The organism is Rhodanobacter sp. FW101-FHT13A11 (assembly GCF_058790335.1).
Genome location: NZ_JBYTCN010000001.1, coordinates 133,964 through 189,695 on the forward strand (window position 1 = coordinate 133,964; position 55,732 = coordinate 189,695).

Consider the following 55,732-nt stretch of genomic DNA (forward strand, 5'->3'; position numbering starts at 1 on the left):
ACCGACGCGGCCATCGACAACCGCAGCTAGCGGAACTGCCGATCGCGCTGCCCGGTATGCACGTAGGCGATTCGCCCGGCCAGCTGACGGCCCAGCGGCGACAGCCCGGCGGCCAGCTCGCCGCGCAGCACGTCGACGACCTGTTGCGCGTGGCGCCGACGCAGGCATCTCGCTGAAAACCGACGCGGCCATCGACAACCGCAGCTAGCGGAACTGCCGATCGCGCTGCCCGGTATGCACGTAGGCGATTCGCCCGGCCAGCTGACGGCCCAGCGGCGACAGCCCGGCGGCCAGCTCGCCGCGCAGCACGTCGAGGCCTGCCAGCCGGCGTCGATGGAAGCGCAGCGGGTAGGCATCGACCGCCTGCAGGTGCGGCGTGCGCGGCATCGCAGCCGCCGGCTCGCCGCCAGCCAGCAGGCGATCCCAGCCCAGGTAGTCGGTGTCCGGCAGCAGGTGCAGGCGCACACAGGGCTGGCCGGTGCGATCCAGGCCGTCGATCCATTCGTGCGGCCCGTCCACCGCGATCACGCTGACTGCCATCAGCCAGCGCACCCGCAGCAGCGGGGCCAGCTGCGGCGTTTCCGCCAGCAGGCCGCGCGGCAGCGCCGACAGCTCCGGCCCGCACGCCGCCAGCGGCATGTACAGCACGCTGTCGAGCGCCGGCAGCGCCGCAACCAGCGACGCCGGCGCGATCCGCAGCCAGCGCCGGCAGGGGACCGTGCCGGAAGCCTGCGGGCAGCAGGCCCGCCGTTGTCGCCACCAGGGAGTGAACATCGCCTGCCTCCAGCGACACGAGCCGGCGAAGCGCCCAGGCCCGGGAAAGACGCGCGGGCCACCGCCCACGGCGCCAGGGAAACCGACCGGCGGGCTACTTGGTCAGGATCAGCTTGTCGTTGCGGGTCAGGCGCAGGTGGTACTCGCTGCCCTGATGCTGGATCACCAGTTCGCGTTCACCCTCCAGCAACGCATGGCTGGAAACGCGTCTGGCCATCGCGGCGGCCGGCGGGGGCGCTGCCGGCCGCAGGATCGAGCGTGGCGACGGCGGTTGGCGCAGGGACAGGACAGGCATCGGAATATCCAGTGGAAGCGGTGACGCCTTCGATGATAAGGATTCTCATTTAAGTGTCAACTACCCTCCTCCCTCAGCCCGCCTCGACGACCTGCCGGATCCGCTGCGCCACCGCTGCATCCAGCCGTGGCAGCAGCTCCAGCGCATCCAGGTTCTGCGCCAGCTGCTCGCGTCTGCTGGCGCCGAGCATCACCGTGGAAACGTGCGGATTGAGCAGGCACCAGGCGATCGCCAGCTGCGCCAGGCTGGTACCCATCTCGGCGGCGATCGGCTGCAGCGCGCGCACCTTGCCGAGGCGTTCGTCGCCGTGGCCCAGCACATCCTCGCGCAACCCCTCGAAGCCGGGCTGGGCCAGCCGCGAGTCGGCCGGCACGCCGTCGTTGTACTTGCCGCTCAGCAGGCCGGACGCCAGCGGCGACCAGATCGTGGTGCCCATGCCGTAGGCCTCGTACAGCGGCGCGTACTCCACCTCCACCCGCTCGCGGTGCAGCAGGTTGTACTGCGGCTGCTCCATCACCGGCGCATACAGGTGGTTTTCGCGGGCAATCCGGTGCGCCTCGTGGATCGCCTCGGCCGGCCACTCGCTGGTGCCCCAGTACAGCACCTTGCCCTGGCGCACCAGCGTATCCATCGCCGCCACGGTTTCCTCGATCGGCGTATCCGGATCGGAGCGATGGCAGAAGTACAGGTCGAGATAGTCCACGCGCAGGCGCTGCAGCGCCTGGTGGCAGGCTTCCATCACGTGCTTGCGCGACAGCCCGCGCTGGGTCGGCAGCGGCTCGTCATGCGCGCCGAAAAACACCTTGCTGGAGACGCAGTAGCTGTCGCGCGGAAAGCGCAGGTCGGCCAGCACGTCGCCCATCACCTGCTCGGCCACGCCGTTGTTGTAGGTCTCGGCGTTGTCGAAGAAGTTCACCCCGCGGTCGTGCGCCAGCGCCAGCAGCTCGCGCGCCTGGGCACGCCCCACCTGCCGGCCGAAGGTGATCCAGGCGCCGAACGACAGCGCGGAAAGTTGCAGGCCGGAAGTGCCGAGGCGACGGTAAAGCATAGGGATGCTCCTGTGGGGATGAGACCGCCAGCATGTCCAATCCGCGCGCGCGATACAACGGCGTAATCTTGTGCTCCCGCCACCATCGGAGTTCACCATGTCATCGATCACGGGCTGGGCCGCCAGCGCGGCCGGTCAACCGCTGAAGCTGGCCACGTTCGACGTGGGCGAATTGGGTCCCGAGGAAGTCGAGGTGGCGGTGGACTATTGCGGCATCTGCCACTCCGACCTGTCGATGATCGGCAACGAATGGGGCGGCTCGCGCTATCCGTTCATCCCCGGGCACGAGGTGGTCGGCCGGGTCGCCGCGCTGGGCGCACAGGCGAAGGGATTGTCGGTCGGCCAGCGCGTGGGCATCGGCTGGACCGCGGGTAGCTGCATGCATTGCCGGCAGTGCCTGTCCGGCGACCAGCACCTGTGCGCGCAGTCGGTGGCGACCATCGGCGGCCATCACGGCGGCTTCGCCGGCAGGGTTCGCGCGCACTGGGCGTGGACGATTCCGCTGCCGGAGGGCATCGACCTGGCCAGCGCCGGCCCGCTGCTGTGCGGCGGCATCACCGTGCTGAAGCCGTTCCTCGCCTACGGCATCGAACCGACCGCGCGGGTCGGCGTGGTCGGCATCGGCGGGCTCGGCCATATGGCGGTGAAGTTCGCCGCGGCATGGGGCTGCGAGGTCACCGCGTTCACCTCCACCACGGCCAAGGCCGGCGAGGCGCGCGGCTTCGGCGCGCACCACGTGGTCGCCAGCCGCGACAGCGCCGCGATCAAGGCGATCGCCGGCTCGCTCGACCTGCTGCTGGTCACCGTCAACGTGCCGATGGACTGGAACGCCCTGCTCGATACCCTCGCCCCGAAGGGCCGCATGCACGTGGTCGGCGCGGTGCTGGAACCGATCCCGGTGCCGGCGTTCAGCCTGATCGGCAAGCAGCGCGAAGTCTCTGGCTCGCCCACCGGCTCGCCGGTCGACATCGCCCGCATGCTCGATTTCGCCGCCCGCCACGACATCCGCCCGCAGGTGGAGATGTTTCCGATGGGCAAGGTCAACGAGGCGCTGCAGCACCTCGCCGACGGCAAGGCACGCTATCGCATCGTGCTAGAAACGTGAGTCTACCGTGTATCGAGCCCGCAACGTGATCAGCAGTTTCACCAAATCGACGATACCAGTGTAAGGCTCAGGATCATCGTACGCAGTGGATTTTCCAACCAAGCTTTCCGCACGTTGTGTCGCCACATCCAATCGTTCGCGGGTGATGGCAAAAACGCCACCGTTGCCTTTGTCATAGCCGGGTATATGGCGCTTCAACCGCCGCATCACCTCATCGCGGTGCAGTGGCGCATGAATGTCTTCGAAGTGCAGCAACAGCCATAACTCAAAGCTGGGCACCGAGGGTATGGCGCGAAATGTCACGACTTGTCTGACATCGTTACGCAGCTTGCGATCCAGCGATTCGGCCAACTTGAGGGCATCAAAGTAGGTACGGTGCTCATCGCGGTCAAACACGGCATAGACCTGCTCGAAGGCGCGAGGCTGAATGCTCTTGCGACGGTCGCCTTTCTCGAACAACTCCTTGGCATACTGCACCACCTGGATCGGTGCGGTTCCATGCGCGCTGGGCCACACCACGACGTTGGCGGTGTGCAGTCGATAAGCAGCGCGGATTTCACTGAAATACAACGGCTCGGTCTTGCTGCCTTCGGAAACGATCAGGATACGGTCGTAACTGGCTCGCCGGGCCTGCTTGCGCTCAAGCTGCAGGCGATGCCGCTCTCTGGGGGAATTATCGCGCGCCATCAGTGCTTCAGCCCTATCCGCTGGCTGAGGAAGGGAACCCCACCGTAACGACCTATCAGGTAGCCGCGTTCCAGTGCCTCGTTCTTACGCGGTCCGAACTCGGACAGGCTGATCAGACTGGATGCCTGCTCGTGGTCTTTTTCAACGAACCATATCTGGTCGCGGCGGAACAGATCCGGAGCATCGAGTAGCGAGGTGTCATGAGTAGTAAAGATCAGCTGCGCGCCACCAGTGTTGACCTCCGGTCGATGGAACAACCACACCAGCTCGCGCACCAGCAGAGTGTGCAGGCTGGTATCGAGTTCATCGATCACAAGCGTCAACCCCTTGCTGAGAATATCAAGCACCGGACCGGCGAGGAACAGTAGGTTGCGCGTGCCGCTCGATTCGTCGACCAGATCGAATACAGCCTCGCCGTTCTCGGTAACGTGACGGAACTTCAATTCGGCCACTTCATTTTCGACAGGACCAGCCTCTTGTTTTCCTGATGCAAGGTCGATCTTGATGCCTTGGGCAATGATCTTGCGCTTGACAACATCAATATCTGCGATGCTGAAATCCGCCGCCGTGAGGAAGTCGCAGATAGCTTTGCGCTTCTCGGTCTGCTGCAGCATCTGAACCGAAAACTGCGGAGCTAGCGGACTGACTTCGTTGAAGATGACTAGTCGATTGACGAACCAGTCGAACACGGGCCGCAAAGCCTCACTGTTGAGCTGGACAGCCATCGACAAGAAAAGTGAATTGGCCCTGGTGGCCCCTTCCCACACATTCTTGGAGCCTTTGAGACCAGAACCGAAATCGTACACATCCCTGTCTGTGTCGACGTCGAAGTAGCGCTCAAACCAGCGCTGCGGCTTGAACGCCTTGTAGACCAGCAAGTGCTCGCTGACGATGCGCTGGTTGGTCATGGCAAAACCGTACTGATAGCGCACACCCTGGAGCAGGAAAGTAACCTCGAACTCGGTGGGCTGGCCGCCAGATTCGCCATCCAGACGAAACGGCTGCACGCTAAAGGTCTGTCCCGGCTGGATTACCGTGGCTGATTCCGTCACCACCCCTCGCATGTACTGGAGCGCTTTGATGAGATTGGACTTGCCACTGGCGTTGGCCCCGTAGATCACAGCGCTGCGCAACAAGGCAGGAGCAGCCTTGAGGCCGGTGGTCAGCGTGTGAGTGTCCTGAAGGGTTTTGTCTTTGGACGCGACGAGGCTAAGCACCTGCTCATCGCGCATGGAACGAAAGTTCTTGACACGAAATTCGATCAGCATCGCATTCACTCGAAAAGATGAGAATACGGTTAATTTTTGACCTTAAAAGTCAAAATTGCAATTTATTTCTTATAAGTAACTCGTATTCGTCCGAACGTCAGGCTGGAAACAAGCCCTGAGGCCACAATGCTCAGAAACGCCCTTCCGGATGAGGTTCCAACCAGCGACTCAGCTCCACACGACATGTACCCCCAATGCCAACGCGACGGCGGCGAACGCACCGGCCACCACGTCGTCCACCATCACGCCCATGCCGCCCTTCACGCGTCGGTCCAGCCAGCGGATCGGCCATGGCTTCCACACGTCGAACAGGCGGAACAGCACGAAGCCGGCCAGCACCATCCACCACGCGAATCCGCTGGCCGGCAGCAGCGCGGGAATCAGCAACGGCAACAGCGCGATCCACTGGCCGATGAATTCGTCCCACACGAGGCTGCGATGGTCGTCCACGCCCAGCGCACGGCCGGCCACGTTGCAGGCCCACACGCCGATCGCGAAGCCGGCCACGACCACCAGCAGGTAGAACGGCAGCGGCAGCCGGCGCAGCAGCAGCCACGGCAGCAGCGCGGCCAGCGAACCGAACGTGCCCTGCGCCACCGGCGCGAGGCCCGAACCGAATCCGCAGGCCAGCCAGCCGGCCGGCGTGGCCAGCAGGGCGCGCCGCTGTTCCGTGCCGAGGTTCTTTTTTGCGCTCACGCGAAATGCTCCCAGCCCGGTCGATCCGTGGCCAGCCACGAGCCATCGGCGGCACGCACGCGCACGCCCTCGCCTTCCACGATGCGGCCGATCTTCGTGGCGCCGCAGCCGAGCCGGGCCAGGCCGGCCTGCAGCTCGGCCACGCGGGCGGCCGGCACGGTGAAGCACAGTTCGTAGTCGTCGCCGCCGCTCAAGGCAAAGTGCAGCGCCGTGGTGTCGTCGTGCAGCTCCAGCAGCGCCGACGAGCGCGGCAGCAGCGCGGCCTCGATCTCCGCCGCGACCCCGCTGGCGGTGCAGATATGGCCGAGGTCGGCGAGCAGGCCGTCGGAGACGTCGACGCAGGCCGTGGCCTGCCCGCGCAACGCGGTGCCGGCGGCGAGTCGCGGCGTCGGCCGGTTCAACCGCTCGATCAGGAAGCCGCGCAGCCCGGTGCGGTCGTCGTCGCGCGGCGGATGCTGCACGGCATGCAAGCCGGCAGCCGCATCGCCCAGCGTGCCGGTGACCAGCACCGCGTCGCCGGCCCGCGCGCCGGCGCGGGTGAGCGCCTGGCCCGGCGGCACGAAGCCGTGCACGGCCACGCTGATCGTCAACGGCCCGCGGGTGGTGTCGCCGCCGACCAGGGCCAGCCGGTGCGGCTGCGCCAGTTTCGCGAAACCCTCGGCAAAACCCTCGACGAAGGCCGCGTCCGCGCTGGGCATGGTCAGCGCCAGCAGCGCCCAGGCCGGGCTGGCGCCCATCGCGGCGAGGTCGGAAAGATTCACTGCCAGCGCCTTCCAGCCGATGTCGGCCGGCGTGGTGCCGCGCGGAAAGTGCACGCCCTCGACCAGGGTGTCGATCGCCACCGCCAGCTCCTGCCCGGCCGGTACCGCGAGCACCGCGGCGTCGTCGCCGATGCCGACGCGCACGTCGTCCCGCGCTTGCGCGGTATGCCGGCGGATCAGTTCGATCAGGTCGAATTCCATCGGGAACCCCCCAATGCAAGGTCAGCGGCTGAACACGAGGGTAGGGCTGTCGTGGTAGGTCGACGGCTGCCACAGGCGGAAGCCGGCTTTCTCCGCGACCCGGATCGACGCCTGATTTTCCGGCGCGATGATGCATACCACGCGCCGTTCGGGAAACTGCCCCTCGGCCCAGGCCGCGATCGCCGCCACCGCCTCGCTCGCATAGCCGTTGCCGTGCGCCGGCGGCGCCAGCACCCAGCCGCACTCCAGCATGCCCCGCAGCGAGGGCTGCAGTTCGCGCGCGAAGTCGGCGAAACCGACGTCGCCGACGTAGCGGCCGCTGGCCTTCTCCTCGATGGCCCAGTAGCCGTAGCCGAGCAGGCTCCACAGCCCGCGATACTGCAGCAGGCGCTTCCACACTTCCTCGGCGGTGAACGGGCGGCCACCGATGTGGCGGGTGACCTCGGGGTCCGACCAGATCGCGGTGCAGGTGGCGTGATCGCTGGCCTGGTGCGCGCGCAGGCGCAACCGCGCGGTCTCGATTTCCGGCACCTGCCCGCCCGGCGACCCCGCGGCGCCGGGCATCAGCCGCGCTTCTCGACCGCGCGCAGTTCGCCGGCCAGCTTGTCCAGCACGCCGTTGACGTAGCTGTGGCCGTGGTCGGCGCCGAAGCGCTTGGTGACCTCGATCGCCTCGTTGATCACCACGCGATACGGCACGTCGGGACGGAACTTCAGCTCGTACGCGGCCAGCCGCAGCGCGGCGCGTTCGATCGGATCGACCTGCGCCACCTCGCGGTCGAGGTGCGGGCGCAGGCTGGCGTCCAGTGCATCGACGTTTTTCTCCACGCCGTGCAGCAGGTCCTCGAAGTAGTCGAGGTCGGCCACTTCCATGTCCTGCTCATGGCGGAACTGCTCGATCACCGCGTTCATGTGGCTGCCGGAAAGCTGCCATGCGTACAGCGCCTGCAGCGCGCGGCGGCGGGCACGCGAGCGCGCGGCCAGGTCGAGGCCTTGCGGGGCGTGATGCATCACAGCTTCCCGTACAGGTTGACCATTTCCAGCGCGGCGATCGCGGCATCGGCGCCCTTGTTGCCGGCCTTGGTGCCGGCGCGCTCGATCGCCTGCTCGATGCTGTCGGTGGTCAGCACGCCGAACGCCACCGGCACGCCGGAGCCGTACGCGGCCTGGGCCAGGCCCTTGGCGCATTCGCCGGCGACGTAGTCGAAATGCGGGGTGGCGCCGCGGATCACCGCGCCCAGCGCGATCACCGCCACGTACTTGCCGGAGTTCGCCAGCTTGTGCGTGGCCAGCGCGATCTCCCACGCGCCCGGCACGCGGACCAGTTCGATCGCGTCGTCCTTCACGCCGTGGCGCACCAGCGCATCGCGCGCGCCGGCCACCAGCGGCTCGACGACGAAGCCGTTGAAACGGCCGGCGACGATGGCAAAACGGCCTTTCGGGGTGGCGAAATCGCCTTCGATGGTCTTCATTGCGGATTTCCTCGGGTGGACGCGCGGCCCATGCAGAGCGGGCATTTTACGGGTTTGGCCGCCCTCCTGCTCATTCGGCTCCCTCCCCTGCTCGCAGGGGAGGGTTGGGGAGGGGTTGCTTTTGATCTTGCTCGCCAGTCCGCAGCTACCCCCTCACCTAAAGGATTCCTTTCAGTCACCAGCCGCCCCTGCCCTGCAGGGGGAGGAGCGGAAGCGCGGAGGCGGGGCCGGGACGTCAAGGCCGAGGCGGCAAATGCGGGTATCCGCTGAAACTCAACTGCGCCTTGCCGCCAGCGACTTTCAGCCGCGCCGGCGCGCCGAATGGCAGGGTGAACTTGTCCGGCTCGTGGCCGATCGGCAGGCCGCCAAGCACCGGCATGCCGCTGGCCCGGCGGATCTGCGCGAAGCTGTCGGCCAGGTCATAGCCGTTGTCGTAGCCGCTGGGGCGGCACTGGCTGAAATCGCCCAGCAGCAGCGCGCGCTGGCGCCCCAGCACGCCGGACAGGTGCAACTGGTACAGCATCCGCTCGATCCGGAACGGCGGCTCGCCGACGTCCTCGACGAACAGGATGCCGCCGTCGATCCCGCGACCATCGATGCCGGGGAAATACGGCGTGCCGACCAGGCTGCACAGCACCGCCAGATTGCCGCCCCACAGCGGCCCCTCGGCGTCGAGTTCGGCGTCGGGCGCGGTGGCCCACTCGACCTGCGTCGAGGGGGAACGCACGGTGCCCCAGAAATGCCGCCAGGTGAATTCGCTGAGCGTCTCGGCGCCGAAGTCGGCGCCCAGCATCGGGCCGCTGAACGTGCACAGGCCGCTCTTCGCATGCAGCGCCAGCTGCAGGGCGGTGAAGTCGCTGTGGCCGACCAGCAAGGTGCTGCCGCCGCCCAGCCGTTCGCGCAAGGCGTCGTAATGCAGTTGCGCCAGCAGGCGCGTGGCGCCGTAGCCGCCGCGGATCGCCAGCGCGATATCCGGCAGTTCATCCTCCGTGGCCAGCGCATTGAGGTCGGCCGCCCGCTCCGTGTCGCTGCCGGCGTAGCGCTGCTCGCTGCGATCGAGCACCTCCAGGCCGCTCAACCGGCAACCGGCCTCGCGCAGCCGGGCCACGCCGCGCGCCATCGCGGCGCGATCGTGCGGGTAACCGGAGGGGGCGATCAGGCGGATGGCGGTATCGGACATGGGTCTGGTCGATGGGGGAAGTTGGATTATGCGGCGGCGAAACAGCGACCGTGTGGCAGAACAAGGCGCATTCCATGTAGGAGCGCACCCTGTGCGCGATGCTTTCCGTCACGTGACGAAGAGCTATCGCGCACAGGGTGCGCTCCTACACGTATTCGACAACTTCCAGACCGAAACCACCGAGGCCGACCATCTTGCGCGGCGTGCCGAGCACGCGCAGGCGGTGCACGCCGAGGTCGGCCAGGATCTGCGCGCCGAGGCCGAGCTGTCGCCATTCCTGCTGCTGCGCCTCTTCTGGCGCCTGCTTGCCGGGCTGGCGGTTGAGCCGGGCCAGCAGCGCCTCGGGCGTGTCCTCGCCGGACAGCACCAGCAGCACGCCGCGATCCTCGTCGGCGATGCAACGCAGTGCCGAGGTCACGGTGAGGCCGAGGTCGTCGCGCTTGAGGTGCAGCACGTCGGACAGGGTATTGCGCACGTGCACGCGGGTGAGCACCGGCGCGCCGTCGTTGACCCTGCCGCGCACCAGCGCGTAGTGCAGGCCGCGGCGGATCGCGTCGCGGTAGGCCACCAGCCGGAACGGGCCGAACTCGGTGTCCACGTCCTCCTCATGCACGCGCTGCACGGTCTTCTCGGTCTCCAGCCGGTAGCGGATCAGCTCGGCGATGGTGCCGATCTTCAGGCCGTGCTTCTGCGCGAAGATCTCCAGCTCCGGCCGGCGCGCCATCGAGCCGTCCTCGTGCAGGATCTCGATCAGCACCGCCGAGGGCTCCAGCCCCGCCAGCGCGGCCAGGTCGCAGCCGGCCTCGGTATGCCCGGCGCGGGTCAGCACGCCGCCCGGTTGCGCGGTGAGCGGGAAGATGTGGCCTGGCTGCGACAGGTCCTGCGGCTTCGCGTCGGACTTCACCGCGACCTGGATCGTGCGCGCGCGGTCGTGCGCCGAGATGCCGGTGGTGACGCCTTCGGCCGCCTCGATCGAGACGGTGAAGTTGGTGTGGTAGGCCGAAGTGTTGTCGCTGACCATCGGGCGCAGGCCGAGCTGGCGCGTGCGCTGCTCGGTGAGCGTGAGGCACAGCAGGCCACGCGCCTCGCGCACCATGAAGTTCACGTCTTCCGGCCGCACCATCTGCGCGGCCATGATCAGGTCGCCCTCGTTCTCGCGGTCCTCGTCGTCGAGGATGACCACCATGCGGCCGGCGCGGATGTCTTCGAGGATTTCGGGAATGGTGTTGAAAGCCATGGGAGTTCCTTGAGGGTTGTGCTCCCTCCCCTGCAAAGCAGGGGGAGGGCTGGGGTGGGGTCCGCCTTTGATCTGATCTGTCAAATCAAAAGCGTTACCCCCTCCCAGCCTCCCCCTGCTTCGCAGGGGGAGGGGCAAAAGATCAGGCGAAGCCGTGCTGTTTCAGGAACGCCTCGTCGATACGCGGCGCCTCGCCATGCGACAGCAGCCGCTCGATGTAGCGCGCCACCACGTCCACCTCGATGTTCACCGCGTCGCCCACGCGGCGCGCGTGGAACGCGGTGTGTTCGACCGTGTGCGGGATCAGGTTGACGCCAAATCGTGACCCGGCGACCTCGTTGACGGTAAGGCTGGTGCCGTCGATGCAGACTGAGCCTTTCGCCGCGATGTAGCGCGAGATCGCCGCCGGCACCTCGAACGTCCAGCGCTGCGAGCGCCCGTCTGGGGTGATCGAGACCACCCTGCCGAGGCCGTCCACGTGGCCGGAAACCAGATGGCCGCCCAGACGGTCGGCCAGGCGCAGCGCCTTCTCCAGGTTCACCGGGTCGCCCGGCTTGAGCTGGCCCAGCGAGGTCAGCGACAGTGTCTCGTTGGAGACGTCGGCGCTGAAACCGCGCGGTTCCAGCGTGATCGCGGTGAGGCACACGCCGGAGACCGCGATCGAGTCGCCCAGCTGCACGTCGGCAAGGTCGAGGTCGGCAGTATCGACATGCAGGCGGACATCGCCGCCGCGCGGTTCGAGCCGCGCGATGCGGCCCACGGACTGGATGATGCCGGTAAACATCAGCGCACCTCCGGACGGAGGGTGATGGACTGCATGAGGGCGATGGATTTCATGAAACGTTCCCGCATAAAGCTGAAAGCGAGTACGCCCCAAGGCATGAGGCCAGGCGCACGCCGCGAAGCGTCCGCCCTGCCGTCTTCTCTTTATCCGGACTGTGAGGAAGCGGTCACCCGCTTCCAACCGTCGGCTCCGGCATTTGACCGGATCTGCTGACCTCACGGCGGTTGCCGTGAGCGCTCGCGGGCTTGTTGTCGGACGTGGGCCCTTCAACCTACCGCCGGTGGGGAATTTCACCCCGCCCTGAAGACGCTATGTAATGTTTGCCGGCATGACCGGCTGGCGAAGTCTAGCACCGCCGCGGCGCCGGCTCGCGTGCTGCCGTGGCGAATGCAGCGTTCGCCGGCGCGCACCTGAACGAATCAGGCGGGACGCAGTTGCAGCCGCCAGTCCGCACCAAGCATGCGCTGATCGACCACCTGCAGCTGCCAGCGCCGCGCCATGTCACTGAGCGTAGGCAGCTGCAGCAGCGGGCGCGCGCTGTCGCCCAGCAGCAGCGGCGCGACGTAGAGCAGCAACTCGTCGACCAGGCCGGCGGCGAACAAGGCGCCGCACAGGGTCGGACCGGCCTCGACATGCACTTCGTTGCAGCCGCGCCCGGCCAGCAGGGCCAGCGCGGCGCGCAGGTCGAGCGCGTCGCCTTGCGTGGCCAGCGCCATCCGCTCGACCCGGGCAAAACGGTCATCGGTGCACGATGCCGCCGCACCATGCAGCAGCAGGGTCGGCACGGAACCGTCCAGCACATGGCTGCCGGCCGGCGTTCGCAGCTGGCGGTCCAGCACGACGCGCAACGGCCGGGTGAACTCCTCGTCCTGCGGCAGCCGCACGGTGAACCGCGGGTCGTCGGCCAACACGGTGCCGCTGCCGCTGAGGATCGCCGAGCTGCGTGCGCGCCAGCGCTGCACGTCGGCGCGCGCGGCCTCGCCGGTGATCCACTTCGACTCGCCGTTGGCGAGAGCGGTGCGGCCATCCAGGCTCATCGCCAGCTTCACCCGCACGAATGGTCGGTCGCGCTCGATCCGGCTGAAGAAGCCGACGTTCAACTCACGCGCGGCCTCGCGCATCAGGCCCGATTCGACCGTGATGCCGGCGGCGCGCAACTTGCCGATGCCGCGGCCGTCGACCTGCGGGAACGGGTCCTCGGCCGCGACCACCACGCGCCTCACGCCGGCGGCAATCAGCGCATCGGCACAAGGCGGCGTACGGCCGTGGTGCGCACATGGCTCCAGCGTCACGTAGGCGGTGGCACCACGCGCCCGCTCGCCCGCCTCGCGCAGCGCAAACACCTCGGCATGCGGCTCGCCGGCACGCTGATGGAAACCGGTGCCGACGACCTCGTCGCCGCACGCGATCACGCAACCCACGCGCGGGTTTGGCTGGGTGGTGTACAGGCCGCGCCCGGCCAGGCGCAGGGCGTGCGCCATGTGGGTGTGATCAACAGCCGAAAAAGAGTCGGTCACGCTGCCGCACCTTGGTAGGAGCGCACCCTGTGCGCGAAAAACTTGCGTTGCGGCGACATCATTCGCGCACAGGGTGCGCTCCTACAGGCACCGCGTCATTTGCCTTCGCGCTTGCCGCCGCCGAGCAAGGGCAACTGCAAATCGGCCAGCCCCGGCAGGTCGCGCTCCAGCTTCTCGATCTCCTCGCGGAACGCATGCACGTCCTCGAACTTGCGGTAGACCGAAGCGAAGCGCACATAGGCGACCTGGTCGAGGTTCTTCAGCTCGCGCATCACCAACTCGCCGAGCTGGCGCGACGGCACCTCGCGCTCGCCGCTGCGGCGCAGGTCGTTGATGATCGCGCGTACCGCGGCGTCCACCGCGTCGCTGGCCACCGGCCGCTTCTGCAGCGCACGCTCGAAGCTGACGCGCAGCTTGCGCTCGTCGAACGTCTCGCGCCGCTCGCCGCTCTTCACGATCGTCGGCAGCTTCAGCTCGGCGGTCTCGAACGTGTTGAAACGCTCGCCGCATTGCTCGCATTCCCGCCGACGACGCACGCTGGCACCGTCCTCGGTAAGCCGCGAATCGATCACGCGGGTGTCTTCGTGCTGGCAGAAGGGGCAATGCATAAAGTCAGGAGTGAGAGTAGAGAAGTGCGGAACGAGAGGGAAGCATCAGCGTCGGCTTTCTCTCACTTCTCACTCCTCTCCGCTCACTTCTCGCCCTCAGCCGTAGACCGGGAATTTGTGGCACTGCGCCGTCACCGCCTCGCGCACGCGGGCGATCACCGCCTCGTCGCCCGGCGCGTCCAGCACGTCGCAGATCCAGCTGGTCAGTTCGGTCACGTCCGCTTCCTTGTAGCCGCGGGTAGTGACGGCCGGGGTGCCGACGCGCAGGCCGGAGGTGACGAACGGCTTGCGCGGGTCGTTCGGCACGGCGTTCTTGTTGACCGTGATGTGTGCGTTGCCCAGCGCTTCCTCGGCGGCCTTGCCGGTGACGTCGCGGCCGATCAGGTCGACCAGCATCAGGTGGTTCTCGGTGCCGCCGGAGACGATCTTGTAGCCGCGTGCGATGAAGGTCTTCGCCATTGCCTTGGCGTTCTTCACCACCTGGGCCTGATACTCCTTGAACGCCGGCTCCAGCGCCTCCTTGAACGCCACCGCCTTGGCCGCGATCACGTGCATCAGCGGGCCGCCCTGGATGCCGGGGAACACGATCGATTGCAGCTTCTTCTCGATTTCCTCGGCCGCCGGCCCCATGCCGGCATGGCTCGCCACGATGATGCCGCCGCGCGGGCCGCGCAGGGTCTTGTGGGTGGTGGAGGTGACCACGTGCGCGTGCGGCAGCGGGCTCGGGTACACGCCGGCGGCGACCAGGCCGGCGACGTGGGCCATGTCCACGAACAGGTAGGCGCCGACCTTGTCGGCGATGGCGCGGAAACGCGCCCAGTCCATCACCTGCGAATAGGCGGAGAAACCGGCCACGATCATCTTCGGCTGGTGCTCGACGGCAAGGCGCTCGACCTCGTCGTAGTCGACCAGGCCGTTCTCGTCCACGCCGTACTGCACCGCGTCGAGGATCTTGCCGGAGAGGTTCACCTTGGCGCCGTGGGTGAGATGGCCGCCGTGGGCCAGGCTCATGCCGAGGATCTTGTCGCCCGGCTGCAGCAGTGCGAAATACACCGCCTGGTTCGCCTGCGAGCCGGAATGCGGCTGCACGTTGGCGTAATCGCAGTCGAACAGCTGCTTGAGCCGCTCGATCGCCAGCCTCTCGGCGACGTCCACGTACTCGCAGCCGCCGTAGTAGCGCTTGCCCGGGTAGCCCTCGGCGTACTTGTTGGTGAGCTTGGAACCCTGCGCTTCCATCACCCGCGGGCTGGCGTAGTTCTCCGAGGCGATCAGCTCGACGTGGTCTTCCTGGCGCCGGCCTTCGTCGGCGATGGCCTTGGCCAGTTCGTCGTCGTAACCGGCAATCGTGCAGTCCTTGGGGAACATTCTGGCCTCGGCAGTTGGTGGCGGGATTAGCCGGAAAGTGTAGCGCCGCCGGGCGTTTGCGGCCACCTGCCGGGCGGAACCGGACGGCAGCATCGGCGTGACGCCACAAGCCGCTATACTGCGCGGTTTGACGAATTCCCTTTCCGTACCGACCTAAGCAGGCGGTGCGGCGCACGCCTTCGGAGGTTGCATGAGCTCGCAGTACATCTACACCATGAACGGGGTCAGCAAGATCGTCCCGCCGAAGCGCCAGATCATCAAGGACATCTCGCTGTCGTTCTTCCCCGGTGCCAAGATCGGCCTGCTCGGCGTCAACGGCGCGGGCAAGTCCACGGTACTGAAGATCATGGCCGGCGTGGATACGGACTTCCAGGGCGAGGCGCGCGCGCAGCCGGGCACCAAGATCGGCTACCTGGCGCAGGAGCCGGACCTGAATCCGGAAAAGACCGTACGCGAAGTGGTCGAGGAAGGCGTGTCGGTCATCCTTGATGCGCAGAAGCGGCTGGAAGAGGTCTACGCCGCCTACGCCGAGGACGGCGCCGATTTCGACAAGCTCGCCAAGGAACAGGAAGCGCTGGAGGGCATCCTGGCCGCGAACGACGCGCACGCGCTGGAGCGCCAGCTGGAAGTGGCCGCCGACGCGCTGCGCCTGCCGGCGTGGGACGCGATCATCGGGCCACTTTCCGGTGGCGAGAAGCGCCGCGTGGCGCTGTGCCGCCTGCTGCTGTCCAAGCCTGACATGCTGCTGCTGGACGAACCGACCAACCATCTGGATGCCGAGTCGGTGGACTGGCTGGAGAAATTCCTGCACGACTACCCCGGCACCGTGGTGGCGGTCACCCATGACCGCTACTTCCTCGACAACGCCGCCGAGTGGATTCTCGAACTCGACCGCGGCCGCGGCATTCCGTGGAAGGGCAACTACACCGAATGGCTGGAGCAGAAGGATGCCCGCCTGAAGCAGGAAGCGAACCAGGAGAAGTCGCGCCAGAAGGCCATCGCGAAGGAGCTGGAGTGGGTACGCTCGGCCGCTAAGGGCCGCCAGTCCAAGGGCAAGGCCCGCCTGGCCCGCTTCGAAGAGCTGAATTCGGTCGACTACCAGCGCCGCAACGAGACCAACGAGATCTTCATCCCGCCGGGCGAGCGCCTGGGCCAGGAGGTGATCGAGTTCAAGAACGTGACCAAGTCGTTCGGCGACCGTGTGCTGATCGAGGACCTTTCGTTCAAGGTGCCGCCGGGCGCCATCATCGGCGTGATCGGCCCGAACGGCGCCGGCAAATCCACCCTGATGAAGATGATCATGGGCAAGGAAACGCCGGACTCGGGCGAGGTGAAGCTGGGCCACACCACCAAGCTGGCGTATGTCGACCAGTCGCGCGACGCGCTCGATCCGAAGAACAACGTGTGGCAGGAAGTGTCCGGCGGCTCGGACATCCTCACCATCGGCAACTTCGAGATCCAGTCGCGCGCGTACATCGGCCGCTTCAACTTCAAGGGCACCGACCAGCAGAAGATCGTCGGCAGCCTGTCCGGCGGTGAGCGTGGCCGCCTGCACATGGCCAAGACCCTGCTGCAGGGCGGCAACGTGCTGCTGCTCGACGAGCCGTCCAACGACCTCGACGTGGAAACCCTGCGCGCACTGGAAGACGCCCTGCTCGAATTCCCCGGCTCGGCGATCGTGATCTCGCATGACCGCTGGTTCCTCGACCGCATCGCCACCCACATCATCGCGTTCGAGGGCGACTCGCACGTGGAGTTCTTCCCCGGCAACTACAACGAGTACGAAGCCGACAAGAAGCGCCGCCTCGGCGAGGAAGGTGCCAGGCCGCATCGGGTGAAGTACAAGAAGCTCGCGTAACGCTTTGCTCCCTCCCCTGCAACGCAGGGGAGGGCTGGGGTGGGGTGAAGCTCTTGACCTTATCGCCAGCTTGGGCACCCCCTCCCAACCTCCCCCTGCGTGCAGGGGGAGGAGCACGCACGGAGACTTTCGATGCACTTCATGCAATCCCTGCGACAGGCATGGGCCCGCAACGACTCGCTGGTCTGCGTGGGCCTCGACCCGGAGCCGGCGAAGTTTCCCGTGCACCTGCGTGATGCGCCCGACGCGGTGTTCGAGTTCTGCCGAGCCATCGTCGACGCCACCGCCGACCTGGCCTGCGCGTTCAAGCCGCAGATCGCGCACTTCGCCGCGCTGCGCGCCGAGGACGCGCTGGAGCGGCTGATCGCGCACATCCACGCGAAGCACCCCGGCGTGCCGGTGATCCTCGACGCCAAGCGCGGCGACATCGGCAGTACCGCACAGCACTACGCCACCGAGGCGTTCGAACGCTACCGCGCCGACGCGGTCACCCTGAACCCGTACCTGGGCCGCGACTCGATCCAGCCATTCCTCGACCGTGCCGACAAGGGCGTGATCCTGCTCTGCCGCACCTCCAACCCCGGCGGCGCGGATTTCCAGGCGCTGGATTGCGGCGGCCTGCCGCTGTACCTGCGCGTGGCCGAGGCCGTTGCCCGCGACTGGAACGCCAACGGCAACTGCGCCCTGGTCACCGGCGCCACCTGGCCGGAGGAACTGGGCAAGGTGCGCGCCGTGGTCGGCGACATGCCGCTGCTGGTGCCCGGCATCGGCGCCCAGGGCGGCGACGTGGAGGCGGTGCTGCGCCACGGCCGCACGGCTGCCGGCACGGGCCTGCTGATCAGTTCGTCTCGCGCGATCCTGTACGCCGGCCACGGCGAGGATTTCGCCGCGGCCGCGCGTGCCGCCGCCGGCGAACTGCGCGACGCCATCAATCACTGCCGCCGCGGCTGAGCGAATCGCGCGCCAGCACCGCGGTCAACCCGTCGCCGTCTTCGCCGCCTGCAGCGCCTTCGTCTTCAGGTCCAGCGTGTCCGCCGCATCCAGCAGCGCACGCGCAAAGCTGCGCACTTCGGCGGGACGCAAGGCATACCAGTTGCCGCTCTTGCTGGCTTCGTCCACCTTGCGGCCCGCACGGGACACGCAGTGCGGCCGGAAGATCACCATGCCGGTCAGCGATTCCGAGCTGATGTCCGCCGAGACGATCTGCATATGCGTTTCATCTTCTTTCTTCACCGAACTCTCCCGGGCGGGAGTCCGCCCCGGTCCCACTCTACGCCATCGCAAATTCAGCCGATGTTCCCGCGTGTGTCATAGCACCTGCACGGCCGCTGGTTTCCGTCGCGGGCGTTGCTTGGGTCATGCATCGTGCCGCCTGGATGTCGATGCGACTTGGTCGCCGTCGGTCGCCCTCCGGACAAGGGCACGCCGCCGCATCAACGCATGTGCACCCAGTACACGCGCATGCCGTGGGCGCGGTCTTCGGCACGATGCCCGTCGCGCCCATCCATCACGATGCCCCAGGCCGAACGCAACATCCCCGCCTGCACGCGGTCGATGCGCACCTGTTCGCCGCTGGGAATGATGAAGGCCGCCTCGACCACCATCACCCCGTCGCGCTCGAACACCAGGCTTGCCAGCCGGCCCACGCCGGCACCCCAGCCGACGTGCAGCTCGCACGCCACCGGCGTGAACACGCCGCGGTTGTCCAGGCTCCACCCTTCCGTCTTGCTGAGCAGCGACTGCAGGCTGGGATCGGTCCAGTCGACGTTGTTGGCTTGGGCGCTCCACGGCGGCGGCTTCATGTCCATGGCGGCTTCATGTCCATGGCGACTCCGCACCGCGCGCCGGCGGCCTGTGGCGGCGGTCCCGGCCGGCGCGGGCGCACGCCGTGCCCTGGCGGGTACCGCGCCCGGACCGGCCGGGAATGGCATGAAGGCGGAGTTCGCGTGGCGGCATGGACAAGGTATCGGCGGAACCGGCCGGCGCTTGAGCCGCCATTCCGCGCCCGGCGGACGGCCGGGCCCGCGAACGTTCATTCGTCTGCCAGCTCCTGCCCCGGAAACAGCACGTCGGTGTAGCCGAACTTGCTGAAATCGGTGATGCGCGAGGGATACAGCCGGCCGATCAGGTGGTCGCACTCGTGCTGCACCACGCGGGCATGGAAGCCCTCGGCGGTGCACTCGATGCGCGCGCCCCGCGGGTCGACGCCTTCGTAGCGGATCAGCGTGTAGCGGTTCACCGCGCCGCGCAGGCCGGGTACCGACAGGCAGCCTTCCCAGCCCTCCTCCATGTCCTGCGACAGCGGTGTGATCACCGGGTTGAGCAGGATCGTGCGCGGCACTTCGGGAGCACTGGGATAGCGCTCGGAATGCTCGAAGCCGAAGATCACCAGCTGCAGGTCGACACCGATCTGCGGTGCGGCCAGGCCGACCCCATCGGCGGCCTGCATGGTCTCGAACATGTCGGCGATCAGCGCGTCGAGTTCGGCGCTGCCGAGCATCGCGGCAGGCACCAGCGGCGCGATGCGCAGCAGGCGCGGGTCGCCCATCTTGAGGATTTCACGGATCATGCAGGCCTCACGCTCGAACGCCGTTACCTGGTGACTTGTGGTCGACGCGGCCCATTGCAAGCGGTGCCGCCCCGCGCCTCAACTGCAACACGCCGGGCAGGGCCTCGTGCCGATCTGCCGAACCCGCGGGCGGGTTCAGCCGCCGAACACCTTCTTCAGCAGGTCGGTGGTGCGCGCGCCCGGGTTGTGGCGGATCGACTGCTCCTGCTCGCCGATGGTGGTGAACAACCCGTCCAGCGTCTTCGCCGTCACGTAGTCGTCCAGGTTCAGCGGACCGCCGCCCTTGGCCGACTTGCCGCCACCCAGCGCGCCCAGCGATCCCAGGGCGCCGCCGAGCGCCCCGCCGCCGCTGCCGGAGGTGAAGGCCTTGTACTTCTGGGTCACGCCGACGCTGTCGGTGGCCTTGGCCACGATCGGATGGATGCGCGCGGTCAGCGCCTCGCCGGCGACGCGGCGGAAGAAATCGGTGGCCGCGTGGTCGCCGCCGGTGAGGATGCCGCGCGCGTCGTCCAGGGTCATCTTGCGGATCGCGTCGCCGAAGATCTCGGCCACCTGCGGCACCGCCTTCTCCGCCGCCCGGTTCATGCTCAGCTCGAACGCGTCGACCTTGGCGCCCTGGCCCAGCTCGCGCGCCAGCTTGCCGGCCTGCTCCAGCTTGCCCGGCAGCGGGATGCGCACCTTGCCGTTGTTCCAGAAACCGCCGTCGCGGCCGAGGCTGTTGATCGCGTTGGTGGTGCCCTTGGCCAGCGCCTCCTTGAGACCGGCGGCGATGTCGCTGGTGGGCAGGTTGCCGCCGAGCTGCGGCGAGCTGGAGGCATGCGTCGACTGCTTGACCTTGTTCAGCAGGTCCTTGAACTGGCCGGAGCCGACGGCCGCGACCGGCAGGGCGGCGGCAACGAGGACGAGGCCCAACAGGCCGTGGCGAACCGGGATGTGCATGACGGATTCCAGGGTGGTCGGCGGGGCCGCCAGTGTAGCGCCGCCGCCTCGCCACGGCGTGACGGGGAACGGGAGGCTATTCGACCAAAGGCTAATACCGATCGGTCGTTTCCGGCATTGACCGCCGCCGCCGGCAGGGCGACCCTTGCAGCTATCGCCGAGGAGAGCCACTCATGCAAGCTGCTGTCATACCCAAGCCCAGTCCGGCCAGCAAGATCCTGTGGGTCGCCATCGCCATCGTCGGCGCGTTCTGCCTGGGCGTGGTCGCCCTGCGCCGGGGCGAGCCGATCAATGCGATCTGGCTGGTCGCCGCGTCGATCGCGATCTTCGTGATCGGCTACCGCTTCTACGGCAAGTTCGTGGAGCACTCGGTGCTGCAGCTCGACCCCAGCCGCGCGCCGCCCTCGGTGCTGCGCAACGACGGGCTCGACTACGTGCCCACCGACAAGTGGGTGGTATTCGGCCACCATTTCGCCGCGATCGCCGGCGCCGGCCCGCTGGTCGGCCCGGTGCTGGCCGCGCAGATGGGCTACCTGCCCGGCACGCTGTGGATCCTGTTCGGCGTGGTATTCGCCGGCGCGGTGCAGGACTTCATGATCCTCGGACTCTCGCTGCGCCGCGATGCCCGTTCGCTGGGCCACATGCTGCGCGAGGAGCTGGGGCCGTTGCCCGGCATCGTGGCGATGATCGGCGTGCTGGTGCTGATGATGATCGTGCTGGCGGTGCTGGCGCTGGTGGTGGTCAAGGCGCTCACCCACAGCCCGTGGGGCACCTTCACCGTGGCCGCCACGATCCCGATCGCGCTGCTGATGGGCGCCTACCTGCGCTGGTTCCGCCCGGGCCGCATCCTCGAGGTGTCGATCATCGGCCTGGTGCTGCTGCTGGCCTCGATCTGGTTCGGCAAGATCGTGTACGACACGCCGGCGCTCGCCACGCTGTTCGACTTCGACGCGAAGGCGCTGGCCTGGCTGCTGATCGCCTACGGTTTCTGCGCCTCGGTGCTGCCGGTGTGGCTGCTGCTGGCGCCGCGCGACTACCTCTCCACCTTCCTCAAGATCGGCACCATCGCGCTGCTGGCGCTGGCGATCTTCCTGGCCGCGCCGACCTTGCAGCTGCCGGCGGTCACCAAGTTCATCGACGGCACCGGCCCGGTGTTTGCCGGCAACCTGTTCCCGTTCCTGTTCATCACCATCGCCTGCGGCGCGGTCTCCGGCTGGCACTCGATCATCGCCTCCGGCACCACGCCCAAGCTGCTCGCCAACGAGGGCCAGGCGCGCATGGTCGGCTACGGCGGCATGCTGATGGAGGCGTTCGTGGCGATCATGGCGCTGGTCGCCGCCGCCTCGCTGCACCCGGGCGTGTACTTCGCGATGAACTCGCCGGGGGCGATCGTCGGCACCACCGTGCAGGATGCCGCCACCGCGATCAGCCAGTGGGGCTTCGTGGTGACGCCGGACGAGCTGCTGCAGACGGCCAAGGACATCGGCGAAAGCAGCATCCTCGGCCGCGCCGGCGGCGCGCCGACGCTGGCGGTGGGCATGGCCCAGCTGCTGCACAACATCATCCCCGGCGGCGGCATGATGGCGTTCTGGTACCACTACGCGATCCTGTTCGAGGCACTGTTCATCCTCACCACGGTGGACGCCGGCACCCGCGTGGGCCGTTTCATGATCCAGGAGATCGCCGGCCTGGTGTACAAGCCGCTGCAGGCCACCGAGTCGTGGACCGGCAACCTCTTGGCCACCGCGATCTGCGTGGCGCTGTGGGGCTACTTCCTGTACCAGGGCGCGGTCGACCCGCTGGGCGGCATCAATACCCTGTGGCCGCTGTTCGGCATCGCCAACCAGATGCTGGCCGCGATCGCGCTGATGCTGGCCACCGTGGTGGTGGTGAAGCTCAAGCGCGAGCGCTACGTGTGGGTGCCGGGCATCCCCGCGTTGTGGCTGATCGTCTGCACGCTCACCGCCGGCTATGAAAAGCTGGTCGGCCCGATCAGCTTCACCGCTGCCGCCAACAAGTACTCGGCGGCCATGCAGCAGGGCAAGCTGCTGGCCCCGGCCAAGACCCAGGCCGCGATGCAGCAGATCGTCACCAACAACTACGTCGATATGGTGATGACCGGCCTGTTCATGCTGCTGGTCGTGGCGATGGTGCTGTTCTGCCTGAATGCCGTGGTCAAGGCCTGGAACATCAACCATCCGACCGCGCACGAAGAGCCCTACGTGGCGCTGAGCAGCGTGGCCGGCTGAGCGGGGACGCCATGATGAACGCGACCACCTTCCGGTCCGTGCGCAAGTGGGCGGTGCAGACCGCCCGCCTGTGCTGCGGGGTGCCCGACTACGACGTGTACGTGAAGCACCTGCGCGAGCATCACCCCGAGCGCCAGGTGCCCAGCTACAGAGAGTTCTTCCGCGAACGGCAGGAAGCCCGCTACAAGGGCACCGGCGGCCGCTGCTGCTGAGCGCGCGGTAGGAGCGCACCCTGTGCGCGATGCTTTTCGTCACGTAACGAAGAGCCATCGCGCACAGGGTGCGCTCCTACCGCGATGCCGTGCCCCCCGCGTGCCGCCATGCCATTACGCACTGGTCGTTCATCGACCAGCGGCGACAATAACGACATTGTCCGCACCGCCATCATCCATGTCCGATATCGAAAGCACCACCGAGCCGGCCGCGGCAGCGTCGTTGCAGCACCATGCCGGCCTGCGCGTCATCGCGGTCTACGAGATCATCAAGACCGCATGCCTGGTGCTGGTGGCGATGGCGGCCTTCCATCTCGACCGCCAGCAGAACTTCGAACAGCTGGTGCACTGGCTGGAGCATCTCTCGCTGGCCGACAGCAACGGCCTGCGCTGGAGGCTGGTCGGCCTGCTGCAGGATTTCGGGCCGAGCCGCTTCGTCGCGGTCGGCGCGGTCGCGCTGGGCTACGCGGTGCTGTTCGGCATCGAAGGCGTGGGCCTGTGGCTGGGCAAGTACTGGGCGGAATGGTTCACCGTGATCGCCACCGGCTCGCTGATCCCGCTGGAGCTGTACGAGACGCTGCACCGCTTCGGCTGGCTCAAGCTGGCCACCCTGGCCGGCAACGCGGCGATCGTGGTGTATCTGGTGCGCATCGCGCTGCAGACGCGAGCGACGCGGCGCGCGTCGAAGCATCACACCTCGTGATGCGCCGCCTCGGCGGATAGCGCGGCGCGCCGCGGCATCAGTTCCACCAGGTACATCGCGGCCAGGATCAGCCCGCCGCCGAGCAGCATGCGCCCGGTGAGCGCATCGACGCCGAGCAGCACCGCGAACGCGGCGGCGAACACCGGCTCGGTGGTCATCACGATCGCGGCGCGGGTGGCCGGCAGATGCGACTGCGCCCAGGTCTGCATCAGCATCGCGCCGGCGCCGGCGATCAGCGCCATGTACAGCACGGCGAACCAGGCGCTGCGGTCGGGCGGGAGCACCGGACCGTGCGGCGCGGTGGCGAGCAGGCAGACCGCCGCGATCGCCACCATCTGCACCGCCGACAGGCCGAACGCCTCGCCATGCCGCGACCATTGGCCGAGCAGCACGATGTGCAGGGCGTACAACGCGGCCGACGCCAGCGTGAGCCACACGCCCAGGTCGACCGACACGCCGTTCAGCGACAGCAGCGCCAGCCCCACGGTGGCCAGCGCCACCGCCAGCCACACCGCGCCGGCCATGCGCTGGCCCAACAGCAGCATCGCCAGGATCGGCGTGAACACCACGTACATGCCGGTGGCGAACCCGCTCACGCTGGGCGCGATCAGCGACAGCCCCCAGGTCTGCAACAACTGACCGGCGCCGTAGATCGCGCCGAGCAGCAGGCCGCGCAGCAGCTGCCCGCGGCCGAGCCGCAGCACCGCCCGCGGGAACAGCGCCAGCATCGCCAGTGCGGCGACCACGAAGCGCACGGCCAGGAAATCCGCCACCGGCATGCGCGTGACCACGTCCTTGATCAGCACGAAGGTCGAACCCCACACGGCGGTCAGCGCCAGCAGGCCGAGGGTGGCGAGGGTGGTCGTGGCGCGTGCGCTCATGGGGCAGGAAGTGAGTGAAGAGGAGTGAGGGGTGAGAGAAAAGCGATGACGCCGCGGGACGCTGTTGCCTTCCCCATTTTCTCACTTCTCTTCATTCACTCCTCGCCTTCCGCCGCAGCAACTGCCCGGGGATCTGCAGCAGGAAATGCCCCCAGATGCCCAGCCAGACCACGCCGGCCACCAGCGGATTGCGCGCGGCCGGATCGTGCTTGCGGAACCAGCGCCACATGCCGCGGTGCTTGTGGCGGCTGACGAACACCGGCCGGTGCCGGCTCGAGCTGCCCTTGCCGTGCTGCACGCGGACGTCGCCGGCAAGCAGCACCTGGTAACCGAGGTTGCGCACGCGACGGCACAGGTCCAGATCCTCGCAGTGCAGGAAATAGTCCTCGTCGAAGCCGCCGAGGCGCTGGAACATCTCGCGCGGCAGCAGCATCGCCGCACCCGACACCGCCTCGGCCTCGACCACTTCGGCCGGTATGTCCCGCGCCATGTTGACGTGCTCGCCGGGGCGGCCGAGCAGGCTGTTGAGCGCGCGCCGCAGCAGCGGATCGCGCCGCCACGAGGCAGGATCGGGGTGTCCGTCGGCATCGCACACCACCGCGCCGATCAGCCCGACCTTCGGCCGGCCCTCCAGCACGGCCAGCAGCCGGTGCAGGTCATCCTCGCGCAACACGCAGTCGGGGTTGAGGATCAGCAACGCCCGGCCGTGCGCCTGCTTCGCGGCGAGGTTCACCGCCGGGCCGAACCCAAGGTTGCGGTAGTTGTAGATCGCCTTGAAGCGCGTGTCGTGCGCGTGGGCGCGTTCAATCGCCTCGGGCACGCCGTCGTGCGAATCGTTGTCGACCAGGATCAGCTCCAGCGACAGCGTGCTGGCCAGCACGCTGCGCACGCACTCGCGCAGGGCCGGGCCGCTGTCGGCGGAAACCACGATCACGCTGAGCGCCAGCGCAAATGGCGAACGATGTGGGGAAGCGGGGTTCACGACGCAAGTATGCGCGGAGATGCACGACGGGAGAACCGTTCGCGGCGATGCGCGCGAAGAAAATGCGGATCGTGCCGCGGCTTCACGCGCCGTCCACATCGTCTTCGCCGAGCACCGCCGACAAGGCCAGCGGCATGTCGCCTTCGCGACGTGCCAGCCACGGCTGCTCGCGGTGCCAGCCGACGAGTTGCCAGCCGTGCAGCCAGTGTTGCCGCTCGCGCCGGCGATCCCACAACAGCACGCCGCGGTCGCGGCGCAGGCGCGCGGCGAACCAGCGGCCGCAGGGGCTGAAGGCGGCCTGCGGACCGACATCGTCGATGCGGTTTCCCGCCGCGAACCGATAGCATCCCGTGCGATAGACCACGTGGCCACCCAGCGGATCGGGCAGCTCGCCGGCTGCCGCCAGCCATTGCACCGGCTGCAGTTCGATGATTTCCGCGGGCGGGCCGATCGGCGCCATCGCCAGCTCGGGCCATTCGGCAGAGGGCGCCGCCGGCGGCGCGCGACGCACGCCGCGATCGAGCCATGCCTCCAGACCGGCCAGCAGGGTGTAGCCGGCCAGCGCACCCAGCAGGGCCGCACCCAAGGCGAACGCGTCGCCGCCCCACGCCCGCTGCAGCGCGAACAGCACGCCGGGCAGCCCCCAGCGCAGTCCGCGGCGGATCAGCGCGGCATGGCGGTCCGCCAGCCGGTGCTGCAGCAGCACGACACTCGCCGCCAGCGCCAGCAGCCATGGCAGTCCGAGCCACCACGGCAGCGCGGCCAGCAGGACCAGCCAGGCCGCCCGCGACAGCACGGCACGCCATGGCGGCCCGCGGCGCCGGGCCATCGCTCAGCGCCCTGCGGGACAATGGGCGATCAGCCGCACCACGCGCGGGCGTTGCGGAACATGCGCATCCACGGTGAATCCTCGCCCCACTGCTGCGGGTGCCAGCTCAGCTGCACGCTGCGGAACACCCGCTCGGGATGCGGCATCAGGATCGTCACGCGGCCATCGGCGGCGGTGAAGCCGGCCAGGCCGCCGGGCGAGCCGTTGGGGTTGAGCGGGAAGTTCTCGGTCGGCTTGCCGCGGTTGTCGACGAAGCGCACCGCGCCGTTCGACTTCGACGGGCTGCAGGCATGCGGGAAGCTGACCCGGCCCTCGCCATGCGCCACCGCCACCGGAATCCGCGAACCAGCCATGCCCTTGAAGAAGAGGCTCGGCGAATCGAGCACTTCCAGCGTGGCCAGGCGCGACTCGTACTGCTCCGACGCGTTGCGCAGGAACTTCGGCCAGTGCTGCGCGCCGGGGATGATCTCCTTCAGCTGCGACATCATCTGGCAGCCGTTGCACACGCCCAGCGCGAACTTCGCCTCGTCGGCGAAGAACGCCGCGAACTGTTCGCGCAGCATGTCGTTGTACAGGATCGAGGTAGCCCAGCCGCGGCCCGCGCCCAGCACGTCGCCGTAGGAGAAGCCGCCGCAGGCCGCGAAGCCGCGGAAGTCGGCCAGCTTCGCGCGCCCGCTGGCCAGATCGGACATGTGCACGTCGACCGCGTCGAAGCCGGCGCGGGTGAACGCGGCCGACATCTCGACCTGGCCGTTGACGCCCTGCTCGCGCAGCACCGCGATGCGCGGCCGCGCTCCCGTGCCGATGAACGGCGCGGCGACGTCCTGCGCCGGATCGAAGGTGAGCTTCGGGCTGATCCCCGGATCGGCGTCGTCCAGCCGCCATTCCAGTTCGGCGTCGGCGCTCTGCGGGTTGTCGCGCAGGCGCTGCATCGCGTGGCTGGTTTCGTTCCACGCCCTGAACAGCACGCTCCAGTTCCACTTGAACAGGGTCTCGTCGCCGAGGAACAGCTTGATGCCCAGCTTCTCCTTGGGCCGGCCGATGCGGTGGCAGATGCCGGCCAGGCCGTGCTTGACCACCAGCGCCTCGAACGCCTCGCGGTTCGCCTCGGCCACCTGCACCACCGCGCCGAGTTCCTCGTTGAACAGCGCGCGCAGGGCCGCTTCGGCCCAGCCGTCCAGATGGATCTCCAGGCCGCAGTGGCCGGCGAACGCCATCTCCAGCAGGGTGATCAGCACGCCGCCGTCGGAGCGGTCGTGGTAGGCCAGCAGCAGACCGTTCGCATTCGCCTCCTGGATCAGCTCGAACAGCGCCTTCAGCCGCCGGGCGTCGTCCAGGTTCGGCGGCACGCCGCCCGAACGGCCGAACACCTGGGTCAGCGCGGAACCGCCGAGGCGGCTGCGCCCGGCGCCCAGGTCGATCAGCCACAGCGCGGAGTCGCCGCGGTGGAGCCGCAGCTGCGGGGTGAGCGTGCGCCGCACGTCGCCGACGCGGGCGAAGCCGGTGATCGCCAGCGACACCGGCGATACCGTGCGCTGCGCGGTGGCGCCGTCCTGCCACACGGTCTGCATCGACAGCGAGTCCTTGCCGACCGGGATCGAGATGTCCAGCGCGGGGCACAGCTCCATGCCGACCGCGTGCACCGCGTCGAACAGCGCGGCATCCTCGCCGGGATGGTTGACCGCGGCCATCCAGTTCGCCGACAGGCGGACCTCGCCCAGGCTGGCGATCGGCGCGGCGGCCAGGTTGGTGATCGCCTCGCCCACGGCCAGCCGCGCCGCGTCGGCGCTGGAGAGCAGCGCCACCGGCGCACGCTCGGCCATCGCCATCGCCTCGCCGGCGTAGCCGTCGAAGTCGACCATGGTCACTGCGCAATCGGCCACCGGTACCTGCCACGGGCCGACCATCGGGTCGCGGTGGTTGAGGCCGCCGACGGTGCGGTCGCCGATGGTGATCAGGAAGCTCTTGCTGCCTACCGTCGGCAGCCGCAGCACGCGCAGCAGCGCCTCGTCCATGCCGATGCCGGTGAGGTCGGGCAGCAGGTCCACGCGCGGCTTGTGCCGGCTGGCGTCGCGATGCATCCGCGGCGGCTTGCCGAACAGCACGTCCATCGGCAGGTCGATCACGGTCAGCTCGCGGCGCGGGTCGGTCACCAGCAGGCGGCGCTCGGCGGTAGCCTCGCCGACCACAGCGTGCGGGCAGCGTTCGCGCCGACACATCGCCTCGAACGCCGGCAGGTCCGCCGGCGCGATCGCCAGCACGTAGCGTTCCTGCGATTCGTTGCTCCACACCTGCATCGGCGACAGCGACGGGTCGTCGCAGGGGATCTTCGACAGGTCGATCACGCCACCGACGCCGGCGTCGTTGAGCAGTTCGGGGATCGCGTTGGACAGGCCGCCGGCGCCGACGTCGTGGACGCTGACGATCGGGTTGGCGTCGCCGCAGCGCCAGCAGGCGTCGATCACTTCCTGGCAGCGCCGCTCCATCTCGGCGTTGTCGCGCTGCACCGAGGCGAAGTCCAGCTCCTCGCTCGACGCGCCGGACGCCACCGACGAGGCCGCGCCGCCGCCCAGCCCGATCAGCATCGCCGGGCCGCCCAACACGATCACCTTGTTGCCCGGCTGCACCGCATGCTTCAGCACGTGGCCGGGGCGCAGGTTGGCCAGCCCGCCGGCCAGCATGATCGGCTTGTCGTAGCCGCGGCGCAGGCCGGCTTCGCCGGTCTCGTGCTCGTAGCTGCGGAAGTAGCCGCCCAGGCAGGGCCGGCCGAATTCGTTGTTGAACGCGGCGGCGCCGAGCGGGCCGTCGCGCATGATCTCGAACGCGCTGGCCATCCGCGGCGGCAGCGGGCGGTCCACTTCCCACGGCCGCGGCAGGCCGGGAATGCGCAGGTCGGAGACGGAGAAGCCGGTGAGCCCGGCCTTCGGCTTGCCGCCGCGGCCGGTCGCGCCCTCGTCGCGGATCTCGCCGCCGGCGCCGGTGGCGGCGCCGGGCCACGGCGCGATCGCGGTGGGGTGGTTGTGCGTCTCCACCTTGATCGCGTAATCGATGCGCTCCTCGTGGTCGCGCCACACGCCATCGGCCGGGTCGGCGAAGAAGCGCCGGCCGGTGCTGCCCTCGATCACCGCCGCGTTGTCCGAATAGGCGGACAGCGTATGCGCGGGCGCATGCTGGTGGGTGTGCTTGATCATGCCGAACAGGCTCTTGTCCTGTTCCACGCCGTCCACCGTCCAGCTGGCGTTGAACACCTTGTGCCGGCAATGCTCGGAGTTCGCCTGGGCGAACATGAACAGTTCGGCGTCGGTGGGGTCGCGGCCGAGCTCGGCATAGCGGTCGGCCAGATACTCGATCTCGTCGTCGGCCAGCGCCAGGCCCAGCCGCGCATTCGCCGCGGCCAGCGCGCCGCGCGGGTCGGCGCCGAGCGCCACGTGCACCAGCTCGCCGGGCGAGCCGGCCAGGAACAGGCCCTGCGCGTCCTCGATCCGCTGCAGCACCGACTGCGTCATCGCGTCGTGCAGCACCGCCATGATCGCCGCATGATCCGGCGCGCCGGCCGGCGGCAGGCCGGCCACCAGCCAGGCCAGGCCGCGCTCGACCCGGCGCACGTCGAAGCCGGCGCCATGCAGGATGTCGGTGGCCTTGCTCGACCACGGCGAGATCGTGCCCAGCCGCGGCACCACCCACAGCGTGGCCGGCTCCGGCGCAATGACGTCCTTCGCCTCCAGCACGGCCAGCAGGCGCTGACGCAGCGCTCCCTCGGGCGCCGTCTCGGCATCGATGAAGTAGACGAACCATGAAGCCTGCACGCGAACGCCCCGATGCAGGGCATCGAGGCGGGCATTGAGGCGTTCGAGACGGAACGGCGAGAGGGCGTTCTGCCCGTCGAGTACGATCATGCGGGGAACGAAACCGTGCGAAGGAAACGCCTATTCTACCCTATGCTGCAATACGGCATAGGCGCTCCCTGCGCGTGCCGCCCCGCCGGGTCGGGAGCGCGGCCGCGCGGCCTCAGCCGCCCTGCTTCAGCGCCTGCAAGAGCTGCTCGGGGGTCACGTAGCCGCCCAGCACGCGGCCGTCCGGGCCGTAGATCGACGGGGTGCCGCTGACGCCCAGCTTCACGCCCAGCTCGAACTGGTCCTTGACCGGGTTGGTGCAGGTCGCCGGCGCGGGGGCATGGCCTTCCTTCGCGGCGGTGAACGCGGCCTTGCGGTCCTTGGCGCACCACACCGAGACCATCTCGGTATAGGTCGGCGTGGGCCGGCCGGCGGTGGTCACCACGCCTTCGCGCGGCCACGCCAGGTATTCCACCGCGATGCCTTCCTTGTTGAACGCGGCCACGTGCTCGTGCAGCGCGCGGCAGAAGCCGCAATTGACGTCGGTGAACACGGTCACCGTGTACTTCGGGTTCGGCGGCGCGAACACGATGCGTTCGGACGCCGGCACCTTGGCCAGCTCGGCCTTGCGGAAGCGTGCCCAGGCGCCGTCGCTGACGTTCTGCTTGCGGCCCAGGTCGATCACGTCGCCGTGCATCGCGTATTTGCCGTCGGTGCTGACGTAGAGCAACTGGCCGGCGGCGATCACCTGGTAGAAGCCCGGCATCGGCGCCGGCTCGATCGAATCGACCTGCACGTTCGCCGCCAGGCTATGGATCGCCTGGCGCACCATCTGCTGCGCCGCCGGCGTCACCGCTTGGCTGACGACCGGCGCCGCATCGTTTTCGGCGGCACAGGCGGTCAGGGACAGCCCGCCGATGCACAGCGCCAGCAACAGTTTCTTCAGCATCACCAACCTCGTTCGATCCATGGCCGGCGCGTTCGCCGGCGGCAGGCACGCATTCTCGCACAGGCGGCTGAACGCCATTCGGTGCGCGTTGCCGCAGAAACCGATGATCGGCGCCCCGGTTCGATGGTAGATTTCCGCGACGCAGCGGCCTGAAACGGCCCGGCGGAACAACCTGACCGCGCACGCCCCTCCCAACAGCCTGAATCGCCCGGCGGAATCCCCGTGATCATTTGCGCTCCCAACGTGCTGACCCCCGAAGAACTCGGCGTGATACGCGGCGAACTCCAGGGCGCCTCGTTCGTCGACGGCGCCAGCACGGCCGGCTGGTCGGCGCGCGAGGTGAAGAAGAACCTGCAGGTCGCCATCAACACCGAAAGCCAGGCCCGGCTGCAGGACATCGTACGCGGCGCCTTCCTGCGCAATGCGATGCTGCAGACCTCGATCCTGCCGGCTGCGACCACACAGGTGCTGTTCAACCGCTATGACGTCGGCATGCAATACGGCCCGCACGTCGACGCCCCGGTGATGGGCGGCCTCGGCAGCGCGGTACGCACCGACGTGGCGATCACGATCTTCCTGTCCGACGCCAAGAGCTACGCCGGCGGCGACCTGGTGGTGGAGAGCAACGGCGTGGAATACGGGTTCAAGCTGGACGCCGGCTCCGCCATCGCCTACCCGGCCAACTCCCTGCACCACGTCACCCCGGTGACCCAGGGCGCGCGCCACGCCGCCATCATCTGGGTGCAGAGCCAGGTGCGCGACACCGCCAAGCGCGAGCTGCTGTGGGACCTGGACAACGCCAAGCGGCAGATCTTCGGCCGCGAAGGCAAGAGCGCCACGTTCGACGCCGTCAGCAAGTCGCACGCGAACCTGCTGCGGATGTGGGCAGAGGTGTAAGGCGCTGGGTCATTACGCACCAGCGATGACAGCACGCCTAGGAACCGGAGTACTTCCGCGTCGCCATCGAAGCCCACTGGCCCGGCACGTCGGTTCCGCCAAAGTCGGCAGGCCAAGCAAGTAAAGCAGGCCTCATCACTCTGAAAGTGCACTCTGACCCAGAGGTTTGTCGCTCTGCTGCACGAGCGAAATGGAGTTCTTCGGCCACCGCCAAGAAGCAACGTAGATGACGAAGCTCCACGGAAACCAATCTCCCCGCGCACCGGAATTCAAGGCGCCACGATTGTTTTGGCTTCGAGGAATGCTTCGAGACCGAAGATGCCGAATTCCCTACCCACCCCGGACTGCTTGAATCCGCCGAATGGGGCCAGTAAATCCGGGAAAATCCGATTGATCAGGACGGTGCCAGCCTCCAGCCGAGACGCCACACAGCGGGCGCGGTCCTGTTCCGAGGAAAACACGTATGCCTGCAATCCGTAGACTGAATCGTTGGCGATGCGAATCGCGTCGTCTTCATCTTCATAGGAAATGACGGACAGCACCGGCCCGAATATCTCATCGCGAGCAATGTCCATGTCGTTGCTCACGTCGGCGAAAACGGTCGGCTTGACGAAGTAGCCACGATCCAGCCCTTGCGGACGACCTTCGCCACCGGTCACGAGCGTGGCGCCCTGTTCCAGGCCAAGGCGGATGTAGCGTTGGATACGCTCGTATTGAGCCTTGGTGGCCATCGGACCGATGGTGGTCGAAGGGTTTCCCGGATCGCCAACCTGGATGGCCGCGACGGTCTTGCGCAGCAGATCGATGACATCATCCCGGCGTGCTCGCGGAACCAGCAGGCGAGTGCCGGCCACACAGGCCTGGCCATTGTTCATGAACGCCGCGCCAACTGCCAATGGAATCGCCGAGGCAAAGTCCGCATCGTCCAGCAGGAGGGACGCCGACTTGCCGGTCAGCGCCAGGCTGACTCGTTTCATCGTTTCCATGCCGGCACGGGCAATGATCTTGCCGGTCTGCGTCGATCCGGTGAACGAGATTTTGGCGACGTCAGGACTTGTACTGAGTTCGTCGCCAACATCTCCGCCGCGTCCTATCAGGATATTGAAGATGCCGGCAAGAAGCCCCGCATCGTTCATTGCCTCTGCAACCACCTGGGTCTGAAGGGGGCTGAATTCGCTGGGTTTGATGACCGATGCGCAGCCGGCCGCAATGGCAGAGGCCAGCTTGCTGCACATCGTTCCGGCGATACTGTTCCACGGGACGATCAAGGCCGACACGCCCACCGGTTCCATGACGACATCGGCAGCCCCTAGGCGGCGAGTGAAGTCGTAGCTCTCAAGCACTTCGGCAGTATTGGCGAAGCACTGCGACGCATACTGACTGACCCACTTTGCGCGCGAAGAAGGGCCGCCATACTCTTCGACCGTGGCCGCGCAAATTTCGTCTGTCCTTGCAAGAACGGCGGACTGAAGGCGCTTGAGCATATCGATGCGCTCCGCCTTGGTCGTGCGGCCCAACGCCGGCTGCGCGCGAGCTGCGGCAGCGATGGCCCGCTTTGCGTCCTCCCGATTCGCCAGCGTGGCCGTGCCAATGACTCGCTCCGTCGTCGGATTGATGATCTGGACGGTTTCGTTTCCCTGCACGGGCGTGAACACGCCATCAATGTAGGCTTGATTGAAGCTGCGCATGTGTCTGCCCTCGAGTTCGTTGATTCGAGCGCACTCTAGGCCGGCTTGATTGTATTGAGAATACGGTTAAAGCTACATGAGTCATATTGGAAATCAGGACAATGTACAAAAGTGGCCTGACTGAGCTTGAGGTTGTGCTGGCCGTTGCCAGACGAAAGAGCTTTCGCGCGGCGGCGGTGGAGCTTGAGATGTCCACCTCGGCCGTCAGCAGTGCCATTGCCGGGTTGGAGGCCCGGCTGGCAGCGCGGCTATTCCATCGGACTACGCGGAGCGTGTCGCTGACCGATGCGGGACGCCAGTTCGTCGAACAGATCACGCCCGCCATCAAGCAAATCCAAGTTGCCATGGCTACCGTGAACGATGGCAAAGATACGCCGACGGGCACGCTGCGCATCAATAGTTCCCTTGGCGCAGCACTCATGGCCTTTCAGCCGATCGTGGTGGAGTTCCTGCGCCGCTACCCCGGGATGACCCTGGACATCGTGACCGAAGGGAGGATGGTGGACATCATTGCCGAGGGGTTTGATGCCGGCTTGCGCGCAAGTTCCCTGGTGCCGCGCGACATGATCCGTGTTCCACTGAGCCAGAACATACCGATAGCCGTAGTCGGGTCTGCGGAATATTTCACTCGACATCCAAAGCCGACCGTCATTGCCGATCTTGCCAAGCACCCATGCATCCGGGCACGCCTTCCTGATGGCACTCCCTCTCCGTGGGATTTCGTTCAGAACGGCAAACCTGTCCACGTCGAAGTGCCTGGGCCACTGATCCTGGACGCTCCTCTGCTGATGCTCGAAGCGGTGCGCAGTCATATGGGCCTCGCGCAATTGGCCAAGTGGTATGTCGCCGGCGATCTGGCAAGCGGTCGTCTTGAGCAGGTGCTGGACAGCGTCGCGACACCCTACCCTGGACTGTGCCTCTACTATTCAGGTCACCGCCATATCCCCGCCGGATTGCGTGCATTGATTGATCTCATCCGCGAGGTTCACGATGCGCAACAGGGGAATCCAAACGAATGGGAGCGCAAATGAAGCCGTTGCGGTGCATCAAAGGGGTCAGAGACGAATGGCACTTACTTGAGGGCCATCCGATTCCCAACCGTTCGCGCTGAGCGTAGCCCGCGCAGCGGGCGGAGTCGAAGCGCCGCCAAGCGTGGCCAACCCATCGCCGGCAGGTCCTTCGACTTCGGCCTTTGGCCTACGCTCAGGACGAACGGGCTTAAGTAAGTGCCATTCGGGTCAGAGACATTATTCATTAATGCCAGCATCACCCCCGCGGATGATGCTGCGCGTGCAGCCGCTTCAGGCCTTCCTTCGCCACCAGGGTGTAGATCTGGGTGGTGCTGAGCGAACTGTGGCCGAGCAGCATCTGCAGCGCGCGCAGGTCGGCGCCGTGGTTGAGCAGGTGGGTGGCGAAGGAGTGGCGCAGCACGTGCGGCGAGATGCGTTTCGGGTTGATGCCGACCTTCAGCGCGTAGCGCTTCACCAGAGTCCAGAACATCTGCCGGGTCATGCCTTCGCCGCGTTTGCTGAGGAACAGCGCCGCCGGCTGGCGGCCTTTCGCCAGCACCGGCCGCGCGTCGGCCAGGTAGGCGCCGAGGCGCGCCAGCGCTTCCTCGCCGACCGGCACCAGCCGGTCCTTGCCGCCCTTGCCGGTGACCCGCAACACGCCCTGGCGCGGGTTCAGCGCGGCCAGCGGCAACTCCACCAGTTCGGATACGCGCAGGCCGGAGGCGTACATCAGCTCCAGCATGGCGCGATCGCGCAGGCCCAGGGTGGTGGCATCGGGCGCGGTCAACAGGCCCTCGATCTCGCGTTCGGCCAGTGCCTTGGGCAGGCTGCGCGGCAGCTTCGGGCGCTCGATCAGCAAGGTCGGGTCGGCGAAGCCCGGCTCGCTGCGGGCGAGGAACGCGTAGTAGCGGCGGAAAGCCGACTGCCGCCGCGCGATCGAGCGCACCGCCGCCGGCCGCGCGCCGTGGTACGCGGAGATGTCCTCGCGCCGCGCCGTGCGCAGCCCGCGCCCGCGGCCGGCCAGCCACAGCGCCAGCGCCTCCAGGTCGCGGCGGTAGGCTTCCAGCGTGCGGTCGGCCAGGCCGTCCTCCGACCACACCCGTTCCGCGAACGCGGCGATGCTGCGCTGGTCGGCTTCGGCGATACTGGCGCGGTCTTCTTCCTTCCTCATGCGCACGATGCTGGCCATTGCGCGCGCACTACGCAAGCGACCGACCCACGATGCCCGCGAACCCCGCCACCACCGACATCCCCTGCCCGCCGTGGCGCCGCCTGCTGGCGCTGGCCTACGACCTCTTGATCGTGGTGGCGATCGTGATGGTGGTGGGCCTGCTGTGCCAGCTCGCCACCGGCGGCAAGCTGATCCGCACCGGCGCCACGACGGTGGTGCCGGTGTGGTACCAGGCGCTGCAGGGCGTGGTGGTGGCGGCGTATTTCATCAGCTCGTGGCGGCGCGGCGGGCAGACCCTGGGCATGCGGCCGTGGCGCATCCGGCTCACCCGCGACGATGGCGGCGCGCCGTCGCTGCAGCAGGCGCTGATCCGCGCGCTGGTGGCGGCCGCGCCGCTGGTGGTGTTGCTGCTGGCGCCGGTGGCCGGGCTGCGTGTGACGCTGTGGACGCTGCTGGCGGTGTGGGCCGGCTGGTTCGCCGTGGCCTTGTTCGATCCGCGCCGGCGCGCGCTGCACGATATCGCCGCCGGCACCGAGATCCGCCTGCAGGGCTGAGCGCCGCGCCGCGGGCCGCACTTCACGCTACGCTCAGCGCAAACCGGGTTCAATCCGCCGATGCCCCAGCCATCCCGCGCCGAAAGCCGCAGCGACGCCGAACTGGTCCGCGCCAATCGCGGCTTCTACGAGTCGTTGTGGGCGCAGGCGAGACTGGTCGGGCCGGAACGCTTCAACACCTGGCCGCTGCTGCGCGAACTGTCGGCTGCCGCACCGCGCCGGCTGGAGGTGGCGCCCGGCCTGCGTCCGCGCCTGCCGCTGCGCGGCACCTGCTTCGTCGATCTCAGCCATGCCGCCCTGCGCCGCCTGCACGCCAACGGCGCCGATGCGGTGCATGGCATGATCGGCGCCCTGCCCTGCGCCGACGCCAGCTTCGACCTGGTCTGCGCGCTCGACATCCTCGAGCACGTCGCCGACGACGACGGCGCGCTGGCCGAGCTGGCGCGCGTGGCCGCGCCGGGCGCCAGCGTGCTGCTGTCGGTGCCGCTGCATCCGGCGGCATGGACCGCGTTCGACGATTTCGTCGGCCACTGCCGCCGCTACGAGCCCGCGCAGGTCGTGGCGCGGCTCGCCCGGCACGGCTTCGACATCGAACGCAGTGCGGTCTACGGCATGCAGCCGAAGTCCTCGCGCCTGCTCGAACTCGGCCAGTGGTACCTCAGCCACCAGCGCGAGCGCGCGATGTGGTGGTACAACCGGGTGATCATGCCGCTCGGCCTGCATTTCCAGAAACCGCTGCAATGGCGCGCCGGCCTCGGCGATACGGATGGGGTCGACGAGGTGCTGCTGTGCTGCAGTTATCGCCCGACGGTCGCGCCAAGCTACTGATCAGGTTGGGCACCGTGGTTGCGGCAACGCAACACGCGCAGTGGAAACGGCGCTAAGATGCCCGCTTCCGCCTGCGGCCAACCCACTCCGATGCTCTACCAGATACACGAATGGCAACGCGCGTTCCTCGGCCCGCTGAGCCATTTCGCGCAAGCCGGCGCGCGCATGCTCAACGACACCAGCAGCCCGTTCGCGCAGATGCCCGGCGCCCAGCGGATGGCCGCCGGCTACGAGCTGGTCCATCGCCTCGGCAAGGATTACGAGAAGCCCGCCTTCGGCATCCACACCGCCACCGCGCACGACCACGAGATCGCGGTGATCGAGCGGGTCGCGCTGGACAAGCCGTTCTGCCAGCTGAAGCGCTTCAAGCGCTTCAGCGACGACCCGTCCACCATCGAGAAGATGAAGAACGATCCGGTGGTGCTGGTGGTGGCGCCGCTGTCCGGCCATCACGCCACGCTGCTGCGCGACACCGTGCGTACGCTGCTGCGCGACCACAAGGTGTACATCACCGACTGGGTCGACGCGCGCATGGTGCCGGCCGCGGCCGGTCCGTTCGGGTTGGACGACTACGTCGCCTGCGTCGAGGAATTCATCCGCCACATCGGCGCGTCCACCCTGCACGTGATTTCGGTGTGCCAGCCGACCGTACCGGTGCTGGCGGCGGTGTCGCTGATGGCCGCGCGCGGCGAAGCCACGCCGCGCAGCATGACCATGATGGGCGGTCCGATCGATCCGCGCTGCAGCCCCACCAGCGTCAACAACCTGGCCACCACCCAGCCGCTGTCCTGGTTCAAGGGCAACGTGATCCATACCGTGCCGCCGAACTATCCCGGCCGCGGCCGCGAGGTCTATCCCGGCTTCCTGCAGCACGCCGGGTTCATCGCGATGAACCCGGGCCGCCACCTCAACTCGCACTGGGATTTCTACCAGGACCTGCTGCGCGGCGACCTCGACGACGCCGAATCGCACCGCAAGTTCTACGACGAGTACAACGCCGTGCTCGACATGCCGGCCGAGTTCTACCTCGACACGATCGACAAGGTGTTCCAGCAGTTCCTGCTGCCGCTCGGCCTGTGGGACGTGGCTGGCGAACGGGTGAACCCGGCCGCCATCGAGCGCACCGCCCTGTTCACCATCGAGGGCGAGCTGGACGACATCTCCGGCCTCGGCCAGACCGAGGCCGCGCACGAGCTGTGCAGCAGCATCCCGGCCGGGCGCCGCGCGCACAAGGTGATCGAAGGCGCCGGCCACTACGGCATCTTCAGCGGCCGCCGCTGGCGCGAGAAGGTCTACCCGCAGGTGCGCGACTTCATCCGCCGGTTCGACCGGGCGGCGAAGTAGTCGCCTGCGCTTCCCTTGGAATGAAGAGCTTTCGTGCGCCGTTGGCGCCCGAGTTACTTTCTCTTTGGCCACGCAAAGAGAAAGTGACTCGGCTGCCGTAGGCAGACGAAAGCTCTTCGCTCTGAATGCAGGGACAAGCAACAGCATCGCCCGCGAGCGGGCTCCTACAACGAGCCCGCGATGTGGCCGCCGCAAGCAACGAAAGCCCTTTGCCCTGAAAACAGCAAGCGCAGGGAACTGCCGAGCCCACTCTCGTCAAATACGTCAGCGCCCACCAAAAAACGTGGCGAGCGCCTTCACGACACGCTCGATGCCATCATCATCCACATCGAGATGCGTCACCAGGCGCAGCGTGGGCAGGTAGCCGATGCTGATGCGAATGCCGGCTTCGCGCAGATGGGCGTCCAGTTCGCGCAGGCGTTCGGCGGGCACGTCGACGAACACCATGTTGGTGTACTGGCCGAGCAGGTCGATGCCGGCGATCTCGCGCAGGCAGCCGGCCAGGTAGGCCGCACGGCGATGGTCGTCGGCCAGCCGCGCCACGTGATGGTCCAGCGCATACTGGCCGGCCGCGGCGAGTATGCCGGCCTGGCGCCAGCCGCCGCCGGCGACCTTGCGCCAGCGGCGCGCCTTGTCGACCAGCGCGTGCGAACCCACCAGCACCGAGCCGACAGGTGCGCCCAGCCCCTTGGACAGGCACACCGACACGGTATCGAAATGCCGCGCGATCGCGCGCGCCGGCACGCCGCAGGCCACCGCGGCGTTGTACAACCGCGCGCCATCCAGGTGCAGGCCGAGTCCGCGCGCACGCGCCACGTCGTGGGCAGCCTTGAGGTAATCCAGCGGCAGCGTGCGGCCGTGCCAGGTGTTCTCCAGCGCCAGCACGCGGGTACGCGCGAAATGCGGATCGACCGGCTTGATCGCCGCCTCGATGCGCTCGAGCGGCAGCGTGCCGTCGGCCGCCTGCACGATTGGCTGCGGCTGGATCGAGCCCAGCACCGCGGCGCCGCCACCCTCGAACTTGTAGGTGTGCGCGTCCATGCCGACCAGGTATTCGTCGCCGCGCTCGCAATGCGCCAGCAGCGCCAGCAGGTTGGACTGGGTGCCGCTGGGCACGAACAGGCCGGCGTCGAAACCGAGCTCGTCGGCCAGCCGCTGCTGCAGCGCGTTGACCGTGGGATCCTCGCCGTAGACGTCGTCGCCGACCTCGGCCGCCAGCATCGCCGCGCGCATCGCGGCGGTGGGACGGGTCACCGTGTCGCTGCGCAGATCAACCCATTCCACGATGCACTCCTCGATTCCCGGCAAAGGCGGCCAGCTTGGCCGCATCGCGCGTCCCGGACAAGTCCCCGGCGCCTCAGCCGAGGCGGCGGAAGTACAGCCACGCGGCGAGAGCCAGGACCATGGCCGGCAGCAGGTTCGCCAGCAGCGGCGGCATGCCGTACACGGTGCCGAAATTCACCATCGCCTGCTGCAGGAAATACCAGCCGAGCGCCAGCAGGATGCCGATGAACATGCGCTTGCCCAGGCCACCCGAACGCAACGCGCCGAACGCGAACGGCATCGCGCACAGCACCAGCACCAGCACGTTGAGCGGATACAGCGCACGCCGCCAGAACGCCACCGCGTAGCTGCCGGGGCTCTGGCCGTTGCCTTCCAGGTAGTCCATGTTGCGGCGCAGGTCGCGCATCGAGAGGTATTGCGGCTGGATCACCGACTGCGCCAGCACCTGCGGGTTGAGGCTGGATTGCCACGGCAGGCTGGCGTCGGTGCTGGCATGCGTGCCCTGCGCATCGAGCGTGGTAGTGCGCACGTCACGCAGCACCCATTGCCGGCCGTCGTGTTCGCCGATCCTGGCCCAGCGGAAGCGGCTGACCTGGCCGTCGGCGGTGAAGGTGAAGATGCGCACGTCGCTCAGCTGCACCGTGCCCACGCCGTCGCGCTGCTTCAGCGAGGTGCCGCGGGCGTTGATGATGTCGTCGCCGTCGCGCGCCCACAGCCCGCTGCTGGTGCCCATGCCAAGGCTGCCGGTCTTCGCGCGCAGCTGCATCGTCTGCGCCTGCTGGTCACCCCACGGCGCCAGCGTCTCGCCCATCACCACCACGGCGACGATCAGCACCGCGACCACGCCCACCGCGGAGCCGGCGATGCGCAGCCGCGACATGCCGGCCGCACGCAGCGCGGTGAGCTCGCCGGTGCCGGCCAGCCCGCCCAGGCCGAGCAGGCCGCCGATCAGCGCCGCGTTGCCGAACATCTCGTAGGCACGGCGGGGGAACGTCACCAGCACGTAGACCACCGCGTTGTTCAGCGTGTAGCCGTGCCTGCCGACGTTGCCGAGCTGGCGCAGCAGCTGGGTGACCGCGTCGAAGCCGGTCAGCACCAGCCAGACCATCAACAGCGAGCCGAGCACGCTCATCGCCACCAGCCGGTCGACCCGCTTGAGGTTGAACACCGTCATGCCGGCATGCCCGCCCGCAACTGCCTGGACTGGCGCGGAGCGTACTGCCGCCACAGCATCCAGCCGGCCAGCGCCAGCACCAGCGCATGCAGGATCCACAGCGGGGCCTCGCCATGCCAGTGGCCCTTGCCGATCTGCGCGCGACCCAGCGCCAGCAACGTGTAGTAGAGGTAGAACGCGACCACCGCCAGCAGCAGCCGGCCGTACTTCGGCTCGCGCGGGCTCTGCCGCGACAGCGGCAATGCCAGCAGCAGCAGCACCAGGGTCAGCGGCGGCGCGTTGGCGCGCCAGGCGAACTCGGCGCGGTCGCCCGGGTCGGTCGACTTGAACAGGGTCCAGCTGCCCTTCGAGTGCGACGGATCGTCGTCCTCGTCGCCCTTCACGCTGGACAGCGAGGTGTCGTTGCGCTGGTAGCGCATCTGCCGCCAGTTGTTCGCGCCGAGCGGGATGTCGTATTGCCAGCCGTCCTTGAACGCGATGAAGCGGCCGTCGCCGTTGCTTTCCTGGTACAGCTCGCCGCTGGCGGCGCTGACCACCTTCACGTGCAGCGTGCCGTCCTTGCTGCTGCTCTGGGTGGCCACGAAGGTACGCCCCAGCTTGCTGCCGTCGCGGCTGAGGCTCTCGACGAAGATGATGCCGCCCTTGCCCGGCAGCTCGGTGAAGCGCCCCGCATCCAGGCCGGCGGCGATCACCGAGCGGTTGGCCTCGATCACCAGCGCATCGCTGGTACGCACCGCCCACGGCCCCAGCCACAGCGAAACCAGCGCGGTGATCGCCACCAGCACCGCGCCGAGGATCAGCACCGGCCGCAGCAGCCCGCCCGGTCCCATGCCGGAAGACGACAGCACGTGCATCTCGCTCTCGCGGTACATCCGGCCCAGCCCCATCAGCACGCCGACGAAACTGGCCAGCGGCATCATGTTGGTCAGCCCGTCGAGCGTGCGCAGCCCCAGCACCTGGAACATCACGCTGGCCGGGAAGCTGCCGTTGGCGACCTGCTGCAGCACCTTGGCAAACGCGCTGCCGGCGACGATCACCAGCAGCACGACCACGGTGGCGGCCACGGTCTGCGCCAGCTCGCGCAGGAAATAGCGGTCGAGGATGCTCAGCATGCGATAAACTTGTTCGCTTGTCCGGCCCGGCGGCGATCGCCGGCAAGCCGCCAGTCTAGCCTGTCCGGCCGCAAGCCGGGCCCACGCAGGAACGTCCCGATGACCCTTCAGTTCAGCCTCGGCACCGCCGCCCCCGCCACCGTCGACAGCGCCTGCGTGCTGGTCGGCGTCTACGAGCAAGGCGTGCTGACCAGTGCCGCGGCCCAGCTGGACAGCGCTGCCGGCGGAGCGATCAAGCGCCAGGTGGAGAGCGGCGACATCAGCGGCAAGGCGGGCTCCACCACCGTGCTGTTCGCGCCGGCCGGCATCGCCGCACAGCGCGTGCTGGTGGTCGGCCTGGGCGCGCAGAAATCGTTCGACGCGGCGCGCTTCCAGAAGGTGAACATCGAGGCCACCCGTGCACTGGCCCGGCTGCCGGTGGCGAACGCGGTGTCCTGCCTCACCGAGGTGGACGTGCCCGGCCGCGACGGCGCCTGGCGCGTGCGCACCGCCGCGCTGGCCTGCGACCATGCCGCCTACCGCTACACCGCCACCTTCAAGCCGCGCGACAAGAACAAGCAGCCGGAACTGGCCGCGCTCACCTTCGCCGCAGGCGCCGATGCGCAGGGCGGCCTCGACCAGGCGGTAGCCATCGCCGAGGGCGTGCGCTTCGCCCGCGAGCTGGCCAACCTGCCGCCGAACATCTGCAACCCGGCCTACATCGCAGCGCAGGCCCAGGCCTTCGCCGATGCGCAGGACAAGGTCAGCTGCACCGTGCTCGACGAAGCAGGGATGGAAAAGCTCGGCTTCGGCTCGCTGCTGGCGGTGGCCCGCGGCTCGGTCAACAAGCCGCGCCTGATCGCGCTCGAGTACAAGGGCGGCAATGAGGGCGACAAGCCGTACGCGCTCGTCGGCAAGGGCGTCACCTTCGATTCCGGCGGCATCAGCCTGAAGCCCGGCGCCGGCATGGAGGAGATGAAGTTCGACATGGGCGGCGCCGCCGGCGTGCTCGGCGCGTTCGTGGCCGCGGTGAAGATGGGCCTGAAACTCAACCTGGTCTGCGTGGTGCCGGCCGTGGAGAACATGCCCGACGGCGACAGCTACCGCCCCAGCGACGTGCTGACCAGCCTGTCCGGCCTCACCATCGAAGTGCTCAACACCGACGCGGAAGGCCGGCTGATCCTGTGCGACGCGCTGACGTATACCGCGCAGACGTACCAGCCACAGGCGCTGATCGACGCCGCCACCCTGACCGGCGCCTGCGTGATCGCGCTGGGCAAGCACGCCAGCGGCCTGATGAGCAAGCACGACGACCTCGCCGCCGAACTGCTCGCCGCCGGCGAGGAAACGCTGGACCGCGCCTGGCGCCTGCCGCTGTGGGACGACTACCAGGCGCAGCTCGACTCCGGCTTCGCCGACGTCGCCAACATCGGCGGCAAGAGCGCCGGCGCGATCACCGCCGGCTGCTTCCTGTCGCGCTTCACCGACGGCCAGCGCTGGGCCCACCTGGACATCGCCGGCACCGCCTGGGAGGAAGGCCGCAAGGGCATGGCCACCGGCCGCCCGGTGGCGTTGCTGGCGCAGTGGCTTATTGACCGGAGCGAGAAGTGAGTGACGAGAAGTGAGGAGTGAGGGATGAGAGTTTGAGGCATCATGCCCACTGCTCTTCTCTCGCTCCTCTCTCCTCTCCACTCACTCCTGCCTTATGCGCGCCGACTTCTACCTGATCGACAAGCCGCGCTTCCGCGAACAGCCGCTGCTGCTGGCGTGCGAGCTGGCGAAGAAGGCATTCGAGTCGCGGCAGCCGACCCTGGTGCTGACCCGCGACTTCGCCCAGGCCGAGGCCCTCGACGAACTGCTGTGGGCGTTCGACGACGACGCGATGATCCCGCACCAGCTGGCCGGCGACGACGATGACGACGACACCGCCGTGCTGATCGTGCCGCCGGGCATCGACACGGCCGACCGACCGCTGGTGATCAACCTGCGCGAAACCTGCGCCGCCGGCCGCTACCAGCGCGTGCTGGAGGTGGTGGCCGCCGACCCGGCCGAGCGCGACGGCTCGCGCGCGCGCTGGCGCGAATACCAGCGGCTCGGTTTCGAGCTGCACAAGTTCGACATGTAGCTCATGCCGGCAGCGGCGCGTCCGCGCCGCCCAGCACGCGCGCCAGCGCATCGGCCAGCCGTTCGCCGCTGACCGGCTTGCGCAGGAAGCCGTCCATCCCCGCCGCCCGCGCCTTCGCCTCGTCCTCGCTGCCCGAGCGCGCCGTCACCGCCACGATCGGCAGGTGCTGCCCCGCGTGCTCGCGCTGGCGGATCAGCCGCGCCACCTGGAACCCGTCCACCCCGGGCAGGTCCAGGTCCAGCAGCACCGCATCGAACCCCGCATGCGCCAGCTCGGCCAGCGCCGCCAGCCCGTTCACCACGTGCACCACCGTGTGCCCCTCGCGCTCCAGCAGCCCGCGGATCACCGTCGCCACGATGGTGTCGTCCTCCACCAGCAGCAGCTGGCACGGCCGACCCGGCGCCCACGCCACCGGCGCCGTCGACGCCGGCACCGCCAGCGGCAGCCGCACCCGGAACGTGCTGCCGTGCGCCAGGCGCGACTCCAGCTCGATGCTGCCGCCCATCATCTCCACCAGCTCGCGGCAGATCGCCAGACCCAGCCCGCTGCCGACCCGCCGCTGTGGCCCCTCGGCCTGCTCGAAGCGCTGGAACAGCCGTGCCTGGCTCGCCTCCGGGATGCCCGGCCCGGTGTCGCTCACGCTGAGCAGCAGGCCCTCGTCCGTGCGCTGCGCCCGCAGCGTCACCTTGCCGTGCTCGGTGAACTTCAGCGCGTTGCTGGCCAGGTTCAGCAGGATCTGCTTGATCCGCAGCGCGTCGCCGAGCAGTTGCGCCGGCAGGTCCTCGGCCATCTCCAGCACGAAGCGGATGCCCTTGGCATGCGCCAGCCCCTGCTCCAGCTGCACCACGTCCTCCAGCAGCTGGCGCGGCTCGAACGGCGCCGGCTCCAGCTCCAGCTTGCCCGCCTCGATCCGCGCCAGGTCCAGCGCGTCGTTGAGCAGCTTCAGCAACATCCCCCCGGAGCGCTGCATCGCCTTGGTGTAGTCGTGCTGCTGCGGGTCCAGCGGCGTGCTCAGCAGCAGCTCCGCCATCCCCATCACCCCGGTCATCGGCGTGCGGATCTCGTGGCTCAGCGTGGCCAGGAACTGGGTCTTCGCCGCGCTCGCCGCCTCCGCCAGCTGCCGCTGCTGCTCGACCAGCTGCATGTGGTGCCGCTGCGCCAGCCGGCGCCGCCAGCTGCGCAGCACCAGCCCCGCCAGCACGGCCAGCAGCAGCACGTAGATCGCCCACGCCCACCAGCGCAGCCACGGCGGCGAGTCCACGTGGATCGACAGCGGCCGGGCCAGCTTCACCCACATACCGTCCGCTCCCGCCGCCATCACCTCCAGCGTGTAGTTGCCCGCGCCCAACCCGGTGAAATCGCGCTCGCCATGGTTGCCGGTATTCACCCACGCGGTATCGAAGCCGTGCAGGCGGAAACGATAGCGGTTGGCGGCGGGGTCGACGAACGAACTCAAGCGCACTTCGACGCGCAACCCACGGTCACTCCACGCCAGCTGGACCGATCCTGCCCGAACCGGCAACTCGCGGACGGCACCCGCATGGCGCACGCTTGCACCGGTAATCACCACCCCTGCCGGGCGGGCTGTTGCCGGCGCGCGATCCGGCTGAAAGCCGAAGACACCGCCCAGACTCGCAACATAGATCGTGCCATCCGGTGTGACGGCCGGTGAGTCGCCACGGACTTCGCCATTGACCAAGCCATTGCGCAGGCCGAACGATTTCAACTCGCCACTGTGCGGATCGAACCTCCACAAACCATTCTTGCAGAACAGCCAGAATCGCCCCTGACGATCGACATGCATGGCGATCAGCACCATCGAAGGCCAGCTCGACGGAATCGGAACCAACTGGTCGCGCACCACTTTGCCGGCATCCAGCCGGTAATGCTCGAACATCTTGTTGCGCGCTGCCCAGAACCCGTCCATCGTGAATTCGAGTGCATAGATGTAGCCCTCGTCCGACAAGCCCGCGATCGGCTCGAGTTCGTTGCGCACGGCATTCCACCGGAACAACCGCCCTTGATCGGCGTACCAGCCTAGGCTGTTGTAGGGCGTCAATCGATTGCCCACAAAACCGGTGTCATCAGCGGATGCAACAGGTTTGGTATCGACCGCGAGCGTATCGGGGTCGATACGGAAAAGCCCGTCGCGGATCGACACCAGATATATCTGGCGATCCGGACCCATCGTCAGTCGACGTGGATGCGCGACCCGGGATGCGGCCAAATCCACTTCAACCAACTTGCCGTCGGCATACCGGTAGACGCCTCCCTCGCTGACAATCCACAAGCGCCGGCGCGCATCCTCCGCCATGTCCAGCACGTTCCCCTGCAAGCCGGAGATCGCATGCTGGACGTCACCGGTAATAGGATCGAGCTTGTCGACAAGACCATGTCCACCCACCCACAACCGACCATCGAAACTCGCCAGCACCGCCGTCGCCGCGTTGCCGCGCAAGCTGTGGGAGTCGTCAGGAACATGAGTGAACCGGGTGAACTGGTTCCAGCCGGGTGCGAGGTAGGCGATGCCGCCGTCCCCCATGACGAACCACAGGCCGCCCTCGCTGTCGCACAGCGATTGCCACACCTGCTGCGCGGGAAGGCTGCCAAGCAGGAGCGGCTGACCGGAGATGGCGTGGATCTGCGAGCCGCCATCGTCCAGATACAGTCCATTGCGCGTGGTGATCCACAGATGCCCGGCCTGGTCTACGGTGCTGCTGTACACGTCGATGGACGGAATCTGCCCGGGCGCATACATCCACGCCTTGCCATCCGCACCCACCCGTAACAGGCCGCCGCGTACTGCGATCCGCACATCGTCGCCACCGCCCTGGATCCGCCACACCTTCAGCGCCTGCAGGCGTGGGTCGATCGGTACCTGACGGATGCTGCCGTCCACCTCGCGCACAAACACGCCAAGGCTGGAGCCGATCCACAGTTTTCCGTCCGGTTCGGCCAGCAAGGCACGCACGGCGCCGAACCCTTCATCCGGATTCTTACCCAAAGGATTGCGCACATGCTCGAAATGCCGACCATCGGGAAGCAGGCGATCGAGCCCGGCATCCGTAGCCACCCATAGACCACCGTCCGGCGTTTGCGTTATCGACCATACGTTGTCGCTGGCCAGGCTTCGTGGATCCACCGGATCATGACGCCAATGCCGGAAGCCACCGCTCTCCCGTTCGTGACGATTGAGCCCCGAACCGAACCCTCCCACCCACAGCTGGTTGTCGCGATCCGCGAACAGGCTGTACACCGAACCCTCGGGCAACGACGCCGGGTCGTCCGAGTGATGGCTGAAAGTCTGGAAATCGACGCCGTCATAGCGCACCAGGTCGACGCCAACACCGAACCACATGAGGCCTTGCTTGTCCTGCACCACGGAATAGACCGTACTGCCGGGCAGTCCGTCCGCGGTCTGATAACGCCGGAACTGCGGCGTCGGCAACGGGCCGGCGGCCCGGGCGCCGGATGCCGCCGGCGCGGCGAAGGCATGGCCCGGTGCGGACACGAACACGCCCAGGACCACGCCCAGCAGCCAAGCGGACAACCTCGATCCGTTCCCCATCCAGTCCCCCGCGAACCGGTGCCGCAACCCCCGCACCGGCTTCGGCCGCAGCCATGCCACCCACGCACGATAGTGCCAAAACCCCGACCCGGGCGCGAGCCAGGCCTCTTGCAAGGGCAGCCGCACGAAGCTGGCTAGAATGCGCGGATGTCCCGACGCCTGCGATTGCTGTTCACCGCGCTGGCCATGGCCGCGCTGTTGTGGCTGCTGTTCGCCGCCGCCGAACGGGCGCTGGCGCTGGCGCAGCGCTTTCTGGATCTGCCGACGTGGCTGCAGTGGACGCTGGGCGGCGTACTGCTGGTCTTCGCCGCGGCCGGCTTGAACGTGCTGTGGTGGCTGCTGCGTCCGCGCCGCAAGCGGCGCCCGCTGCCGGTACCCGATCGCGGCAGCCTGGAACAGCGCATCGGCCAGCTACGCGAACGCGGCGCCGACACCGGCGCGCTGGCGGCCGAACTCGGCGAGCTCGACCGCCGCCGCGCCAGCGCGCGCGTCTACGTGGCGCTGTTCGGCGAAATCTCCACCGGCAAGTCCAGTCTGGTCCGTGCACTGGCGCCGCAGGCGCAGGTCGCCAGCGACGTGCGCGGCGGCACCACCCGCACCGTCGACCACTACGACGGCCGGCTGCCGGACGGCCGCACACTGGTGCTGGCCGACGTGCCGGGCAGCCGCGAGGCCGGCGGCGAGGCGCACGAAACGCTGGCGCGCGAGGAAGCGCTGCGCGCGCATGCCGTGGTCTACCTGTGCGCCGGCGACCTCAACCGCAGCCAGGCCGAGGAACTGCGCTGGCTGGCCGACTTCGGCAAGCCGCTGCTGCTGGTGCTGAACAAGGCCGACCAGTGGAGCGAGGCCGAACGCGACCAGTTGCTGGCGCGCCTGCGCCGGCACGCGCGCGGTGTCGCCAGCGCGGTGCTGGCGATCAGCGCCGGCGGCAGCGAGCGCTACCGACGCCAGCTCGCCGACGGCAGCACCGAGTCGGTCGAGCGCCAGCGCAAGCCCGCAATCGAGCCGCTGCTGCAGTCACTCGAACGGCTCACCGCGTCCGGCGCCGAAGGCCTGGAGGATTTGCGCGAGAACGCCGTGCTGGCCGGCCTGCACCAGCGCACCGGCACGCTGGAGGCGCAAACCCGCGCAACGGAAGCCGAACGCATCGTGCGCAAATACGCCCGCCGCGCCATCGTCGGCGCACTGGCCGCGGTGGCGCCAGGCAGCGACCTGGTGATCCAGGGCGTGCTCGCCACCGGCCTCACCCGCGCGCTGGCCGAGCTGTACGGCGTGAAGGTCAGCGAGGTGCAGATCGAGGATTTCGTGCAGCAGGCCCGGCTCACCCTGCGCACCGGCAGCTCGATCGTGCTGGCCGTCGCCGGCAACGCGATGAAAGCCTTCCCCGGCCTCGGCACGCTGGGCGGCGGCGTGCTGCATGCATTCGCCTACGCGCTGATCTTCGACTCGATGGGCCGCGCCCTCGCCGCCTCGCTGGCCGAACGCCACAGCCTCGACCAGGACGACGCCGGCGAACGCCTCAAGGAACTGCTCGCCGATGCCGGCGGCACGCGGCTGCGCCAGCTGGCCGCGCTGACGATGGAAGCGGTGCGCGAGCGCGCGGACTAACTTGAACTGGTTCTAAGAGCAGAGCTTTCGTCCACCTACGGTGGACGAGTTACTTTCTCTTTGCGTGGCCAAAGAGAAAGATAACCAAAGAGAAAGGCCACCCCGCTTACGCGCCTTGCGGGCATCCTGCCCGCAAGGTTCGCGGCTGGGCTACGGGGTTTGTCGACAGGGCATCCTGCCCTGACGCCAAACTGGCCGGCATCCCTGCCGGCCACCCTGCGGGCTTTTCCTCCACCCGCCCGCCGCTCCAGAGGGGGCCCGAGTAGAGCAGCGGGCCATCGTGGCCCGCACTCGGTGTAAAGCCGAGAAGCAACAGCAACAACAGACCTTCGCTCTGTCGATGTTTTGCTACGGCTTTGCGGTTGACTTGGCTGTTGACCTGGCTCTTCTGAAGAGTGCGGGCCACGATGGCCCGCTGCTCTACCGGGGGCCCCTGTGCGGCGGTGAGGGACGGACGACAGGCCCGCAGGGGGATCGGCAGGGATGCCGATCCTTTTTCGCCCGGACAGGAGTCCGGTCGAAAAACCCGGCCGGCCCTCACGGACTTGCCGGGCAGGAGCCCGGCAAGCGCCAAGCGGGGTGGCCTTCTCTTTTGGTTACTTTTCTCTTGGCCACGCAAGAGAAGAGTAACTCGGGCGCCGTAGGCGCACGAAAGCTCTTCGCTTCTGACTTCTCGCTAGCCACACCAAACAGCACCGTGCGGTGACCGCAGGAATCTCCAACAAGCATCCTGAAACTACGGTATCCCGGCAAAAGCGGCGCGCAGCCAGTCATGCATCAGGCGGTAGCTGCGCGCGGCGGCGCGCTCGTCGTAGCGGCAGCCGGGAGAGTTTTCGCCGACCTCGGTGAAGCAGTGCACCGCGTGGCCGATCACCACGAACTGCCAGTCGGCGGGGCTCATGCGCATCTCATCCATGAACTTGTCCGCGTCCGGCATGGTGCCCTTGTCGTCGGCGCCGTTCATCGCCAGCACGCGCGCCTTGATGTGTTTCGCCAGTGCCGGGTTGTCGGTATCGAGGCCGCCGTGGAACGACACCACCGCGGCGACGTCGGCGCCGCTGCGGGCCAGGTCGAGCACCGCCGAGCCGCCGAAGCAGAAGCCGATCGCGGCCAGCTTCGACGCGTCGAGCGGGGTGCTCGCGGCCTGCGTCTTGAGCTGGTCCAGCGCCGTGTTGATCCGCTTGCGCATCAGCGCGCGATCGCCGTACAGCGGTTTCACCGCGGCCTGTGCCTGCGACGCGTTGCCCGGCTGCGGGCGCACGCCGGCACCGTACATGTCGGTGAGCAGGATCACGTAATCCTTGCCGGCGATCATCTCGGCCTTCTTTACGGCCACGTCGTTGATGCCATACCAGTTCGGCACCATCACCAGGCCCGGGCGCTTCGCGCTCGAGGCATCGTCGTAGACCAGCACGCTATGGAAGCGGGTGCCGTCCTGCGTCCATTCGACCGGGCGATGCACCATCTTCGCCTGGGCGGCAAGGCTCGAACCGGCGAGCAACAGCAGACAGCAGAGTCGGGCGATACGCATGATCGATCCTCCAGTGGAGTTGCTTCCCTCCCGTGCATGCAGGGGGAGGGGCAAAGCTTCAAAACCCTGCGGCGTGCTCCGAAAACCGCCGTTTCAGCGGCCCTAGCCGATCGAGCAGACGGACGCCGACGCCGCGCGCGGCGACCAGCGCCGGCGACTGCCATGCGTAGATGCGCGCCAGCGCGTCGAAGCCCAGCGCGTCCAGCGTGTCGGCGCTGCGCCGGCGGCGCGCGTAGCGGCGCAGCACGTGCGCGGCGCCGATGTCGCGGCCGGCCGCGCGTGCGTCGATCAAAGTGTCGCGCAACTCGGCCACGTCGCGCAGGCCCAGGTTGACGCCCTGCCCCGCCAGCGGATGCACCGCGTGCGCGGCGTCACCCAGCAGCACGAAACGATCGGTCTGGTAGCTCTCGGCCAGCTGCAGCTTCAGCGGAAACGCCGCACGCGGCGTGGTGGTGACGATCCGACCCAGCCGGAAATCACTGGTCACGCCCAACTCGTCCATGAAGGCCTGCTCGTCCAGCGCCAGCACGCGCCGCGCCTCGGCGTCGGGCAGCGACCACACGATCGAACTGCGCCCGTCGGCCAGCGGCAGCAGCGCCAGCGGGCCGCCCGGCAGGAAACGCTGCCACGCGGTGTTCTCGTGCGGGCGTTCGGTGGCGACGTGCGCCACCACCGCGGTCTGCGCGTAGTCGCGGCCGCGCGTACCGATGCCGGCCAGTTGGCGCAACGGCGAAGCGGCACCATCGGCGGCCACCAGCAGCGCGGCAGCCAGCGTTTCGCCGTTCGCCAGCTCCAGTTGGATGCGATCCTCGCGCGCCTCGAAACCCTTCACCTCGGCCGGGCACAAGCGGCGCACGCCGCACAGGGATGTGCCAGTGCTGCGGGCGTAGGCGACCGCAGGGATGCCGGAGTCAGAGCAATGCAAGGAGCAATTGCCGGATGCGCTGGAGCTGCCGCCAGCAGCGTCCAGCGCCTGCCACAGCGTCCACTGCACCAGGCTGTTCTCGACGATGTAGCCGAGCCGGTCGCGCCCCTCCCTGGCGGCATCGAAGTCGATCGCCGCGCCGCTCTCGGCGTCCCACACGTGCATGTGCGTGTACGGGCCGGCACGGGCAGCGCGGATGGACGTCCAGACGCCCAGTTCGTCGAGCAACGCGATCGATGACGGCGCCAACCCAACCACGCGCAGGTCCAGCTCGGCGTTCGCATCCCATGCCGCCGGCGCGCGCGCCTCCAGCAGGGCGGTGCTGAAGCCGGCCCGCGCCAGCGCCAGCGCGGCGGCGGCGCCGACCATGCCGCCGCCGACCACGGCCACGTCCAGCCCGGGTGCGCGGCGGCGGGAAGAGATGTCTTGTGCCGGCGCGTTCACGGCAGGTGCTCCAGTACCGCCAGCGGCGGTTGGCCGCGGAAACCCATGCCGCGCCGCGCCAGCGCGCGCTGCAGCGGCGGCAGCCGGTCGCAGGCGAGCAGGGCCAGCGAGCGCAGTGGCGCCAGCAGCGGCTGCGGCAGGCAGGCCAGCTGCACCAGGCCGTGGCTCATCGCCATGGTGCCTTCGCGATCCGGCGCACGCCGCGCGGCGTAACGCGCCAGCAGGTCGGCCGCACCCGGATCGGGCGCCGCGGCGACCAGCTCGGCCAGGGTCAGCGCGTCGCGCAGGCCGAGGTTGAACCCCTGCGCGCCGATCGGGTGCACGGTCTGCGCGGCATTGCCCACCAGCACCGCGCGCGGCGCGGTCAGCCGCGTGGCGGCGACCCGCTGGATCGCGTACGGATGGCGCCGGCCCGGCCGGCCGAGTCGGCCCAGCCGCCAGCCGAAACGGCGCTGCGCCAGCTCGATGAAGCCGGCGTCGTCCAGCGCGGCCACCCTCTCGGCCTCGTCGGTGGCCACCGTGAGCACCAGGCCGCAACGGCGCTCGGCCAGCGGCAGCAGCGCGACCGGGCCTTCGTCGCCGAAGCGCTCCCACGCGCGGTTCGCGTGGTCGCGCTCCGGCGTGACCGTGCAAACGAACAAGGTCTGCCGGTAATCGTGCCTTTCGGCGTCGATGCCCAGTTGCGCCCGCACGAACGACTGCGTGCCGTCGGCACCGACCAGCAGCGGCGTATCGAGGCTGTGCGCACCGCCGGCGGTTTCGACCTGCGCGCGCCAGCCGCCGGCCAGCGGCTGCAGTGCGGACAGGGTGGCCGGCGCCAGCCGGGTCAGCCGGGTGCATTCGTCCAGCCGGCGCAACAGCGCCGCGCCGAGCTCGCGTGCCGGCAGGGTCCAGCCCAGCGCGTCGACGCCCTGTTTGTCCGCGTCGATGCGCGCGCTGCCGAACTCGCCGGCGCGGCTGACGTGGATGTGCCGGATCGGCGTGGCGCGGGCGGCCGCGTGCCGCCACACGCCGATCGCCGCAAGTCCGTTGACGGTGGCCCGGGCCAGCGCCAGGTTGCGCTCGTCGTAACTGGGCTGTGCGTCGGCGCGCGGCGCGGCGGTTTCGACCAGGGTGGCGGCGACGCCGGCGACGTCCAGCGCGATCGCCAGGCTGGCGCCGACCAGGCCGCCGCCGACGATCAGCACGCCGGACCCGTTCGGCGCGGGAGCTTCGGGGACATTCATGCGCCGATGATACCCGCTGCCGCCGTCTGCGCCGCAGGAGTGCGTTGGGCTAGACTACACGTCTCACCTGACGCCCATCTGGAACTCCCATGGTCAAGACACCGGCCCAACGCCTCGGCATCCTCCTCGCTCTCATGGTGGTGATGGCGGCCACCCGCATGCATCACTCGCTGCTGCATCATTTCGATGCGCTGCCGGACGCTTCGTGGGGCATCTTCTTCCTGGCCGGCTTCTGGCTGCGCGGTACCGGCCGCTGGGCCTTCCCGTTGCTGATGGCCGAGGCGGTCGCGATCGACTACCTGGTGATCAGCGGCCAGGGCCTCGACTTCTGGAGCCACTACTGCGTGTCGGCCGCCTACTGGTTCCTGGTTCCGTCGTACTTCAGCCTGTGGCTGGGCGGGAGCTGGCTGGCACGGCACCAGGCCGGCCTGCGCCTGCAGACGCTGGGTCTTGCTGCGGTGGCGCTGCTGGTCAGCTGGGCGGCCTGCTACCTGCTGTCGAACGGCAGCTTCTACTGGCTCAGCAACAGCGTGCCGCTGCCGCGCAGCTTCGCCGCCTGGTCCGCCAACCTGGCCGACTGGTACCTGCCGTTCCTGCAGACCACCGCGCTGTATGTCGGCATCGGCGCCGTGCTGCACGTGCTGGCGACCCAGGCCGCACGCATGCTGCACGCCGATCACCGGGCCGGCCAGTCGCGCTGACCCGGCCATGGGCAACCGGCTCTCGAAAATCTACACGCGCACCGGCGACGACGGCAGCACCGGCCTCGGCGACGGCTCGCGGGTGGGCAAGGACTCGCTGCGGGTCAACGCCTACGGCACGGTGGACGAGCTCAACAGCACGATCGGCATGCTGCTCGCCTCGGACGGCGTCGGCGACGAGGTGCGCGAGGCGCTGACCCAGGTGCAGCACGACCTGTTCGACCTGGGCGGCGAGCTGTGCATTCCCGGCATGGCGATGGTCGAGGACAGCGACATCGAGCGGCTGGAACGCATCCTCGACACGCTCAACGAACCGCTGCCGCCGCTGAAGGAATTCATCCTGCCCGGCGGCGGCATGGCCGCGGCCTGCGGCCATTTGGCACGCACCGTGTGCCGCCGCGCCGAGCGCGAGGTGATCGCGCTGTCGCGCGCGGAGGAGATCCGCCGCCAGCCGCAGCGCTACCTGAACCGGCTGTCCGACCTGCTGTTCGTGATCTCGCGGGTGCTGGCTCGCGCCAGCGGCCACGGCGAGGTGCTGTGGCAGCACGAGCGCCGCCGCAAACCCAAGCCTGCCGGGTAAGCCGCTGCATGCTGCGGCTGTATACCCACCCCGCCTGCCTGCAGCACGATCCCGGCCCGGGACACGTCGAACGACCGGCGCGGCTGCGCGCCGTGCTGCAGGCGCTGGATCACGACCGTTACGCCGCGCTCGACCGCATCGAGGCACCCCAGGCGACCCGCGAACAGCTGTGGCGCGTGCACGGCGCGGCCCACGTCGGGGAAATCCTGCTCGGTGCGCCGCCGGACGACATGCTCGCCCTGGACCCGGATACCGTGATGGGCCCCGGCTCGACCGAGGCGGCCCTGCGTGCGGCCGGCGCCGTGGTGGCCGCCGTCGACGCGGTGCTTGGCGGTGAGGTGCGGCGCGCGTTCTGCGCGGTGCGTCCGCCTGGCCACCACGCCACGCGCGAGCGGGCGATGGGTTTCTGCCTGCTCAACAACGTCGCGGTGGGCGCCGCCCACGCGCTGGCCGCACACGGCCTGAAGCGGGTCGCCATCGCCGATTTCGACGTGCACCACGGCAACGGCACGCAGGAGATCTTCGAGCGCGAGCCGCGCGTGCTGTTCGCCTCCAGCCACCAGTCGCCGCTGTACCCGGACAGCGGCAGCGAGGACGAACGCGGCGTGGGCAACATCGCCAACGGCACGCTGTCGCCCGGCGCCGGTTCGTACGAATTCCGCGAACTGTGGGATGGCGTGCTGCTGCCCCGGCTGCATGCGTTCAAGCCGCAGCTGGTACTAGTCTCGGCCGGCTTCGACGCGCACCGCGACGACCCGCTGGCCGACCTCCGGCTGGGGCCGGACGACTACGCCTGGATCACCGAGCGGCTGGTGGCGCTGGCCCACGCGCATGCCGGCGGTCGGCTGGTTTCCAGCCTGGAAGGCGGCTACAACCTCGCCGCCCTGGCCGCTTGCGCCAGTGCGCACGTCGCCGCCCTCATGGACTGAAATTCCCGCCAGGCACGCCTGCCGCACCCCCGGCGAAGATGGATGCGGCGCGG

The 55,732-nt window shown here is 68.4% G+C and carries 51 protein-coding genes, 1 pseudogene and 1 riboswitch; of the genes and pseudogenes, 17 read left to right on the forward strand and 35 right to left on the reverse strand.

Going from position 1 to position 55,732, the window contains the following annotated elements; genetic code table 11:
* Positions 1–204: 204 nt before the first annotated feature.
* The 3 genes from AC3WRN_RS00600 to AC3WRN_RS00610 all read right to left on the reverse strand — a co-directional run bounded on the left by AC3WRN_RS00600 (position 205) and on the right by AC3WRN_RS00610 (position 2,117).
* Entirely contained in the window at positions 205–774 is a 570-nt protein-coding gene (locus AC3WRN_RS00600; RefSeq protein ID WP_492621462.1) for a hypothetical protein, read from the reverse strand.
* A 94-nt stretch (positions 775–868) separates the two neighbouring features.
* Entirely contained in the window at positions 869–1,069 is a 201-nt protein-coding gene (gene hemP, locus AC3WRN_RS00605; protein WP_492621463.1) for a hemin uptake protein HemP, read from the reverse strand.
* A 73-nt stretch (positions 1,070–1,142) separates the two neighbouring features.
* On the reverse strand, positions 1,143–2,117 hold the full coding sequence (locus AC3WRN_RS00610) for a potassium channel beta subunit family protein (RefSeq protein WP_492621464.1): 975 nt from the start codon (positions 2,115–2,117) through the stop codon (positions 1,143–1,145).
* Positions 2,118–2,214: 97 nt separating this feature from the next.
* Here AC3WRN_RS00610 and ahr point away from each other — a divergent pair, with 97 nt between their 5' ends.
* Positions 2,215–3,222, forward strand: a complete 1,008-nt coding sequence (gene ahr / locus AC3WRN_RS00615) for an NADPH-dependent aldehyde reductase Ahr (RefSeq protein ID WP_492621465.1) — start codon at positions 2,215–2,217, stop codon at positions 3,220–3,222.
* Here the strand turns inward: ahr and AC3WRN_RS00620 are convergent.
* From AC3WRN_RS00620 to glyA, 13 genes are all read right to left on the reverse strand, one after another.
* Positions 3,211–3,909, reverse strand: coding sequence for an RloB family protein (locus AC3WRN_RS00620; protein ID WP_492621466.1), 699 nt, complete (start codon positions 3,907–3,909; stop codon positions 3,211–3,213). The two genes, ahr and AC3WRN_RS00620, sit on opposite strands and share 12 nt — an antisense overlap.
* Positions 3,909–5,177 carry an AAA family ATPase gene (locus AC3WRN_RS00625; protein ID WP_492621467.1) on the reverse strand — a complete coding sequence of 423 codons (1,269 nt, stop codon included), beginning with the start codon at positions 5,175–5,177 and terminating at the stop codon, positions 3,909–3,911. Before AC3WRN_RS00625 ends, AC3WRN_RS00620 begins: the two co-directional genes overlap by 1 nt.
* Before the next feature lie 168 nt (positions 5,178–5,345).
* Positions 5,346–5,873 carry a phosphatidylglycerophosphatase A family protein gene (locus AC3WRN_RS00630; RefSeq protein WP_492621468.1) on the reverse strand — a complete coding sequence of 176 codons (528 nt, stop codon included), beginning with the start codon at positions 5,871–5,873 and terminating at the stop codon, positions 5,346–5,348.
* Positions 5,870–6,835, reverse strand: a complete 966-nt coding sequence (gene thiL, locus AC3WRN_RS00635; protein ID WP_492621469.1) for a thiamine-phosphate kinase — start codon at positions 6,833–6,835, stop codon at positions 5,870–5,872. Before thiL ends, AC3WRN_RS00630 begins: the two co-directional genes overlap by 4 nt.
* Positions 6,836–6,856: 21 nt before the next feature.
* Complete coding sequence (locus AC3WRN_RS00640; protein ID WP_492621470.1) at positions 6,857–7,399, reverse strand: GNAT family N-acetyltransferase; 543 nt, start codon at positions 7,397–7,399, stop codon at positions 6,857–6,859.
* Entirely contained in the window at positions 7,399–7,845 is a 447-nt protein-coding gene (nusB, locus tag AC3WRN_RS00645; RefSeq protein ID WP_068093172.1) for a transcription antitermination factor NusB, read from the reverse strand. The genes AC3WRN_RS00640 and nusB overlap by 1 nt, the downstream gene beginning before the upstream one ends.
* The gene (gene ribH, locus AC3WRN_RS00650; protein WP_492621471.1) at positions 7,845–8,306 is read right to left on the reverse strand and encodes a 6,7-dimethyl-8-ribityllumazine synthase; all 462 of its coding nucleotides are present in this window, start codon (positions 8,304–8,306) and stop codon (positions 7,845–7,847) included. The genes nusB and ribH overlap by 1 nt, the downstream gene beginning before the upstream one ends.
* Positions 8,307–8,541: 235 nt before the next feature.
* Positions 8,542–9,486, reverse strand: a complete 945-nt coding sequence (ldcA, locus tag AC3WRN_RS00655; protein WP_492621472.1) for a muramoyltetrapeptide carboxypeptidase — start codon at positions 9,484–9,486, stop codon at positions 8,542–8,544.
* Between the two features lie 145 nt (positions 9,487–9,631).
* Entirely contained in the window at positions 9,632–10,723 is a 1,092-nt protein-coding gene (ribBA, locus tag AC3WRN_RS00660) for a bifunctional 3,4-dihydroxy-2-butanone-4-phosphate synthase/GTP cyclohydrolase II (protein ID WP_492621473.1), read from the reverse strand.
* A gap of 142 nt (positions 10,724–10,865) precedes the next feature.
* A complete protein-coding gene (locus AC3WRN_RS00665; protein WP_492621474.1) occupies positions 10,866–11,507 on the reverse strand; it encodes a riboflavin synthase in 642 nt (213 codons plus the stop codon).
* A gap of 130 nt (positions 11,508–11,637) precedes the next feature.
* A riboswitch (FMN riboswitch) is annotated at positions 11,638–11,819 on the reverse strand.
* Positions 11,820–11,926: 107 nt separating this feature from the next.
* Positions 11,927–12,988 carry a bifunctional diaminohydroxyphosphoribosylaminopyrimidine deaminase/5-amino-6-(5-phosphoribosylamino)uracil reductase RibD gene (gene ribD / locus AC3WRN_RS00670; protein ID WP_492621475.1) on the reverse strand — a complete coding sequence of 354 codons (1,062 nt, stop codon included), beginning with the start codon at positions 12,986–12,988 and terminating at the stop codon, positions 11,927–11,929.
* Between the two features lie 131 nt (positions 12,989–13,119).
* Positions 13,120–13,632 carry a transcriptional regulator NrdR gene (gene nrdR, locus AC3WRN_RS00675; protein ID WP_068093155.1) on the reverse strand — a complete coding sequence of 171 codons (513 nt, stop codon included), beginning with the start codon at positions 13,630–13,632 and terminating at the stop codon, positions 13,120–13,122.
* Positions 13,633–13,728: 96 nt separating this feature from the next.
* Entirely contained in the window at positions 13,729–14,997 is a 1,269-nt protein-coding gene (glyA, locus tag AC3WRN_RS00680) for a serine hydroxymethyltransferase (protein WP_068093152.1), read from the reverse strand.
* 190 nt (positions 14,998–15,187) lie between these two features.
* Between glyA and ettA the strand changes: the two genes are divergently transcribed.
* Both ettA and pyrF read left to right on the forward strand, forming a co-directional pair.
* A complete protein-coding gene (gene ettA / locus AC3WRN_RS00685; protein WP_492621476.1) occupies positions 15,188–16,855 on the forward strand; it encodes an energy-dependent translational throttle protein EttA in 1,668 nt (555 codons plus the stop codon).
* Between the two features lie 132 nt (positions 16,856–16,987).
* Positions 16,988–17,806, forward strand: a complete 819-nt coding sequence (pyrF, locus tag AC3WRN_RS00690; RefSeq protein WP_492621477.1) for an orotidine-5'-phosphate decarboxylase — start codon at positions 16,988–16,990, stop codon at positions 17,804–17,806.
* Between the two features lie 24 nt (positions 17,807–17,830).
* On the opposite strand, the gene AC3WRN_RS00695 is transcribed toward pyrF, so the two are convergent.
* From AC3WRN_RS00695 to AC3WRN_RS00710, 4 genes are all read right to left on the reverse strand, one after another.
* On the reverse strand, positions 17,831–18,064 hold the full coding sequence (locus tag AC3WRN_RS00695; RefSeq protein WP_068093139.1) for a hypothetical protein: 234 nt from the start codon (positions 18,062–18,064) through the stop codon (positions 17,831–17,833).
* A gap of 224 nt (positions 18,065–18,288) precedes the next feature.
* The gene (locus AC3WRN_RS00700) at positions 18,289–18,663 is read right to left on the reverse strand and encodes a hypothetical protein (protein WP_492621478.1); all 375 of its coding nucleotides are present in this window, start codon (positions 18,661–18,663) and stop codon (positions 18,289–18,291) included.
* A 224-nt stretch (positions 18,664–18,887) separates the two neighbouring features.
* On the reverse strand, positions 18,888–19,424 hold the full coding sequence (gene def, locus AC3WRN_RS00705) for a peptide deformylase (RefSeq protein ID WP_492621479.1): 537 nt from the start codon (positions 19,422–19,424) through the stop codon (positions 18,888–18,890).
* A gap of 135 nt (positions 19,425–19,559) precedes the next feature.
* Entirely contained in the window at positions 19,560–20,363 is an 804-nt protein-coding gene (locus AC3WRN_RS00710; protein ID WP_492621480.1) for a DUF4197 domain-containing protein, read from the reverse strand.
* 173 nt (positions 20,364–20,536) lie between these two features.
* Between AC3WRN_RS00710 and AC3WRN_RS00715 the strand changes: the two genes are divergently transcribed.
* The 3 genes from AC3WRN_RS00715 to AC3WRN_RS00725 all read left to right on the forward strand — a co-directional run bounded on the left by AC3WRN_RS00715 (position 20,537) and on the right by AC3WRN_RS00725 (position 23,527).
* Complete coding sequence (locus AC3WRN_RS00715) at positions 20,537–22,612, forward strand: carbon starvation CstA family protein (RefSeq protein WP_068093124.1); 2,076 nt, start codon at positions 20,537–20,539, stop codon at positions 22,610–22,612.
* Between the two features lie 14 nt (positions 22,613–22,626).
* A complete protein-coding gene (locus AC3WRN_RS00720; RefSeq protein WP_068093473.1) occupies positions 22,627–22,824 on the forward strand; it encodes a YbdD/YjiX family protein in 198 nt (65 codons plus the stop codon).
* Between the two features lie 178 nt (positions 22,825–23,002).
* Positions 23,003–23,527 (forward strand): DUF2127 domain-containing protein, encoded by a 525-nt coding sequence (locus AC3WRN_RS00725; protein ID WP_068093119.1) that lies wholly within the window; start codon positions 23,003–23,005, stop codon positions 23,525–23,527.
* On the opposite strand, the gene AC3WRN_RS00730 is transcribed toward AC3WRN_RS00725, so the two are convergent.
* The 5 genes from AC3WRN_RS00730 to AC3WRN_RS00750 form a co-directional block, all read right to left on the reverse strand.
* Complete coding sequence (locus AC3WRN_RS00730; RefSeq protein WP_492621481.1) at positions 23,515–24,408, reverse strand: DMT family transporter; 894 nt, start codon at positions 24,406–24,408, stop codon at positions 23,515–23,517. The two genes, AC3WRN_RS00725 and AC3WRN_RS00730, sit on opposite strands and share 13 nt — an antisense overlap.
* Before the next feature lie 91 nt (positions 24,409–24,499).
* Positions 24,500–25,390, reverse strand: a complete 891-nt coding sequence (locus AC3WRN_RS00735; RefSeq protein WP_492621482.1) for a glycosyltransferase family 2 protein — start codon at positions 25,388–25,390, stop codon at positions 24,500–24,502.
* 82 nt (positions 25,391–25,472) lie between these two features.
* On the reverse strand, positions 25,473–26,219 hold the full coding sequence (locus AC3WRN_RS00740; protein ID WP_492621483.1) for a hypothetical protein: 747 nt from the start codon (positions 26,217–26,219) through the stop codon (positions 25,473–25,475).
* 29 nt (positions 26,220–26,248) lie between these two features.
* Positions 26,249–30,115: a phosphoribosylformylglycinamidine synthase gene (purL, locus tag AC3WRN_RS00745; RefSeq protein ID WP_492621484.1), complete on the reverse strand. Its 3,867-nt coding sequence runs from the start codon at positions 30,113–30,115 to the stop codon at positions 26,249–26,251.
* Between the two features lie 112 nt (positions 30,116–30,227).
* Positions 30,228–31,001 carry a DsbC family protein gene (locus tag AC3WRN_RS00750; protein ID WP_492621485.1) on the reverse strand — a complete coding sequence of 258 codons (774 nt, stop codon included), beginning with the start codon at positions 30,999–31,001 and terminating at the stop codon, positions 30,228–30,230.
* Positions 31,002–31,223: 222 nt separating this feature from the next.
* Between AC3WRN_RS00750 and AC3WRN_RS00755 the strand changes: the two genes are divergently transcribed.
* Positions 31,224–31,898 carry a Fe2+-dependent dioxygenase gene (locus AC3WRN_RS00755; protein WP_492621486.1) on the forward strand — a complete coding sequence of 225 codons (675 nt, stop codon included), beginning with the start codon at positions 31,224–31,226 and terminating at the stop codon, positions 31,896–31,898.
* A 169-nt stretch (positions 31,899–32,067) separates the two neighbouring features.
* Here AC3WRN_RS00755 and AC3WRN_RS00760 read toward each other — a convergent pair.
* Together AC3WRN_RS00760 and AC3WRN_RS00765 are read right to left on the reverse strand one after the other, a co-directional pair.
* Positions 32,068–32,139, reverse strand: a pseudogene (locus AC3WRN_RS00760) (LysR family transcriptional regulator); the annotation flags it as partial.
* Between the two features lie 28 nt (positions 32,140–32,167).
* Entirely contained in the window at positions 32,168–33,586 is a 1,419-nt protein-coding gene (locus tag AC3WRN_RS00765; protein WP_492621487.1) for an aldehyde dehydrogenase family protein, read from the reverse strand.
* 101 nt (positions 33,587–33,687) lie between these two features.
* Between AC3WRN_RS00765 and AC3WRN_RS00770 the strand changes: the two genes are divergently transcribed.
* Positions 33,688–34,617, forward strand: a complete 930-nt coding sequence (locus AC3WRN_RS00770) for a LysR family transcriptional regulator (RefSeq protein ID WP_492621488.1) — start codon at positions 33,688–33,690, stop codon at positions 34,615–34,617.
* Between the two features lie 235 nt (positions 34,618–34,852).
* Here the strand turns inward: AC3WRN_RS00770 and xerD are convergent, their stop codons facing one another.
* A complete protein-coding gene (gene xerD, locus AC3WRN_RS00775; protein ID WP_492621489.1) occupies positions 34,853–35,785 on the reverse strand; it encodes a site-specific tyrosine recombinase XerD in 933 nt (310 codons plus the stop codon).
* 32 nt (positions 35,786–35,817) lie between these two features.
* Here xerD and AC3WRN_RS00780 point away from each other — a divergent pair, with 32 nt between their 5' ends.
* The 3 genes from AC3WRN_RS00780 (at position 35,818) to AC3WRN_RS00790 (ending at position 38,493) form a co-directional block, all read left to right on the forward strand.
* Entirely contained in the window at positions 35,818–36,321 is a 504-nt protein-coding gene (locus AC3WRN_RS00780; RefSeq protein WP_492621490.1) for an RDD family protein, read from the forward strand.
* A 60-nt stretch (positions 36,322–36,381) separates the two neighbouring features.
* On the forward strand, positions 36,382–37,149 hold the full coding sequence (locus tag AC3WRN_RS00785; RefSeq protein ID WP_492621491.1) for a class I SAM-dependent methyltransferase: 768 nt from the start codon (positions 36,382–36,384) through the stop codon (positions 37,147–37,149).
* Positions 37,150–37,239: 90 nt separating this feature from the next.
* The gene (locus tag AC3WRN_RS00790; protein ID WP_492621492.1) at positions 37,240–38,493 is read left to right on the forward strand and encodes a polyhydroxyalkanoate depolymerase; all 1,254 of its coding nucleotides are present in this window, start codon (positions 37,240–37,242) and stop codon (positions 38,491–38,493) included.
* A gap of 264 nt (positions 38,494–38,757) precedes the next feature.
* On the opposite strand, the gene ltaE is transcribed toward AC3WRN_RS00790, so the two are convergent.
* The 3 genes from ltaE to lptF form a co-directional block, all read right to left on the reverse strand.
* Positions 38,758–39,777, reverse strand: a complete 1,020-nt coding sequence (gene ltaE / locus AC3WRN_RS00795) for a low-specificity L-threonine aldolase (RefSeq protein ID WP_492621493.1) — start codon at positions 39,775–39,777, stop codon at positions 38,758–38,760.
* A 73-nt stretch (positions 39,778–39,850) separates the two neighbouring features.
* Positions 39,851–40,951 (reverse strand): LPS export ABC transporter permease LptG, encoded by a 1,101-nt coding sequence (gene lptG / locus AC3WRN_RS00800; protein WP_068090267.1) that lies wholly within the window; start codon positions 40,949–40,951, stop codon positions 39,851–39,853.
* Complete coding sequence (gene lptF, locus AC3WRN_RS00805) at positions 40,948–42,063, reverse strand: LPS export ABC transporter permease LptF (RefSeq protein WP_492621494.1); 1,116 nt, start codon at positions 42,061–42,063, stop codon at positions 40,948–40,950. The genes lptG and lptF overlap by 4 nt, the downstream gene beginning before the upstream one ends.
* 99 nt (positions 42,064–42,162) lie before the next feature.
* On the opposite strand from lptF, the gene AC3WRN_RS00810 reads away from it, so the two are divergent.
* Positions 42,163–43,653, forward strand: a complete 1,491-nt coding sequence (locus tag AC3WRN_RS00810; protein ID WP_492621495.1) for a leucyl aminopeptidase — start codon at positions 42,163–42,165, stop codon at positions 43,651–43,653.
* Positions 43,654–43,747: 94 nt separating this feature from the next.
* Positions 43,748–44,167 carry a DNA polymerase III subunit chi gene (locus AC3WRN_RS00815; RefSeq protein ID WP_492621496.1) on the forward strand — a complete coding sequence of 140 codons (420 nt, stop codon included), beginning with the start codon at positions 43,748–43,750 and terminating at the stop codon, positions 44,165–44,167.
* Between the two features lies 1 nt (position 44,168).
* Here AC3WRN_RS00815 and AC3WRN_RS00820 read toward each other — a convergent pair whose 3' ends face one another.
* The gene (locus AC3WRN_RS00820; RefSeq protein ID WP_492621743.1) at positions 44,169–47,735 is read right to left on the reverse strand and encodes a two-component regulator propeller domain-containing protein; all 3,567 of its coding nucleotides are present in this window, start codon (positions 47,733–47,735) and stop codon (positions 44,169–44,171) included.
* Between the two features lie 147 nt (positions 47,736–47,882).
* On the opposite strand from AC3WRN_RS00820, the gene AC3WRN_RS00825 reads away from it, so the two are divergent.
* Entirely contained in the window at positions 47,883–49,343 is a 1,461-nt protein-coding gene (locus tag AC3WRN_RS00825) for a GTPase (protein ID WP_492621497.1), read from the forward strand.
* A 736-nt stretch (positions 49,344–50,079) separates the two neighbouring features.
* Here AC3WRN_RS00825 and AC3WRN_RS00830 read toward each other — a convergent pair.
* The 3 genes from AC3WRN_RS00830 to ubiH are packed head-to-tail and all read right to left on the reverse strand — an operon-like array spanning position 50,080 to position 53,469.
* A complete protein-coding gene (locus tag AC3WRN_RS00830) occupies positions 50,080–50,874 on the reverse strand; it encodes a dienelactone hydrolase family protein (RefSeq protein ID WP_492621498.1) in 795 nt (264 codons plus the stop codon).
* Positions 50,875–50,932: 58 nt separating this feature from the next.
* Positions 50,933–52,243, reverse strand: coding sequence for an FAD-dependent oxidoreductase (locus AC3WRN_RS00835; protein ID WP_492621499.1), 1,311 nt, complete (start codon positions 52,241–52,243; stop codon positions 50,933–50,935).
* Positions 52,240–53,469 carry a 2-octaprenyl-6-methoxyphenyl hydroxylase gene (gene ubiH, locus AC3WRN_RS00840; RefSeq protein ID WP_492621500.1) on the reverse strand — a complete coding sequence of 410 codons (1,230 nt, stop codon included), beginning with the start codon at positions 53,467–53,469 and terminating at the stop codon, positions 52,240–52,242. Before ubiH ends, AC3WRN_RS00835 begins: the two co-directional genes overlap by 4 nt.
* A gap of 89 nt (positions 53,470–53,558) precedes the next feature.
* Between ubiH and AC3WRN_RS00845 the strand changes: the two genes are divergently transcribed.
* Genes AC3WRN_RS00845 through AC3WRN_RS00855 form a run of 3 tightly spaced genes read left to right on the forward strand, consistent with a single transcriptional unit; the run spans position 53,559 to position 55,679 of the window.
* Entirely contained in the window at positions 53,559–54,170 is a 612-nt protein-coding gene (locus tag AC3WRN_RS00845) for a hypothetical protein (RefSeq protein WP_068090250.1), read from the forward strand.
* Between the two features lie 7 nt (positions 54,171–54,177).
* The gene (locus tag AC3WRN_RS00850; RefSeq protein WP_068090247.1) at positions 54,178–54,750 is read left to right on the forward strand and encodes a cob(I)yrinic acid a,c-diamide adenosyltransferase; all 573 of its coding nucleotides are present in this window, start codon (positions 54,178–54,180) and stop codon (positions 54,748–54,750) included.
* A gap of 8 nt (positions 54,751–54,758) precedes the next feature.
* Positions 54,759–55,679, forward strand: coding sequence for a histone deacetylase family protein (locus tag AC3WRN_RS00855; RefSeq protein ID WP_068090245.1), 921 nt, complete (start codon positions 54,759–54,761; stop codon positions 55,677–55,679).
* Positions 55,680–55,732: the final 53 nt, after the last annotated feature.

Bases quoted from the DNA above. Each gene is read 5' to 3' on its own strand.
- AC3WRN_RS00730 (WP_492621481.1), bottom strand. From the start codon at position 24,408: ATGAGCGCACGCGCCACGACCACCCTCGCCACCCTCGGCCTGCTGGCG.
- AC3WRN_RS00600 (WP_492621462.1), bottom strand. From the start codon at position 774: ATGTTCACTCCCTGGTGGCGACAACGGCGGGCCTGCTGCCCGCAGGCT.
- AC3WRN_RS00850 (WP_068090247.1), top strand. From the start codon at position 54,178: ATGGGCAACCGGCTCTCGAAAATCTACACGCGCACCGGCGACGACGGC.
- AC3WRN_RS00710 (WP_492621480.1), bottom strand. From the start codon at position 20,363: ATGCACATCCCGGTTCGCCACGGCCTGTTGGGCCTCGTCCTCGTTGCC.
- AC3WRN_RS00620 (WP_492621466.1), bottom strand. From the start codon at position 3,909: ATGGCGCGCGATAATTCCCCCAGAGAGCGGCATCGCCTGCAGCTTGAG.
- AC3WRN_RS00725 (WP_068093119.1), top strand. From the start codon at position 23,003: ATGTCCGATATCGAAAGCACCACCGAGCCGGCCGCGGCAGCGTCGTTG.
- lptG (WP_068090267.1), bottom strand. From the start codon at position 40,951: ATGACGGTGTTCAACCTCAAGCGGGTCGACCGGCTGGTGGCGATGAGC.
- def (WP_492621479.1), bottom strand. From the start codon at position 19,424: ATGATCCGTGAAATCCTCAAGATGGGCGACCCGCGCCTGCTGCGCATC.
- ribH (WP_492621471.1), bottom strand. From the start codon at position 8,306: ATGAAGACCATCGAAGGCGATTTCGCCACCCCGAAAGGCCGTTTTGCC.
- AC3WRN_RS00695 (WP_068093139.1), bottom strand. From the start codon at position 18,064: ATGCAGATCGTCTCGGCGGACATCAGCTCGGAATCGCTGACCGGCATG.
- AC3WRN_RS00830 (WP_492621498.1), bottom strand. From the start codon at position 50,874: ATGCGTATCGCCCGACTCTGCTGTCTGCTGTTGCTCGCCGGTTCGAGC.
- xerD (WP_492621489.1), bottom strand. From the start codon at position 35,785: ATGGCCAGCATCGTGCGCATGAGGAAGGAAGAAGACCGCGCCAGTATC.
- glyA (WP_068093152.1), bottom strand. From the start codon at position 14,997: ATGTTCCCCAAGGACTGCACGATTGCCGGTTACGACGACGAACTGGCC.
- ldcA (WP_492621472.1), bottom strand. From the start codon at position 9,486: ATGTCCGATACCGCCATCCGCCTGATCGCCCCCTCCGGTTACCCGCAC.
- AC3WRN_RS00785 (WP_492621491.1), top strand. From the start codon at position 36,382: ATGCCCCAGCCATCCCGCGCCGAAAGCCGCAGCGACGCCGAACTGGTC.
- AC3WRN_RS00740 (WP_492621483.1), bottom strand. From the start codon at position 26,219: ATGGCCCGGCGCCGCGGGCCGCCATGGCGTGCCGTGCTGTCGCGGGCG.
- ribBA (WP_492621473.1), bottom strand. From the start codon at position 10,723: ATGGCTTTCAACACCATTCCCGAAATCCTCGAAGACATCCGCGCCGGC.
- AC3WRN_RS00610 (WP_492621464.1), bottom strand. From the start codon at position 2,117: ATGCTTTACCGTCGCCTCGGCACTTCCGGCCTGCAACTTTCCGCGCTG.
- thiL (WP_492621469.1), bottom strand. From the start codon at position 6,835: ATGGAATTCGACCTGATCGAACTGATCCGCCGGCATACCGCGCAAGCG.
- AC3WRN_RS00825 (WP_492621497.1), top strand. From the start codon at position 47,883: ATGTCCCGACGCCTGCGATTGCTGTTCACCGCGCTGGCCATGGCCGCG.
- hemP (WP_492621463.1), bottom strand. From the start codon at position 1,069: ATGCCTGTCCTGTCCCTGCGCCAACCGCCGTCGCCACGCTCGATCCTG.
- AC3WRN_RS00845 (WP_068090250.1), top strand. From the start codon at position 53,559: ATGGTCAAGACACCGGCCCAACGCCTCGGCATCCTCCTCGCTCTCATG.
- AC3WRN_RS00640 (WP_492621470.1), bottom strand. From the start codon at position 7,399: ATGCCCGGCGCCGCGGGGTCGCCGGGCGGGCAGGTGCCGGAAATCGAG.
- ribD (WP_492621475.1), bottom strand. From the start codon at position 12,988: ATGGCGCACGCCCTGCGCCTGGCCGGGCGCGGCCTGTACACCACCCAG.
- AC3WRN_RS00790 (WP_492621492.1), top strand. From the start codon at position 37,240: ATGCTCTACCAGATACACGAATGGCAACGCGCGTTCCTCGGCCCGCTG.
- ahr (WP_492621465.1), top strand. From the start codon at position 2,215: ATGTCATCGATCACGGGCTGGGCCGCCAGCGCGGCCGGTCAACCGCTG.
- AC3WRN_RS00770 (WP_492621488.1), top strand. From the start codon at position 33,688: ATGTACAAAAGTGGCCTGACTGAGCTTGAGGTTGTGCTGGCCGTTGCC.
- AC3WRN_RS00810 (WP_492621495.1), top strand. From the start codon at position 42,163: ATGACCCTTCAGTTCAGCCTCGGCACCGCCGCCCCCGCCACCGTCGAC.
- AC3WRN_RS00855 (WP_068090245.1), top strand. From the start codon at position 54,759: ATGCTGCGGCTGTATACCCACCCCGCCTGCCTGCAGCACGATCCCGGC.
- nusB (WP_068093172.1), bottom strand. From the start codon at position 7,845: ATGCATCACGCCCCGCAAGGCCTCGACCTGGCCGCGCGCTCGCGTGCC.
- ubiH (WP_492621500.1), bottom strand. From the start codon at position 53,469: ATGAATGTCCCCGAAGCTCCCGCGCCGAACGGGTCCGGCGTGCTGATC.
- AC3WRN_RS00780 (WP_492621490.1), top strand. From the start codon at position 35,818: ATGCCCGCGAACCCCGCCACCACCGACATCCCCTGCCCGCCGTGGCGC.
- AC3WRN_RS00765 (WP_492621487.1), bottom strand. From the start codon at position 33,586: ATGCGCAGCTTCAATCAAGCCTACATTGATGGCGTGTTCACGCCCGTG.
- AC3WRN_RS00750 (WP_492621485.1), bottom strand. From the start codon at position 31,001: ATGCTGAAGAAACTGTTGCTGGCGCTGTGCATCGGCGGGCTGTCCCTG.
- pyrF (WP_492621477.1), top strand. From the start codon at position 16,988: ATGCACTTCATGCAATCCCTGCGACAGGCATGGGCCCGCAACGACTCG.
- AC3WRN_RS00820 (WP_492621743.1), bottom strand. From the start codon at position 47,735: ATGGGGAACGGATCGAGGTTGTCCGCTTGGCTGCTGGGCGTGGTCCTG.
- lptF (WP_492621494.1), bottom strand. From the start codon at position 42,063: ATGCTGAGCATCCTCGACCGCTATTTCCTGCGCGAGCTGGCGCAGACC.
- AC3WRN_RS00665 (WP_492621474.1), bottom strand. From the start codon at position 11,507: ATGTTTACCGGCATCATCCAGTCCGTGGGCCGCATCGCGCGGCTCGAA.
- AC3WRN_RS00625 (WP_492621467.1), bottom strand. From the start codon at position 5,177: ATGCTGATCGAATTTCGTGTCAAGAACTTTCGTTCCATGCGCGATGAG.
- AC3WRN_RS00715 (WP_068093124.1), top strand. From the start codon at position 20,537: ATGCAAGCTGCTGTCATACCCAAGCCCAGTCCGGCCAGCAAGATCCTG.
- ettA (WP_492621476.1), top strand. From the start codon at position 15,188: ATGAGCTCGCAGTACATCTACACCATGAACGGGGTCAGCAAGATCGTC.
- AC3WRN_RS00720 (WP_068093473.1), top strand. From the start codon at position 22,627: ATGAACGCGACCACCTTCCGGTCCGTGCGCAAGTGGGCGGTGCAGACC.
- purL (WP_492621484.1), bottom strand. From the start codon at position 30,115: ATGATCGTACTCGACGGGCAGAACGCCCTCTCGCCGTTCCGTCTCGAA.
- AC3WRN_RS00700 (WP_492621478.1), bottom strand. From the start codon at position 18,663: ATGGACATGAAGCCGCCGCCGTGGAGCGCCCAAGCCAACAACGTCGAC.
- AC3WRN_RS00815 (WP_492621496.1), top strand. From the start codon at position 43,748: ATGCGCGCCGACTTCTACCTGATCGACAAGCCGCGCTTCCGCGAACAG.
- nrdR (WP_068093155.1), bottom strand. From the start codon at position 13,632: ATGCATTGCCCCTTCTGCCAGCACGAAGACACCCGCGTGATCGATTCG.